The organism is Finegoldia magna, from assembly GCF_003182075.1.
Classification (GTDB): domain Bacteria; phylum Bacillota; class Clostridia; order Tissierellales; family Peptoniphilaceae; genus Finegoldia; species Finegoldia magna.
The window spans coordinates 57,672-110,574 of the sequence record NZ_QGTH01000003.1; the positions used below are offsets into that span (position 1 = coordinate 57,672).

The window sequence follows — 52,903 nt, forward strand, 5'->3', positions numbered from 1 at the left end:
ACCACATGGTTCAGGTTTGTTTAAAAGGGGTCAAACTCAAGTTTTATCTGTTACAACATTAGGAACTCCATCTGATGCTCAAGTATTAGATGGATTAATTGAACAAGAAGATAAAAGATATATGCATCAATACAACTTCCCACCTTATTCTGTAGGGGACGCAAGACCTTTAAGAAGTCCAGGTAGACGTGAAATTGGTCACGGCGCTTTAGCTGAAAGAGCTCTATTACCTGTAATTCCATCAGAAGAAGAATTCCCATACACAATAAGAGTAGTATCTGAAGTATTAAGTTCTAACGGTTCTAGTTCTCAAGCATCTGTCTGTGGTTCAACACTTAGTTTATTAAATGCAGGTGTTCCAATAAAAGAACCTGTTGCAGGTATTGCCATGGGATTGATTAAGGAAGATGATAATGTTGTAATTCTCTCTGATATTCAAGGTTTAGAAGATCACTTAGGAGATATGGATTTTAAAGTTGCAGGTACAAAAGATGGTATAACTGCATTGCAAATGGATATTAAAATTACTGGAATTTCTGAAGAAATATTAACTGAAGCTTTAGAAAGAGCTAGAGTTGGTAGACTTCATATATTATCATTAATGAACGAATGTATAAGTGAACCAAATAAAGAAATTTCAAAGTATGCTCCTAGAATTATGGTAATTAATATTGCACCTGAAAAAGTAAGAGAAGTTATTGGACCAGGTGGAAAAGTAATAAACAAAATAATTGATGAGACTGGCGTGAAAATTGATACCGAAGATGATGGTAAAATTACAGTAGCTGGTGAAAACACTGAAAGTGCTCAAAGAGCCATAGATATGATTAAAGAAATAGTTAGAGAACCTGAAGTCGGTGAAAAATATTTAGGAAGAGTTACTAAGATTATGAATTTTGGTGCTTTTGTTGAAATATTACCTGGAAAAGAAGGTCTTCTTCACATATCTAATATAGCACATGAAAGAACTAATAAAGTTGAAGATGTTTTAAAAGAAAACGATGAAATAATGGTAAAACTTATGGATATTGATGAACAAGGTAAGATGACACTGTCCAGAAAAGCTCTTTTACCAAAACCCGAAAGAAAAGAAAAGAAGAATTTTGATAAAAAATCTGAAGATAAAAATATAGAAGATAAATAATTAATAGTTGAGTAATTTTATTACTCAACTATATTTTTGAAAGGGGACATTATGAAAGTTAAAATAATTAATAAATCTAATAACCCTCTACCAAAATATTCAACAATTGGGTCTAGTGGTATGGATTTGAGAGCTTATACTGAAAATGATATAACTTTAAAACCACTTGAAAGAACTCTTGTACCTACTGGAATATATATTGCAATTCCAGAAGGTTATGAGGTTCAAATCAGACCAAGAAGTGGTTTGAGTATTAAACATGGAATAACTCTGATAAATTGTGTTGGTACTATAGACAGTGATTACAGAGGAGAATTAAAAATTCCTGTAGTCAATTTATCGAATGAGGAATATACAATTTCATCTGGGGATAGAATTTGTCAAATGATACTTCAAAAATACGAAAATATTCAATTTGAGGAAGTTGAAGTACTAGATGAAACAGATAGAAATGATGGCGGATTTGGCCATACAGGCTACTAATTATGGCTAGAAATACTAAATCACGAAACAAAACTCAATCAAAATCTAATAGCAAAAAAAATGCTAAATCTTCGACAAAATTAATAATTATATTAGTGTTAATTATTTCACTTATTTTTATGGCTAGTAGTAGAGTTGGTGTTTTGGGAATTATTGTAAAAAATATATACTTTAATACTTTTGGCATCTTTTCATACGTTTTTATATCATTAGGTATACTGTATACAATATCGACGATATCTGATATAAACCATGGAAATAAACTAAGAAAAATTACTTATATATTGGCTGTTTCTTCAATATTCGTAATGAGTTTAATTAATATATCAAACTATCCAAATCTTAATATTAATCAAAGGATTGATTTGAATTTAAATTTAGCAAATGACTACAGTGGTATTGGAGTAATTGGAGCTATTATAGCATCAATATTAAACATTGCTATAGGCTACATAGGTTTATATGTTGCACTCGTTTTTTGTTCTTTGTTTTTTATATCTGCAATAATGAATTTAACTTTAAAAGAGTTATTTCAAGAAATTTTTACTTTTGTTAAAAAGACATTAATAGATATAAAAACAAAAAATAAAAAGAACAAAAAAAATAAAAGTATCGAAAAATCACACGAGATTAAGCAAAATAAACCTATAAAAGAAAGAATTTCTAAAAATCCTATTAAAGAAAAGTCTGATTTAAATAAATCTACAGAATATGAACCTCCAAAACCAAAACTCAACGATTATAAATCGAATGAAAAAGAATCCGGAGAACAACTATCTGTTATAGACTTTGGTGAATTCTCTGGACAAAGTAATTATACTTTTCCACCATTAGAACTTTTGAAAAATGCTGAATATGCGGAAGATAATGATGATTCTGTTTTACAGAAAGCAAAAATGATTGAAGAAACTTTAAAAAACTTTTCAATAGATGCGACTGTTGTTCAAATCGATAGAGGTCCTACGGTTACTTGCTATGAATTAGAGCCTAAGGCAGGGGTGAAAGTCTCAAGAATAGTCAATCTAGCAGATGACCTATCACTTTCTTTAGCTACAAGTGGAATTAGAATACAAGCTCCTATTCCCGGTAAATCAGTAGTTGGAATTGAAGTAGAAAATGATGTTAAAAATTCTGTAATGTTAAAAGAGATTTTAATGTCTGATAATTTTGTTAAAGAAAAATCGTTGATGCCAATAGCTTTAGGAAAAGATATTTCTGGGAAATGTATTGTAACTTCCGTTGATAAGATGCCACATCTACTTATAGCAGGAGCTACTGGTAGTGGTAAATCTGTTTGCATAAATACAATAATAATGAGTATTTTGTATAAGTCAAATCCAAATGATGTAAAACTTATATTGATTGATCCAAAAGTTGTCGAATTGAGTATATACAATAATATTCCACATCTTGCTATACCGGTTGTTACAGATCCAAAAAAGGCAAGTGCTGCTTTGAACTGGGCTGTAAGGGAAATGGAAAGAAGATACCAAATATTTTCAGAGAATCACGTTCGAGATATCAAAGCTTACAATAAGAAAAATAAAAATGATGAACTTGAAAAACTACCATATATTGTTATTATTATAGATGAGTTAAGTGATTTGATGATGGTCTCAGCAAATGATGTTGAAGACGCTATTTGCAGACTAGCTCAAATGGCAAGAGCGTGTGGTATCCATCTAATTATTGCAACTCAAAGACCAACAGTGGATGTAATTACTGGTACAATAAAAGCAAATGTACCGTCTAGAATTTCTTTTGCTGTTAGTAGCCAAATAGATTCAAGGACTATTTTAGATCAATCCGGTGCAGAAAAGCTTATAGGAAGAGGGGATATGTTATTTTTCCCATCATCAATGGCAAAACCTAGTAGGGTTCAAGGAGCTTTTATTTCTGATGAAGAAGTCGATAATGTAGTTAAATTCTTAATAAATAAAAATGAAACCAATTATAAAGAAGAAATCATAGAAGACATAGATAAATCAGACAGTATTGATCTTGAAGATGATGATACAGATATTTTATTTACAGATGCTGTTGAAATTATTTTGAATGAAGATTCTGCATCTATTTCGCTATTACAAAGAAAATTAAAAATAGGATATGCTAGGGCTGGAAGAATTATAGATCAAATGGAAGAAAAAGGTATTGTTGGTCCTAGTGAGGGAAGCAAGCCTAGAAAAATTTTAATACCTAAAGATTATTTAGAAAGACGTGATTGATATGAATATTGCAAATAAGTTCACAACATTAAGAGTAATTTTAATACCATTTTTTGTAGCATCATTACTGATATTCAAAACAGACAATTATATACCTGCGTTAATATTTATAATCTCTGCAATAACAGATTTTATTGATGGTCAACTCGCTAGAAGGAAAAATTTAGTTACTACATTTGGAAAGTTTATGGATCCATTAGCAGACAAAATGTTGAGTTGCAGTGCATTAATTGTCCTAGTACAACTAGGAAAAGTTCCTGCATGGAGCGTGGTTATAGTTGTATTAAGAGAACTTACTATTAGCGGTTTCAGAATATTAGCTGCATCTAATGGAGTTACATTAGCAGCAAGTTATTGGGGAAAATCAAAAACTATGACACAATTTATCGCTATTGTTTTAATTTTGATTAATACTGGGGATAAATTAGGGTTTGCTTTAGATATGTACCTATATTATATATCGATTGTATTAACTGTAATCAGTTTATGTGATTATATTTTTAAGAATGTTAATGTATTAGATTTAAAAAATATATAATTATTTTTTGGTTTGTGGTATAATAAACATAAGAACTTATGTTCTGTTTAATTTTTAGGAGGTAGTCATGGATTTTGCTAATGGATCTGAAAAAGATCAAGCTTTAAGAGAAGCTTTTGCAAGCATTGAAAAACAATTTGGAAAAGGCTCTATAATGAAACTCGGAGATCATGTTCAAAAAGATATCGAAGCTATTCCTACTGGAGCTATAAATTTGGATGTTGCTTTAGGAATAGGTGGCTTACCAAGAGGTAGAGTTATTGAGATTTATGGACCTGAATCTTCTGGTAAAACAACTTTGGCACTCCATGTAGTTGCTGAAGCACAAAAGATGGGTGGTACTGCAGCTTTTATCGATGCTGAACACGCATTAGACGCAATTTATGCTAAAAACTTGGGTGTAGATACAGACAATCTTATCATTTCACAACCAGATACAGGTGAACAAGCTTTAGGAATATGTGATTCTCTTGTAAGAAGTTCTGCTGTAGATATTATTATCATTGACTCTGTTGCAGCACTAGTTCCAAGAGCTGAAATAGAAGGAAATATGGGAGACAGCCATGTTGGTCTACAAGCAAGACTAATGTCTCAAGCTTTACGTAAATTAACAGGTGTTATTTCCAAGAGCAATTGTACAGTTATTTTCATTAACCAACTTAGAGAAAAAGTTGGAATAATGTTTGGTAATCCAGAAGTTACAACGGGTGGTAGAGCTTTAAAATTCTATTCTTCAGTTAGAATTGAAATTAGAAGAGGAGAAGCTATTAGAAAAGGTGACGATATTGTTGGAAATCGTACTAAAGTTAAAATCGTCAAAAACAAAGTAGCACCTCCATTTAAACAAGTAGAATTCGACATTATGTACGGAGAAGGTATTTCTAAAATAGGTACAATATTAGACTTAGCCACTGACTGCAAAGTTGTAAAAAAAGCAGGTGCTTGGTACAGTTATGAAGATGAAAAATTAGGACAAGGTCGAGAAAACTCTAAAGTATTTTTAGAAGAAAATCCAAAAATACTAGAAGAAATTATCGATAAAACTTATGAATTTTATGGATTAAGATCAAAAGAGGATTCAGAGGCTATCAAAACAGAAAATAACGATGATATAAAAGACGAATCGAATAACAAAATAAGTGAGGATGAATTAGACTAGGGCAAGTATTACTTGCCCACTATTTCTATTATGAAGATATTATTTTTTACAGATACACATATAAAATCTAGAAATCCTAGATCTAGAATTGACGATTACGAAGATTCTATTTATAAAAAAATTGAAGAAATAAGAGAAATATCAATAAATGAAAATGTTGACATGATACTTCACGGTGGAGATTTATTTGATAAAGCAGATGTTGGAATAAAAACAGCATCAAAATTTGGTAAATTATTTCAAACTTTTCCGAAGAAAATTCACATAATAAGTGGGAATCATGATATATATGGTTATAATCCAAACTCTATAGATAGAGCTATGATGGGACTATACAATTCATTAGATGTATTAGAACTAGTTGAAGAAGATAAGCCTATTATCATGGAAAGGGATGGTTTGAGGGTTCAAATATCTGGCCAACCATATACTCATGATATTGATTCATCTGATAAATCCTATTATTATCCTAAAAGATTAGATAATGTAGACTATCATATACTAATGATACACAGCTTTTTATTGTATAAGAAATTTATTGAACAAATTGAGTATACTTTAATCGATCAAATTATGGATACTGATTGTGATATTGTTTTAAGTGGTCACTATCATACTGGATTTAAAACTGTAAAAGTCAATGAAAAGTTTTTTGCAAATCCAGGAAGTATTGCTAGAATGACTAATACTGAATCAGAAAGAAAAAGAATACCTAAGGTCTTGATAATCGAACTTACAAAAGATGATATCAAAATTGAAGAAATTTTTCTAAAAAGTGCTAAAAATAGTAGTGAAATTTTTTCTAATGATAAATTAAACCCGTATTCTATTAAAAACAAAAGCCTCTTGGATATAAAAGAAAGACTTTCAAAGTTATCAAGCAATCCGATTATAGACATCAATAACAACTTAAAATCCATAGGAAGAGAAATGAAAATAGATGAAGAAATTATTGATGAAGCCATAAGGAGAATAGAATAATGTATATTACCGATATATATTTAACTAATTTTCAGTCATACGAACGAGGTCATTTTGAGCTTTCAGAAAAAGTGAACTTAATTACAGGTGCTTCTGATAGTGGGAAAACCGCCTTAATTAGAGCTCTATCATGGGTTTTATTCAATGATTACACAACTGATTTATTAATAAGAAATGGATACAATAATGTTGAAGTCAAAATTGTATTTAACAACGGTAATTTTATTTTAAGAGGTAGAAAAGGTAATACTAATTATTACTACATTAAAAATAATCCTGATAATGAAGAGATAAAGAAATATGAAAATTTTGGTAGAGAAATACCATCAGAAATTCAAGATGATTTTCTTTTTAAAAAAGTTAATCTTCTGAACGAAAAATACAATATTTTAATTGCTTCTCAATTAGAAAATTCATTTTTGCTGTCAGAAACAGATTCTACAAAGGCAAATGCAATTGGCAAATTAGTAAATATTGACATACTGGACAATGCATCCAGAAATGTCTCAAAAGAAATAAAAAGCACAAAAGGAGAATTAAATTTTAAAAAAAGTTTTATCAACGAAAAAGAAGAATCTCTAAATAAATATGATTATTTAAATGAAGAAAAAATAAAAATTGACAACCTAAAAGTTTTATACAATAATTTAGCCAAAAATTTTGAAAAATTAAATATATTGAAAACATTATCCATTAAACTTTCTGAATTAAATGTCAGGATTAAAAATGGTTATAAATACTTAGATAAATACAAGGGACTAGATATTTGTTCAGAAACTTTGCAGAATACAGAAGATAATATTTCTTCCTTCTCAAAACTTAATCAATTATATGAGTATTATCAGCAAATAATAAAAGGTATCAAATCTAGTAATGTAAAATTTAATAATTTAAGATATACGGATTTGATATCAGAAATTATTGATAACATCGATAAAGATCTTACTTTATTGAAGTTTTTGAAACCACTATACGATAGATTAACTTACGTAAAAAGTAGTTATAATAACTATGAAACTATATTAGAGAAATTTAAACAAGTGCCTAAATCTTATAATATCTTATTAAATACTCAAAATGATATCCAAATTTTAAATCAGTTATCTAATTTAAATGAAAATTACTATAGAATTAACCAAGCAATAAGGAATAATAGTCGGGTATTAACAAGTATTAATACATCTAAAGTATCAGAATTAATAAATAGAATTGATAAAAACAAAGAAAAATATATACAACTATATAAACTTAACATTTCTTATCTAAAAATTAATAAAATCATTTTAGACCAAAATGATAAATTAGATAAATTGAAATCTATTAATAATTTACAAATTATATTATTAAATATTAACAATGCTTTCGAATTGTTAAACAAACTAAAAATAATAAAAAACACCTTAGGTGAAAAACAAGAGAATTATCAACAGAATACTAAAGAATTAGCTGAATGTAATTTTTTAATAGATGACTTGATAAATAAATACAAAGAAAATCTTTACAAAGAAAAAATATGTCCATTTTGTCTAAGTGAAATAGATGAAGATCATGTTACTCAAATAGTAAAGGAGTTAAGAAAATAATGAATACTAATGAACGTTTTAACAACATAAAAGAAAGACTTGATAAAGCTAAAGAAGAAAAAAATAGAGCCGAAATTGCATTAGAGAATTTAGAGAAGCAAAAAGAAGATATACTTAATCAGTTGAAAGAATTAAATATAGATCCTGAAAATTTGGAATCAGAAATTACTAAACTTCAAAATCAAATCGAACAAGATTTACAAAAAGCTGAGGAGCTTCTTCCTGATGCAAAAAATTGATTTAACTCAAATTCAATCAAAAATCACTTCTATGGAAATTAAGTATCAAAGTGAATTGGCTGTAAAAAAATCAATAGAAGAAGAAATATTAGCTACAAAAAAAAGTATTGATACTCTTGAAAAGCAAATAGAAAAACTTGAAATCATAAAAATGCTTTATGATAAGACTTCAGAATATTCAAGAGAACAAGCCAAAATTCAAATAGAAAACCTTGTAAGTAGATGTTTAAGTTATATCTTTGAAAAAGAAATGAATTTTAAAATCGAAATAAAAATTAAAAATAACAATCCTTCTGCCAAGTTTTTTATAGAAGAAAGCTTAGATATTGATGGTGAGATTAAAACTTTTACCTACGATATTGTCGATGCTAGAGGTGGTGGAGTAGTAGATATAGTTTCTTTGGCACTAAGAATTTCTTTTATCATGCTATATGAAAATAATCTTGCCAATATTATTGTACTTGATGAACCTTGTAAGCATGTTAGTGAAGACTATATACACAATGTAGCAAATTTTATCAATGAGATCAGTGAGGAATACAATAAACAAATTATAATGATTTCCCATAACGCTCACTTATCAGCTATTGGAGATATTAACTATAGAATTACAAATAGAAATAATACATCTGAAATAGATGTTATATAATTTTCTATTATATATCTAAATATTGACAATCAACGGTATTTGTACTACACTAAAAGAGTAAATTTATCCAAAAGATTTATTTAATGAATATTGAAAATTGAATAAAGGGGGTGTATTTATGAGCACCGCGACATCTTTAATAATTGCTATAATTGCTGCAATTTTAGGTATTGTAATAGGTTTCTTTTTGAGAAAAAGTATGGCCGAGAAAAAAATCAGAAGTGCTGAAGATTATGCTGTTAAAATAATTGAAGATGCAAACAAAGATGCTGAAACTAAGAAGAAAGAACTATTAGTAGAAGCAAAAGATGAAATTTTTAAGATGAAAAGTGATTTGGATCGAGAAAACAAATCTCGATTGAAAGAAATCAGTCGTCAAGAAGATAGACTTAATTCTAAAGAAGAAAATTTAGAACGAAAAAATGCATCATTAGAAAAGAAGCACAAAAAGCTAGATTCAGAATTAAAGAAAGCTGACGATATGCAACAAAAAATTCAATCCATAATAGATGAAAAGGAATTAGAATTGGAAAAAGTTGCAGGATTAACAAGCGATGAAGCCAAGGACATTGTTCTTGATAGAGTTAAATCTGAAACAATACGTGAGCAAGCTGCTATTATTAAAGAAATCGAATCCAAAACTAAGGAAGAATCTGAAAAATTTGCAAGAGAAATCATTAGTACATCAATTCAAAGATATGCCGCAGATCAAGTAGCGGAATCTACTGTGTCTGTTGTTAATTTACCAAATGACGATATGAAAGGTAGAATCATTGGTCGTGAAGGTAGAAACATAAGAGCATTTGAAACTTTAACAGGTGTAGATTTAATAATTGATGATACTCCAGAAGCTGTTGTATTATCAGCTTTTGATCCTGTAAGACGTGAAATTGCAAGAATCGCTTTGGAAAAACTTATAGTTGATGGAAGAATTCATCCTACTAGAATTGAAGAAATGGTTGAAAAAGCCAAGAAAGAAGTAGATAATACTATAAGAGAAAAAGGCGAAGAAGCTTGTGATGAAACTAATGTACATGGTTTACATCCAGAATTGATTAAAATTCTAGGTAAACTACATTACAGAACAAGTTATGGACAAAATGTTCTTAAACATTCTATTGAGGTATCTAATATCGCTGGAATGCTTGCAAGTGAACTAGGAGTAAACGTGAAATTAGCTAAAAGAGGTGGATTACTTCACGATTTAGGAAAAGCAATTGACCACGAAATCGAAGGACCACACGTTGAACTAGGCGTTAACGCTGCCAAAAGATTCAAAGAACCAAAAGATGTTATCAATTGTATTGAGGCTCATCATGGCGATGTTGAACCAACATGTATTGAATCTATATTAGTTCAATCTGCTGATGCAATATCAGCAGCAAGACCTGGAGCTAGACGTGAATCTATGGAAAACTATATCCAAAGATTAGAAAATCTAGAACAAATAGCTAATTCATTTGATGGTATTGAAAGTTCTTATGCTATACAAGCCGGTAGAGAAATCAGAATTATGGTTAAACCAGAAGTTATTGATGAAAGCGCTATGGTTATATTAGCAAAAGATGTAGCTCATAAAATTGAAAGTGAATTAGAATATCCTGGACAAATTAAAGTAAATGTCATAAGAGAAAATAGGGTATCTGATTACGCAAAATAAGAATTAACTTAGAAGGTCAACATTTGTTGACCTTCTTCTAATATGAAAAACTTTAAAAGGATTTAAAAATGATTGATATGCACGTACATTCTACAGAAAGTGATGGAAGATTAAGTATTGAAGAAATTCAAAAAACTGCAAATAAAAATCATATAGATGAAATTGCAATTACTGATCATGATATTTTAATGTCTGCTGATCCAGAACTTTGTAATACTAACATCATTAAAGCTGTAGAATTTGGTATAACTTACAAAAACAAAGAAGTACATATTCTTGGGTACTATGTAGATAGTTCCAATGAAAACTTACGAAAAATTTCTGAATTAGCTATAAATGATAGAGCAAATAGAATTGATATTTTTGAGAAAAATTTTGCTAAATTTGGAATCAAAATTGACAAAGAAAAAGTCCTAAATTATAGTAAGGATAAAGTTTTTTCTAGAAGTAATTTAGCTCAATATTTAGTAGATATTAATATATGCAAAAATAAAAACGAAGCTTTTAACGAATATTTATCTCCAAAAGGTAAATGTTATGTCGCAAAAAACTTCACATCACTAAAAAACATTATTGATTCTATAAAATCAGCTAATGGAGTATGTGTTTTAGCACATCCTATAACATTGAATGATGATAATATTGTAAATGAAATAATAGAAATGGGTATTGATGGAATTGAAGTAATTAATTCAAAGCATTCATTTACTGATATCAAAAAATATTTAAATATAGCGATAAAAAACAAACTAATTTATACAGCAGGAAGCGACTGTCATGGAAAGCAGTTTGATGGTAACTATTTAATGGGAAATTTTGCATTAAATTATACAACACTTAAATCTATAAAAAAACTACACGAATTAAGGAGCAATTATGTTATCAAATAAAATTAACAGTATAAATCCATCTTTAACACTTGAGTTGAGTGCTAAAATTAATAAATTAAAAAAAGAAGGAATAAAAGTCTATAACTTTACAGTTGGAGAACCAGACTTCAAGACTCCAAGATATATAATTGATAAAACTTTAGAGTACTTGGATAACGGAATTGTTAGATATACTGATACTAGCGGAATACCTGATTTACGAGAAGAAATAAGTTTAAAACTTAACAAATGTAATCATATAAAATGCGATAAAGATTCTATAGTTGTATCCACTGGTGCTAAACAAGCAATAGTTAATAGCTTATTTGCATTAACAAATCCTAATGATGAAGTTCTTATACCATCTCCATATTGGTTAAGTTATCCTGAAATGTGTAAATTAACAGATTGTAAGCCTGTCATTTTACCATATAACAAAAACTTCAAAGTCGATGTCGATATATTAAACCAATATAAAAACTCAAACACTAAATGTCTTATATTAAATAATCCTTCTAATCCTACAGGAGTTATCTATTCAGAAGAAGAATTACTTAGTATTGGTAATTGGGCAGTCGAAAATAATGTATATATTATATCTGATGAAATTTACGAAAGATTATCATATGATAAAGAATTTATAAGTATAGGCTCATTATCTGATGAAATTAATGAGATAACAATAACAATTAATGGTTTTTCAAAGGCTTATGCAATGACTGGATTCAGGTTGGGATATTCTTGTAGCACTAAGGAAGTCTCTAAGCTCATAAAAAGACTTCAAGGACATATTACATCCAATGCTAATACATTGAGCCAAATAGCCGGTTTAACAGCTTTAAAAGACGAATCTGATGAAGTAGAGAAAATGATTTGTGAATTTAAGTCCAGAAGAGACTATATAGTATCCAAACTAGATGAATTTGACATAGAATATATTTATCCAGCAGGAGCCTTCTATATATTCATTAAAATAGATCAATTTTATAATAGTACAATTAATAATTCTTTAGAATTATGTAATGAATTGCTTTCCAAATATAACGTTGCATTCGTACCAGGTATTGTTTTTGGAAACGACAAATATATTAGAATGAGCTATGCAACAAGTATTGAAGACATTAAACAAGGATTAGAAAACTTAAAAAATTTTATAGTAGATCAAAAAATATAGCAATTAAAATTTGCTATATTTTTTTGACAAAAGAGGAGGTTTTTGATAAAATTACAATGTCACAAAATAATAATTTTGTGACATTGAGGTTATTGATTTTGGAGGTACTATGAATAGCTATCCTATGATACTTATGGACTTTTTAGACTACTTAGAAACTATTAAAGGACGTTCGTCAAATACAGTTAAAGAATATGCTTACGATATCAATTTAATGATTAAATACATTATAGCGCGTAAGCAAAATATAAAATTAAAATCATTTGATGATATTGTTCAGATTGATTCTTCTGATGTAGATTTGAATTTTTTCAAAAATATTGATGTTATTGATCTGCATTCTTTTATGGGATTTTTAGATCATAATAGATCTAATAGTTCGTCTACACGCAGCCGTAAAACTTCTAGTATCAGAACATTTTATAAGTATCTTATCAATATTAGAAAACTTGATATAATAAACCCTGCAGAACTCTTAGATTCACCAAAAAAAAATATTAGACAACCAGTATATCTTACTCTAGATGAATCACTAGATTTACTTAAAGTTATACTACGTGAAAAAGATGAAGAAATAAAAGCTCGTGATTACTGTATTACAGTATTATTTTTAAACTGTGGCATGAGACTATCAGAGCTTAGTAGCATAAACATCGATCATATAAAAACAAATACATTGAGAGTTATCGGTAAAGGAAACAAAGAAAGAACTGTTTATCTAAATGATATGTGTTTAGATGCTTTAGATAATTATCTTAAACTAAGACCAGAAATCGATAATGACGCACTATTTATCAGCAAAAAAAGAAATCGAATGAGCAATCGTGCAATACAGTACCGAATAGAACATTATTTAAAAGTTGGTGGATTTGACACTAGTATATACAGTGTTCATAAATTACGCCACACAGCAGCTACTTTAATGTATCAATATGGTGATGTCGATATAAAAGTATTACAAGAGATTTTAGGACATGAATCAGTGTCCACCACACAAATATACACACATGTAGATAATAATAGTTTAAGAAATGCAGTAAATAAGAACCCACTTAATAGCTTGAACAACGATTTAAAAAAAAATAAGTAAGAAAGACAAAAAGATCAAGACATGCGCTTGATCTTCATTACTGTTATTAGATAGTATTAGGAGTATAACAGTATCTTATTTATTTATTAAAGGTATGTTCAAATGTTCGCCTACTTTAATTGAGCTACCTTCTATAAATCTATTGTATTGTTTTATTATAGATATAAATTGTCTTGTACTCATATTATCAGGTTTGAATTTTATAGAAATTTTCCATAATGAATCTGATGGTTCTACAATATAATACTCAGTGTTATATTCTTGATTTTCATAATTACCATAACTAAGATTAGAAGTTAGGATTAAAATCATCAAAGACAATGCTACAAAACAAATCGATATAAATCTAAAAAATTTGAACTTATTTGTAATTTTATATTTTTTCATATTTCCTCCCGTTCAGAAACTATTTTCTGCACATATGTTCTACGCTTTTATTCTACAACATATGTTCTTATATGTCAACAAAAGTTTTTATGTTCTATTAAAAAAGGAAACAAATGTTTCATTTCTTGAAGAAATATGATATAATCAAGAAAAGAATAGAAAAGGAGTATATTAATGTACGATGATTTAACCTCTAAGCAAATAGAAATATTAAAATTTATAAAAAGATATATAGATTACAAAGGATATCCCCCTGCTATTCGCGAAATTGGTGATAGTTTGAATATCAATTCTACATCAACTGTTCATAATAATATTTTGAAATTAGAAATGAAGGGTTATTTAAGAAGAGATCCTTTAAAAAATAGAGCTTTAGAAATTATAGATAGTGTTTATGAAGAACAAGAAAACGAAATAAAAAAAGAGACTATAGATGTTCCTATTGTTGGAAAAGTTCAAGCTGGAATGCCAATTTTGGCCATAGAAAATGTCGAAGATACATTTCCTCTTCCTATTGAATATACATCACAAGGTGTAGTATTTATTTTGAAAGTCCAAGGAGAATCTATGATTGAAGATGGAATATTAAACGGTGATAAGATAATTGTACGAAAACAAAATACTGCAAATAATGGTGATATTGTCGTTGCATTAATGGATGAATCAGCAACTGTTAAAAGGTTTTACAGACATTCGGATCATATTGAACTAAGACCTTCTAATTCAACTATGTATCCTATTATTGTAAAAGATGTAGAAATTTTAGGAAAAGTTATTGGCCTATACAGAACTATTTATTAAATAATACCAAGAAAGCCTTCTTATTTTGCAATAGGAAGGCTTTATTAATTTAGATTAGATTTTTATTTTTTAAATTCTTAACAACTTTCATACAAGCAAGTAATGCTTGATTATAACTTAGTGATCCTTGAAAATAAGCTACATATGGCTCTCTTAATGGACCGTCAGCTGAAATCTCTATACTAGAACCATCAATAAAGCTTCCAGATGCCATTATAACTTTATCATCATATCCTGGCATATCCCAAGGATAAGGAACTACGTGTGAATCTACAACAGATGATTCTTGAATAGATCTACAAAATTCAACAACTCTTTCTTCATTTTTTAAAATAATCGCACAAATTATATCACTTCTTTTATCTTCCACATCAGGTATTGTTTTAAATCCCAATTTTTTAAATACATGAGAAAATAATAATGCTGATTTCATAGCTTCTATTGTAATCTTTGGAGCCATAAATAACCCTTGCAGTGTGTTTCTAGTAGTGCCAAAAGTTATTCCTACTTCCTTCCCTATTCCTGGTGCTGTTAATGTATTCGCTACCCTATCTATGATGGACTTTTTACCAGCAATATATCCACCAGAAAGCGCTATTCCACCACCTGGATTTTTTATCAAAGATCCAGCAATAACATCACATCCAACCTCAATAGGTTCTTTGTATTCAGTGAACTCTCCGTAACAGTTGTCAACCATGATGATAATTTCAGGAAACTTATCTTTGATAAATTTAGCTGCTTTTTCAATTTGTTCAATATTTATAGCATTTCTCAAGCTATATCCTGTTGACCTTTGAATAGCAATCATTTTTACTGAAGAGTCTATTTTAGATTCTACAGATTCTAAATCTATATTATTATCGACCAAATCAACATAGTCAAAGTCAATACCATACTCTTTTAAATTACATGGTGAATTACCTTCAATACCTATCACTTCTTGTAATGTATCGTAAGGCAAACCCGTAATATATAATAACTTATCTCCAGGTAATAATACGCCCTTCATTAATAAGCTCAATGCGTGAGTTCCAGAAGCAATTGAAGGTCTAACAAGACAGTCTTCTGCCTTAAAAATATCCCTAAAAATCGCTTCACATTTATCTCTTCCAACATCTCCATATCCATATCCAGTTGTTGATGCAAAATCTGTAGCTTGTAACTTATTATCTTGGAAAGCTTTCAAAACCTTAAGTTGATTAACAAACTCCAAATTCTCCAATTCTTTAAATTTATCTGATAGTTGATTATTACTTTTTATTACTGTATCGTAGCTATAATCATCTACATCATACCATTCTTTTATTTTATCTTTTATCATATAACCATTCTTTCACATTTTCCGAACAAATTTTTTCAATATCTTCAAATTTTTTAAAATCTTTAAAATTCATCCAATGAATTCTTTCATCTTGTCTGAACCAAGTTAATTGTCTCTTGGCATATTTTCTGCTATTTTTTTTCATTAAACTAACCATATCTTTAAAAGAGATCTCATTATTCAAATACATGAAAGCTTCTCTGTAACCTATAGCTTGTATTGATTGGGAATTTTCATCTGTCATTTCATAAATGTACTTACATTCGGCCATAAATCCTTCATCAATCATATCATCTACTCTTTGATTTATCCTTTCATAAAGACTCTCTCTATCATCATTTAGTCCAATTATATAAAAATCATAATCATCATTATAGTGATCAAATTTATCGTTTATTTCACTAAACTTATGTCCAGTAAGCTTATACACTTCAATTGCTCTAATAACACGTCTCACATTGTTCATATGAATTTTACTTGCCGACTCAGGGTCTATATTCTCCAGCATTTCATGAAGTTTTTGATTACCTTGTGATTCTGCAATATTTTCCAATTCATATCTTAATTTTTCATCAGACTTAACAGTGTTAAACTCTAATTTATGTGTTATAGAATTGATATATAATCCTGTTCCTCCAACAATAATTGGAATTTTGTTTTTAGATGAAATTTCTTCAATTTTTTCTATGCAAAGGCTTTGAAATTGCTCTACATTAAAATTTTCATCTGGTTCAACTATATCTATCAAATGATGTTTTATTTTTTTCTGATATTTTAGTTCGACTTTTGCAGTACCAATATCCATATACTTATAGATTTGCATAGAATCTGCAGAAATAATCTGACTGTTTAATCTTTTTGCTAAAAAAATACTCAACCTGGTCTTCCCTACTCCAGTAGGTCCGACGATTACAATACATTTTTTTTTCATTTTATCCTCATAAACATTTTTTCTAAATCTTTTTCATTCATTTCAATAAAAGTTGGCCTTCCATGAGGACAAGTTAATGGATATTCACATTTAAATAAATCTTCTAAAAGTTTAATTATTTCAAAGTTACTTAATGTATCGCCTGATTTTACGCTCATTTTACAAGATCTCTTTATTACTTTAGACTCTATTACGTCAAAAGGATCATTTGAATTCTTAGCAATAGTATCCAAAATATCAGTAAATAAAAACTCAGCATTTGAATTCCCAAATAAATAAGGAACAGCACGAATAACAACGGAATCATCTGAAAAAACATCACTTTCATATCCCAATTCTTCAAATATACTCTTGTTATTTGCATATATTTTCATTAATTCATCAGTTAAAGATATATTAATTGGAAAAACCAAATTTTGAGATACTACTTCTTTATCCTTCATTTGTTTTGTTAATTTTTCATAATTAATTCTCTCATGACATGCGTGTTGGTCAAATAAATAAACTTTACAATCATATTCATCCTTAGCCAAAATATAAGTTTTGAATAAAACTGTTAAGATATCGAATTTTTCATATTTTTTTAAAGAAGATTCAACTTTAATTTGTTCGTTAAAGTTAGTAATTAAAGTATTTTGAGTTTCTATTTTATTGTCTACAACAAAATCTTCGTTAGTTTCTGACTTTCTGATAATATCCTCTGACTCATCTTTGTATCTTATATTTCTCAAATTACTTAATTTTGAATTATCATTGAAAAGATTATAAGAATAAGTAGGTTCTGACACCTTATCGTACTTATAGTTTGTTGTGCTAAAATCAGATTCAAAATAATTTTTTCTTAAATCTTTGTACTTGTCATCATCAGGAATTGACTGGCTAATATTTGCAATTCGTGAATTATTTTCTAATAAAAATCTAACTTTTTTATTAAGTTCTTCCAATATTTCATCTAAAATAGAAATTTTAACTTTTTGTTTATTTGGATGAACATTAACATCTACAAGCTTTGGATTTATTTCAAAAAACAACCAAAATAATGGAAATCTCCCATTAGGTATTACAGATTTATAATTAGATTCTACGGTATTTCTTATGTCTTCAGATTTAACAAATCTTCCATTTAGAAATATATATTGCATTTGTCGATTAGCTCTATACAAATTATTATTTGAAATATAGCCATGGATTTTGTAATCTCGTGAATTTATATCTATATCAATTAAATTATTTGACATCGAAGTACCAAATAAGTTAATAATATTCTCCCTAATTGAAGAATTCTTTTTAGTCTCAAACAGAGTTTTATTATCTTTAATGTATTTAATAGACACATCTGTGTTGCAAATAGCAAATTTGTACATTGTAGTTGTTATTAGATTTGCTTCTGTCTGGTCTGACTTCATAAATTTTTTTCTTACAGGCACATTGTAAAATAAATCCTTGATTACTATTTTAGTGCCGACATTCGTAGCAACATCAGATCCACTAATAACCTTTGAATTTCTAAACTCAACTTTTTTCCCTACTTTTTCTGATTTTGTTCTCGTACTAACAGAAAGTTTACTCACAGCAAGAATACTAGCTAGCGCTTCTCCTCTAAAACCTAATGTCCTTATGTCATACAAATCATCAAATTTTTCAAGCTTACTAGTTGAATGTCTTTTAAACGCTAGTTCTATTTCATCTTTTTCAATTCCAGAACCATTATCGCTAACAGATATAAAATCTTTTCCACCATTTTTAATTTCTACAACAATGGTATCACTTCCAGCATCTATAGAGTTTTCTACCAATTCTTTTATAACTGAAACTGGTCTTTCAATAACTTCACCTGCTGCGATTTTTTGAATTGTATCTTCTGACAATAACTTAATCATCTTTATCACCTAATTTCGAAGCCCTAATAACAAGCTCATTCAACAGTTGTAGGGACTGAAGAGGAGTAATCTCATTTATATTAATATTTTTAATTTCATCCTTGAAATTTTCCAATTCATTAATATTTTTTTCATCGTCATCATCGTTATTAACTGTAAAATCTGCAATTGGTAAATCAATTTTAGTATCTTCCTTGTCAATTTCTTTTAAAATTGATTTTGCACGTTTTATAAGAGTCTTTGGCATTCCAGCTAACTCAGCTACTTCAATACCATAGCTTTTATCAGTCGAACCTCTAGTAATTTTTCTTAAAAATATAATAGAGTCATTAGTTTCTTTTATATCGACTTTCATATTGATGAGATTATCCAACTTTTTTTCTAATTCTGTAAGTTCATGATAATGAGTTGCAAACAAAGTTTTTGCTTTTATATTCTTTGAAATATATTCAACGATAGACCAAGCAAGACTTAGCCCATCAAATGTTGATGTACCTCGACCTATTTCATCTAGAACTAACAAACTATTTGAAGTAGCATACTTGATAATATTGCTCATTTCTTTCATTTCTACCATGAAAGTAGATTCACCTTTAAATAAGTTATCACTTGATCCAATTCTGGTGAAAATCTTATCCACAATCGAAATATTTGCCTTGGTAGCGGGTACGAATGAACCAATTTGGTTCAATATGCAAATTAGGGCTACTTGTCTAAGATACGTAGATTTACCACTCATATTAGGTCCAGTAATTAACTGTATATCATTTTTCCCTGATCCTATTAAAATATCATTAGTTATAAATTCAGATTGACCCACACTTAACTCCACTATAGGATGCCTGGATTCTAGTACATCAATTAATCCATAAGTGTTGATATCAGGCTTAATATAATTATTCAAATAAGCACATTTAGCAAGTGAATTTGACACATCAATGATTGCAATCAGATCAGCTGATTTTTTTATTCTAGACAAATTCTCTAGAATCATTTTTCTAATATCCTCAAATATCTTATATTCAAGTTCAAAGATCTCATCCTCAGAATCTAATATTTTTGATTCTATAGCTTCTAATTGTTTAGTCTTAAATCTTGATGAATTAGTTAATGTTTGTCTTTTTTCATAATCATCTCCAACTTTATTTAAGTTAGATTTGGTTACATCTATGAAGTAACCAAGTTTTTTATTAAATACAATTTTTAAGTTTTTAATTCCTAATCTATCTTTTTCAGACATTTCGTATTCTACTAATTCATTTTTTCCATTCACCCTGTTATATCTCAACTGATCCAATTCAGTAGAAAAATTAGATTTTATTAAGTTTCCTTCTGTCAAAGTTATTGGAGGATCATCAACTATTGATTTATCAATTAAATCGTATATATCTCGTAAATCATCTAATTTTTCTCCTAATAATTGCATGTTTTTCTTATTGCAATTTAAAAGATTTTTTAAATAAGGAATCTTTTCAATAGAAACCTTTAGAGCAATTAAATCCTTGGCATTGGCACTTTTATATGATAATTTCGCTATCAGCCTATCCAAATCGTATATACCATCAAGACAATCTTCTAAATTAACTAATAACTCGTAATCTTTAAAAATTTCTTCAACTCTATTCTGTCTAGTTAGAATTTCTTCTTTATCCATCAATGGTCTTTCTAGATAACTATGCAATAGTCTAGATCCCATAGAAGTTTTTGTATGATTCAATACTCCGAACAAACTACCATTTTTAGAATTTGTGTATAAGTTTTTTTGAATTTCTAGATTAATAACGCTATTAGAATCAATCTGCATAAATTCATTGATAAAATATTTACTAGAGCTATTGATATGAACTAAATCCTCTTGATATCTGAACACATATTTTAATAAATTCGCAACACAAATATTAGTTGTTTCACTGTTGCTATTATCGTATTTTATCTTGCTATTAATAAAATCTAAAGCATTAGTGCTATTATTAACAGTTGTTAATACAATAGAAAACTTAGTTGCTATCGTTTCTAATGATTTAGCTGAAAACTCATGATCATTAAATATTATTTCTTTTGGAGTAATTTTTGAAATCTCGTTTTCAATTATTTTATAAATATCATCAGATGTAGTATTAGTATACGAAATGTTACCTGTTGAAATATCTATATATGAAATAGCAACTTCATTTGATTTTTTTGAAATACTCATCAAGTAATTAAAATTTCCAGTGTCAGAATTCTCATTTTCAATTACTGTAGCAGGAGTATAGATTTTAATGATTCCTCTTTTAACTAAACCTTTTACCAATTTGGGATCTTCAAGTTGTTCACATATAGCAACCTTATATCCTTTTGATACCAATTTATTAATATAAACATCACTCACATGGTAAGGAATACCACACATTGGACATTTTTGGTTTTCTCCACAGTCTCTTTGTGTCAAAACAATTTCAAGTTCTTTGGAAGCTAGTAATGCATCTTCAAAGAACATTTCGTAGAAATCTCCTAATCTAAAAAATAATATACAATCTTTGTTCTGTTCTTTTATTTCTTTGTATTGTTTAATCATAGGAGTATAACCCATATTAATCCACCATTTCCCCTGTTAATGCAAAAGAATTAAAATCTACAATTTTTGTATTTATTAATTTCCCTATATAAGATTTATCACATTTAACATTTACTAACTTAAATGTTCTAGTTCTTCCTGTCATTACTTCTGGATTATTCTTACTTTCTCCTTCAATTAATACTTCTTGTATAGTACCAAGGTATGATTTGTTCTTCTCGTAAAAAATCGGATAAGCAACATCCAAAAGTCTTTCTAATCTATCTTGTTTTACATCTTCATCAACTTGATCTTCAAACAAGTCAGCTTTTGTTCCTGGTCTTCTGTTATATTTAAATGTAAAAGCTTGTTCGTATCCAACCTTTCTAACCACATCTAAAGTGTCTTGAAAATCTTCTTCTGTTTCTCCAGGAAATCCTACTATAATGTCTGTTGAAAAAGTAATTCCTTGTACGCTTTTCTTTAATTTTTCTATCTTCTCTAAGTAAGATTCCTTAGTATATCTTCTGTGCATTCTTTCTAAAACTGAATTTGACCCAGCTTGAAAAGGTAGATGAATGTTTTCACAAACTTTATCTAATTTACCCATAGCGTCAATTAATTCATCCGAGATATCTTTAGGATGACTTGTTAAAAATCTTAATCTTTCAAGTCCTTCAACATCATTAACCTTTGTTAATAACTCGGTAAAAGTAACAGGATTTTCAAGTGTTTTTCCGTAAGAATTTACATTTTGTCCAAGTAAAGTTATATCTTTATATCCTTGATCTACCATTCTTTTTACTTCTGATAAAATACTTTCAACAGAGCGACTCTGTTCTCTGCCTCTCGCATAAGGAACTATACAATAAGTACAAAAGTTATTGCATCCTGTCATTATATTCACATAACCAACATATTCATTTTCCCTTTTAATAGCAATATCTTCATCAATATCATCTTTTCTTTCGATATCTACAACTAATTTTCCGCTGCTTAGGTGTCTATCTATAAGATATGGTAATGAATTTATGTTATTTACTCCAAAGACTATATCTACCTGTGGATATTTTTCTCTAATTATATCTCTTGCTGGACCAGTCTGCATCATACATCCACAGACAGCGATTAGCATATCGGGATTCTCTCTTTTTAAGTTTTTTAATGCTCCCAATTGTCCATAGACTTTCATTTCTGCATTTTCTCTTACCAAACAAGTATTAAAAATTATAAAATCTGCATCTAATTTTTCATCAGATTGTTCAAACCCCATATTTTCTAGTAATGTTTTGATTTTTTCGGAATCATGTTCGTTCATTTGACAACCATGAGTAATTATCGAATAAGTTGGGGCATGTTGGTGTCTATTTATAAATAAATTAACATAAGAATTTGAAGGCAATTTATTATTGTTTTCTTCCATTTAAATCTCCTTTATAAAATATAAGCCATCGATATTCGACAGCTTATAAATAATTTCTATATTTTAATTAATGTAATTGTTATATTATCATCAGATTTATTAATTACATTTTTTAATAATGTATTGCATTTTTCTTTTACGTTTAAGTTTGATTTCAAAATATATTCAATACTACTATTATCAATGAATTTGTAAAAACCATCTGTCGCCATTAATATTTGGTCATCATCGCTTAATTCTTTAATAATATAATCAGGTTTATCCATACTCAAAAAACCAAGTCCTCTTGTTATAGCATTTTTAAGATTTTCATTGTTTTTTACAACATGGTCTTTTGATATTTGATAAAACCCATATTCATTTTGTAAATAAGCTCTGCTATCTCCAACATTAAATAAATACATCGTATTTTCTTTAATAATAGAGGCTAAGAATGTTGTTCCTATATTATTTAGACAATTATTTGAATTTGAGAAATCCAAAATTTTATAACCTGCATGATGAATTGAGCCATAAATCAAATCTTTCATGCTAAGTTTTTCCTCATAATGATTTTTAAAACAAATCAAAAACTCTTCAACAGCAATTTCTGATGCTTTTTCACCATATTTGCATCCTCCCATTCCATCCGCTATTAAAAATATTTTAGAATCTTTGAAAGTTTCATTTTTAAAGTAGTCTTCATTTTTTTCTCTAAAATCACCCTTATATGAAATAGAAAAATACTCCATTTTATTCCCCACTGTTATTTTCGTTTTTTCTAGTCTTTTCATTATCAAATTCTTGATTATTATTTGAATTAGAATCATTATTATTTATACTAGAGTTATCAGTTTCATCTTCATTAGGTCTTTCATTTTCTTCAGGTGGAGTGTATTCATCTTCAATCGTTTCTGTTTTTCTTATTTTACCAGAACTTACAGTTATAGTTATGAAATCTCCATTTTGAATTTTTCTTCCAGCATCAATACTTTGGGCAATTACTACACCTTCATCATATACTGAGCTTTTTTTGTATCTAACTTTCTTAACATTTACACCTAGATTAGATAGCTCTTTTTTAGCTTTTTTCAAATTTAAACCAATTAAGTTAATCATTGTGTCTTCTTTTTCTAATCCAAGTTCTACCTTAATTTTTTTCTTAAATAAAAGCTTATCGCCAACTTTTGGGCTCTGACCAATAACCACATATTTATTAAAATCTGACTTGTCCACGCTTACTGATTTGTCCACAACTAATTCAATGTCATTTGCTGTAGCCTGGTCAACAGCAAGCCTTAAGTTTTTCCCAACATAATCAGGTGCTTTTGGCCTCAAATTATAATAAAAAATAATTACTGCAGCAGCAAAAAAAGCTAATAATACAGATGTAAAATACACTAAAAAAGACTTAAGATAATTATGTGATTTCTTTTTATTTTTTATCTCTTCTTCCTCAAATAAATTTTCATCTATTTTATAGGACATATTTTTCTCATGCTCATTTTTTAAATCTAATTTAATTGTATTATCTATAGAATCATTATTTGAACCTGTCATTTTATAATTATTAATTTCATTTAAATCTTTCATAATACCTTGTGTATCATCATAAGAATTATTTTTTAGCTTTTGATAAAAGCTATTCAAATTACTATTTTCAATATCTATATTAGAATTTTCTAGAATTTCTAATAATACGCTTATATTATGATTTAACTGAGATGTACTATCTCCAAAATTTTCACCATCAAAGTTTTTAAAAATATCAATCTTAAGATTATTATTTTCATCTACTAACATATTATAAATTCGTAAATTCCCAAAAAATATTCCATTATTTTCAGAATAAATTAAAGATAATAAAATCTTTTTTAAAATATCTAATATAAATGACTCTGAAACATTCTTTCTTTTGAACAAATTATCCAATGATATTCCATCAAAAAACTCATAAGTTAAAAAACACTTATTATTAGAACTAATCATTAGGTCATACATTTCAAGAATATTAGGATGATGTAAGTTTGATAAAGATTTTAAATTATTTGATAATGAATCAAAATATTTTTTGTCGTTATACTCCTTGAAACTAAGGTATCTATTTAATTTTTTATCATAAGCTTTAAATGTCGTAGAAAATTTGTCTTCATTTATTTTTCTTTGAATTTCGTATCTACTATTTTCCACATTTACCTCCAGTATTCTCTTAATATTTTATCATAATTCAATAGCTAAAACAAAAAAAGCTCTCAAAAAATGAGAACTTAAATTTTACTTTTATTTATCAATATATGAAATTATTTCATTAGAGGTTTCGTCAATTGTTTTATCCGTAACATTAATTATTTTACAGCCTATCTTGTTCATAATTTCTTTTGCATAATCAAGCTCTTTTTCTATCCTTGAATCATCTGAGTAGCCTAATTGCAAACCAATTTTAGCCATTCGATTTTCTCTGATATTATTAAGTTTATCAGAGTCAATAATCAAACCAATAATTTTTTTCTTATCAACTTTGAATAATTCAGATGGGACTTCTACTTCTGGTAAAATTGGAATATTACATACTTTATAATTTTTGAATGCTAAATTTAAACTCAATGGCGTTTTTGAAGTTCTTGAAACTCCTATTAATATAATATCAGCTTTTAAAATACCAAACTTATCCTTACAATCATCATATTTTACTGCAAATTCTAAAGCTTCCATCTTTTCAATATATTCTTGGTCAACTTTTCTATTTAATCCAATATCGAATTTAGGTTGTTGCTTAAAAAACTTACTTGAAACTAAGATAGGATATGATAGAACATCTACTAAATAAATCGATTCATTCATTTCTGTTTTCTCAATCAAATAATTCAGCAAATCACGATCTACGATTGTTGAAAATATTAGGATTTCTCCATTAATTTTGTTTAATATTTCATCAATCTGTTCTCTTCTAATAATTTTTGAGAATTTTTTTATTCTAACATTTTTAATATCAAAATGAACTTTAACAGCATCCAAAACTTGATTCGCTGTTTCACCCGTGGAATCAGAAATAACTACCATGGTTTTATTCATAACATTCTCCTTAATTTATTTTCTTAAATACACCTTTGAAAATTAATTTATAGTAAGATAAGTCTTCATCAGAACAGTTTGCTAATTTTTCTAATAAATTGCACAAATTATTGTTATCTAATTCCATCGGAGTATACTTGCACTCACTAGAGTTTACCTCCAACATCTTTAGAATTTGAATCATTAACTTGCCATTGTTTTTTGTGTTTATGTCATGAAGATTAGTCAATAAACGATTTAACTTAAAAATATTTAAATTGTTATAATTTATCACATCAACTTCATCAAAATCATACCCTAATTTTACACACTCATCTCTGTAAACATCAAGAATAATTTCTTTTATACTTTTTTCAAAATACTCATAATCTACTATTCCCTTGTCTTGGAGAAATACATATAAAATTTTAGTAATAAAATCACTTAAATTAAAATCTAATTCTGATCTAAGTATTATATAAATCACAGATGTTATAGTTTTTCTTAACTTATAATTATATTTAAAATTATCATCACTACTAGATATTATGTAGGACATAACATATTCCATTTTATCAGAAATTGCAACAATTCTAGCAGCAGTTGAATTTGGAATGTTTTCAGATATAAATCTCGGTTTAATGTGTTCATATACTCCGTCATAAACAATTTTATCTTCGCCATCAGACTTAGCATATAGTTTTCCAATTAAGCCGTGTAAATAAGAACATTTTTGTACAATTTCAGTTGCTTTATCCGCTTTACATAGAAATGCTATTCTTTTGACAGAATCAACAGTTTCGTTACTAACTGATAACATTTTACATAATTCAATTGATATCTTTATTAGTCTTTGAGTTTTGTCATAAAAGTTACCATAATTATTGATATAATTGACTGTTTTCAAATCCTCAACAAAGTCTTCAAGTTTTTTATCTGATTTTTGGTTTATCAAATTATTTATTTCTTCTAATTTGTCATTAATTTCTTTAATCAAAACACGGGAATCTTCAGAATTCTTGTTTTTAGCGTAAATAAAGAAGTTTGAACTATTACCGTTATCGAATTCCATTGGTAATACCGTAAAATTCTCCATCAAAACTGTATAAAGTATTGATTTATCGATACACAAATATTTTTCGTCAAATGATCCTTCAACGCTTACAGGATAATCAAATTTATTTGCGTATTCGTTGAGTATGCTTTTGTTATTAATAATTGAACAACCATTTGCTCTAGCAAGTTTATTAGCGCTTTTTTCAAATGATTGTAATCTTTCTTCTTTTTTTAATATTATTTGATTTTTTCGTAACTCTGAAGAAAAATTGTTAAAAGTAGAAGAATTAACTAAGCTGTCATCTTTATCTTCTTTTAAGCCTTTGAATTCTATTGTTTTATTTTCTTTTTCATTAAAAATTTTAATGTACAAGATAGACTCTCTAAATGATAAACTTTCAGAATCATATTTGTATTTGAAATTTATCGAATCAATAGCTTTATTTATTACATTTTCGTAATTTTCTAGTGTATATCCTGGATTTTCTATATTAGTAATGTAAATAAAAAAATGATCTTTTATTGTATCCAAATCTATATTTGAATATACTAATTGCAGTTTTTTTAATTCTTTTCTTATTTTTTCGTCAAGTGATCTATTTATAAATCCTATAAAATTCTCGGGAATATTATTAGTCACTATATCTATTAATAAGTTATACATTATTTCTCCTTATAAATATTCGAGGTAGCCTAATGACCCCAAATATTCAATTCCAAAATTGTTCATCGTGTATTTTAACAAAATTTTTAAAATTTCGTTTTCATTTATAGATTCATACTTTTTATTAACTATGTCATCATACCTATTTTTCATTAAGTATATCATATATTTTGCGTGTAAATTATCTATTTGGTAGCAATCTCCGTCAGAATCTACAAATCCACCATCTAAATAAAACCTGTTGTGACTATTTTGATAAAACATACTAGGTTGATATCCAAGATATGATACAAGTTTCAAAATAAACGCATTTATTAAAGCGTATTGATCTTCAGAATATTTGGATAAGAATATTACTGTTTTCAATATCAAAGCGTATACTTTTTCATTGCAAACTTCATTGTAAAAAATTGACTTTATTAAATCAACTATAACCAAACTAAATAATTCTGATTTATAGTTTGTTCTTATATTAAAATTAGAGTTAATTAAATCATAATCCACTAAATAATAGAATTGATTTCCTTTTTTTAAGGTAAAATCATTCACTGACAGAACATTAAATTCTATAATTGATTTCATGGAATTAATATTATTGATGAAAATTCCAATAATACCTTCTTCTTTACTGAAAACATTCAAAATTATAGAATTTTCTCCATAAATTATATGCTCCAACACAATAGCTTGTGTCTTGATGTAATCTTGTTGCATTAGTTATAACCCAAATACCTTAATCTAGAATCTTTATTTCTCCATTCTTCATCTATTTTAACCCATAGTTTTAGATTTACTTTTGCGTCTAATAATTGTTCAATATCAATTCTGGCATCAGTTCCAATTTTTTTAATCATTGATCCTTTTTTACCAATTACCATGCCCTTATGACTTTTTTTCTCAACAATAATAGTAGCATCTATATCAATTAGATTCTTATCTTGTCTTTCTTTGAATTTTTCGATAGTTATAGCTATTCCATGTGGTAATTCATCAGATAAATTTATTAGTGCTTTTTCCCTAATTAGTTCTTGTACAATTTGTCTAATAGGTTGATCTGTTACGCTATCTTTATCATAATACATTGGCCCTTCAGGCAAATTATTTTTTAAAGAAGTTAAATATCCTTCTAAATTATCTCCTGTCAATGCACTTATTGGAATTATTTCTTCAAATATTCCTACTTTACTGTACATTTCTACTAATTCATTGACTTTATCACTTGATATTTTATCTATTTTATTGATTAATAAAATTATTTTTGTATTAACTAATTTTAATTTTTCAATAATTTCAGAGTCTAGTTTTCCTATTTCTTCAGTAGTATCTACTATATATGTTATAACATCAACTTCGTTCAAAGTTGACATTGATACTTTAAGCATATAATCTCCAAGTTTATTTTTTGGTGTTTGTATTCCTGGAGTATCTAAAAATATTGCTTGCATATTTTCGTCAGTATATATCAATTGTATTTTATTTCTAGTAGTTTGAGGTTTGTCAGAAATAATTGTTAGTTTTTCTCCTAAAATTCTATTTAAAAGAGTTGATTTCCCTACATTACTTCTCCCTATAACTGAAACAAATCCAGATTTAAACATTTACATCATCTCCACTAAAACCATGAGGTAACAAATCTTTAATATTATAAATTTTATACTCTTTTTCATTTTTAGCTATTATTATTTTCGTATCTTCGTTAGAAAATTCTTTAATTACTTGTCTACAAACACCACAAGGATACGTAAAATCAGAATCTCCAATTATTAAAATAGTATCTATTAATTTAAATCCTTCAGAAACCATCTTCGAAATTGCTGTTCTTTCAGCACAAATAGTAGGACTGAATGAAGCATTTTCAATATTACAACCTCCATAATAGTTTCCTTCTATATCTTTGACACAACATCCCACTTTATAATGAGAATATGGCGTGTATGCGTTTTGTTTATATTGCAATGCAATTTTATACATTTTATTAATTTCCATAATACTCCTAAATAATTACTTTAAATAATAATATTGCCACTAATGTCCCAATTATGCCACCAACTATAACTTGACTTAGTGTATGGATTTTTCCTTCTACTCTACTTTCTGCAACCAGAAAAGCAATAAAATATGATAGTATTGTCACTAATGTATTATTAGCAAGAAGAGCAATTATTGTAGCGCTGCAAAAAGAAACCGATGCGTGACCACTCACGCTTCCACCTTGCAAATAAGTCCATTTATTCTGATATATAAAACTTTTTAAAACTAAAGTTATAACAACTACCAAAATCAAAGCTATAAATGTCAAATGAGTTGGTGAGTTCTGTAATTTTATAACTGCTGTATGACTAAGTGGTACAATCCTATCATAAAACATAAAATAACCTACAAAAATAGAATTAAAAGCAGCTAGTAGTACAGCCCCTGCACCTACATCTTTTGCTATTTTTGCTTTATCATCATATTTGTCATAAATCAAATCAACAATCGTTTCAATGGCGGTGTTAATCATTTCTGCCATTAATATAAATGTTATAGTTATGCACAAACAAGCCATTTCTACCCTTGATAAGTCAAACATTAATGACGCAATCATAACCAGAACTGTCATCAAAATGTCAGTTCTAAAATTTCTTTCATTTTTCAAACAATGAATAATTCCATCCATTGCATATTGAAAACTAGTAATAAAAGAAGTATTTTTAGAAATATTTTTATCCTTTGACTTCCTAATTAAATTCTTCATCTTTATAGATACCTATTTCTTTCAAGGCTGATTTTTCTTTATTTCTCATAATAATTTTATCACTTTCATCAATATGATCATAACCCAACAAATGAAACATAGAATGAACAACCAAGTACACAATTTCTCTTTTAATAGAATGATTGTATTCTTTAGCTTGCTCTAAAGCTCTTTTGCAGCATATAATAATATCACCCAAAAGATTTGTTTGAACTTGAAAATCATCTTCTAAAGGAAAGCTCAACACATCTGTTACACTATCTTTATTTCGATAATCTCTATTAAGTTCTTTAATTTCTTCTTCACTAACAAATGACAAAGATATCTCATAATTATCATCATTTAATTCTTGAAGCAAACATATTTTTATTGAATTTTCAATATTCGATCTTAATTCATCATCAATTTGAAAATCATCTTGTCTATTACTTATCTGTATTATCATAATTTGACCTATTGTTATCTAATTTTTCATAAGCTCCAATAATTTTTTGTACTAGTGGATGTCTTACAACATCTGTTTTTTCAAATTCTAAAAAGCTTATTCCTTTTATGTCCCTAAGAATATTAGTCGCAACTAGTAATCCTGATTTTTTACCTCTTGGTAAATCTACTTGTGTAATGTCTCCCGTTACTATAGCTTTTGAACCATATCCTATTCTAGTTAAAAACATCTTCATTTGTTCATTGGTAGTGTTTTGCGCTTCATCTAATATAATATATGCATTATCTAAAGTTCTACCTCTCATATATGCCAATGGTGCTACTTCAATCAATCCTCTTTCTTTAAATTTTTCAAAATTTTCATAACCTAGTATATCAAACATAGCATCGTATATTGGTCTTAGATAAGGATCAATTTTTTCTTGAAGATCTCCCGGCAAAAATCCTAAACTTTCTCCAGCTTCTACAGCAGGCCTAGTTAAAATTATCCTATCCACTTCATTATTTCTAAATGCATTTATTGCCATCGCCATTGCCAAATAAGTTTTTCCTGTACCGGCAGGACCTATTCCAAAAACAATATCATTTTTTTTAATCATTTCAACATAATTTCTTTGATTTACTGTTTTAGGCTTTAAAGGTTTACCTTTTGAATTGTAACAAATTACATAGTCCTTAATTTTTGAAATATTTTCTTGTTTTATTTTTTCTAAGTTAGAAAGCAAATAATCCAAATCTTGATCTGTTATTTCATTTCCAGATAAAGTATGTGTATTTAATGATTCTAAAAGATTACTTGCACTTTCAATATTAAAATCAGAACCACTAATTAGAATACCTTCTTCAGAAATCTTTAATATAACATCACAAGCTTCTTCAATTTTTTTTGCATTTTTTTCTAATTGACCAAAAATAAATGTTATTAATTTTTCATTATTAGTTTTGTAAATTAAATGTTTATCCATAATCACTCCATTTATCTAATTATAACATATCACTAAAAATCAAATAAACTTATTTGGTTTTCGTTTTGTAAACCATCTAAAACACCGTGGTTTTCTAGTATTTCTAAAGCTGTTTTATTAACTTTCGTTCTCATAGTAAAATCTTGTTTTGAAATAAAATCACCCTTTTGTATTTCTTCAAAAATAGCAATAGAGTTTGCATCGCTAACCCCTTCTAGTGCATTAAATGGAGGTTGAATGAATCCTTTTTCTAATACTTTGAACCTAGCCTTGTCAGATTTATGCAAGTCAACTCTTGATTGTTTTATTCCTCTGCAATACATTTCTTCTGCTACTTCTAATACAGAGTATTTGTTACTATCCTTTGCTGTCATCTTAGAATTTGATTCTTTGTATTTATCCTTCAAAGATTGCATTTCTTCTCTAATTGCACTTAATCCTCTCACAATAACATCACCTGGATAATCTTGTAATTTTATTGTAAAAAATGTTGAATAAAAAGCTTCCGGATAGTGTACTTTAAAATAAGCTATTCTATAACTCATCATTACATACGCTACCGCGTGGGCCTTAGGGAAAAGATACTCAATAGTTTTACAAGATTCAATATACCAATCTGGAACACCATTTTCTGTCATATAATTTAGTGTATCCTCATCAAGAAGTCTATTTTTTCTTACTGTTTCCATTATTTTAAATGATCTTTTCTTTTCAAGACCTTTATTTATTAGATAAATCATAATATCATCTCTTGTACAAATAGTATCTTTTAGTTCAACAACACCATCTCTTATTAGATCTTGTGCATTATTTAACCATACATTTGTACCATGTGATAATCCAGAAATTCTGACTAACTCAGAAAAAGTTTTTGGAGTTGTATCTCTTAACATTCCTCTTACAAAATTTGTACCAAATTCAGGTATTCCTAACGTTCCTATATCTAAACCATCGATTAATTCTTCAAAGTGTAAAGCATCTATCGATGAAAAAATACTCATAGTCTCTTTATCATCCATAGGGATAGTTAATGGATCCACTCCTGTCATATCCGACAACATTTTTATAATTGTTGGAACATCGTGTCCTAGCAAATCAAGCTTCAAAATCCTACCACTTATAGACTTATAATTGAAATGAGTAGTAATAATGTCACTATTAACATCATCAGCGGGATGTTGAACTGGACAAAAATCTTCGATATCCTTATCTCTTGGAACTATCATTACTCCACCCGGATGTTGACCCGATGTTCTTTTAACTCCCAAGATTCCTCTTTGTAAATATTTTATCTCTGAATTATTAACATATACGTTTTTATCTTCAAAATATTTTTTTATATACCCATAAGCTGTTTTGTCGGAAATAGTACCAATAGTTCCAGCTCTGAACACCTTTCCTTCTCCAAACAATTCTTCAGTATATTTGTGAACAGTAGGTTGATATTCTCCAGCAAAGTTCAAGTCAATATCTGGCTCTTTATCACCATCAAATCCTAAGAAAACTTCAAATGGTATATTATGACCTTCTTTTTTTAATGGTTGTCCACATACAGGACAAGTTTTATCTTCAAGGTCCACTCCCGAGCCAATATTTTCATCATGTATAAACTCAGAATGTTTGCAGTTTTCACAAATATAATGCGGAATTAAAGGATTAACTTCGGTTATATCAGCCATTGTCGCAACAAAGCTTGAGCCTACAGATCCTCTTGATCCAACTAGATATCCATCTTCGTTGCTTTTCTTTACTAATTTTTGGGCGATAATATATAATACGGCATATCCATTTGAAATTATAGATGACAATTCACGTTCTAACCTACTTTCAACAATTTCTGGTAAATCATCTCCATATATACTTCTAGCTTTTTTATAAGTCATTTCTCTTAATTCTGTATCAGAGCCTTCAATAACCGGTGGAAAAGTTCCATCTGGTATTGGCTTTATATCATCTAGCATTTCTGAAATTTTTATGGTATTATCTATTACAATTTCCTCAGCCACATCTTTTTCTAAAAAACTAAATTCATTCATCATTTCATCAGTTGTTCTGAAAAACAACGTAGGGAATTTTTCTCCATAAATTTTTCTAGGTTGACCTTCTAATATTATATTTCTAAAAATATAGTCCGTTTTTTCAAAGTATTTTGCATAAGAATCAGCCACAAGAGGTTTATTGTGTTTTTTTGATAAATCATATAGTTTTCTAGTTAATTCTTCACAACTCTTTAAGTTAAAGCTCATTCTTTTTGACTTTACTCCATCATAATAAAGTGGTGGTTGAACCTCCAAAAAATCATACCTTGAAATAATCTCATCTAATTTTTCATCTGATTCGAATCCAAGTATTGCTTTTATTAATTCTCCATCTTCGTTTCCAGATCCAATTACAAGACCTTCTCTTCTTTTATTCAATTCAGATTTTGGTATTCCACCTTCTCTGTAAAAATATTTTAAATTAGAAGCAGTCACAAGTTTATACAAGTTTTTCAAACCTACTAAGTTTTTAGCGTATATTGTTGCAGTATGAGATTCTCTTTTAGATATGCTCCAATCAGAATCCATTTTATTTATATTGATATCAAATTTAACTCCTCTTTTTTCAAGATCTTTGACCATACAAATGAATACTTCTCCTGTTGCTCTTGCATCATCACAAGCTCTGTGATGGTTAAATAAATTAACGTTGTATTTTTTTGTCAAAGTATCAAGTTTATGATTTTTGAGATGAGGTTCCAATGCCCTCGCAAAAGCTAATGTGTCTACATATGTTCTTACGGGATTAATTCTCAAATCAAGACAATTTTTCTTGATAAATCCCATATCGAAATCTGCATTATGTGCTATTAAAGTACAGTCACCAACAAATTTTAAAAAATCAGGTAATACTTCGTCTATTTTAGGCATATCTTTTACCATTTCATTTGTTATAGACGTTAATTCTGTTATTTTTTCTGGTATTGGTATTTCAGGATTTATTAATTGATTAAATTCATCTACAATTTGATTATCTACTATCTTTACAGCACCAATTTCAGTAATTTTTTCTGTCGCATTTGATAATCCTGTAGTTTCTATATCAAAAACTACAAATTCTTGCAAATTCATAGAATCATAAGGATTTGTTATTATCCTAAAATCATCTTCTATTATTTTAGCTTCCATTCCAAAAAGTGGTTTTATTCCATTTTTGCTACAAGCATCATACAATTGTGGATAACCTTGTACTACGGATTTATCCGTTAAACCCAGCGCTGGATGTCCCCATTTTTTTAGAGTTTTACAGCATTCATCCAAGTCAATAAATCCATCTAGTTGGCTCATTTGAGAATACATGTGTAGTTCTACACGTTTTTTCTCATATTCATCTTTTCTAGATTCCGGCTTTTCAACTTCTTGCATTTGTCTTATTGAAAAGGTCTTTCCAGAAGTAAATCTATCAAATTCTAACCTTCCTGTTAATAAAAGATAAACTCCAGATTTCAATTTATCACCAAATGCATCAAATTCTTTTTTCTTCAAAAATTTCTTTGCAAAAACAGCTCCACTTTCATCCCTAAGATCCAAAGAGATAATAAAACTTTCTCCATCTTTTATGCTTCTTATATCTACATCAATAATCTCGGCTCTGATACAAGTATCATCTTCATTTTCTATAATTTCTTTAATTTTAATTGGAGACTTGGTTATGTCTTTACCACATTTTATTCCCGTTTTTTTAACTTCTTCTTTTTCTTGCTTTGGAGTATCTTTTATGGATTCAGCTATTTTTTTTCGAATTGAATTATCGTACTCGATTAAATTTTGTCTATAATCATCGTTATCCTTTAACTCAACAATTTCAGATTTGACAGAACAACTTAAATTATATGATTTATTTATTAATTTTGTTAATTCATTATCCTTTTGATTTGATATAAACTTATCCCTTATTTGCTCAAAATTAAAAATAAGTGAAATTTCAGAATCGTTTATTTTTGAACTTTCAAAATCAATACAATTAGAATATTCACAAAAATCATTTGATTTTAAAATTTTAATCAAAGCATCTTTTGAGAAATTGATTTTTGAATCTTCATATTCTGTAAAATTAATATTAATTTTTGCTATAAAGTTTAATAAGTCTTTTTGTATAAATTCTGCTAAGTTGTCTTTATTCTCATCTTTTTGAACATTTATCAAACAATCTAACTCATCATTATCTTTATTGTAAGTTAATTTATCAATGTAAATTGGATATTTTGAATCATATTTTAGGCCAATTTTTTTTAATACATCGTTGAGTAATAAATGCATTTATAACCTCTCTATCTCTTCAATTAATACATCTAATAATTCTTCTTCCTTAACTTTTCGTACAATTTCTCCTTTTTTAAATATTAAGCCTACTCCATTTCCACCTGCTATACCAATATCAGCTTCTTTTGCTTCTCCTGGTCCATTTACAACGCAACCCATAATAGCAACTTTAATGTGTTTATCGATTTTATCCAATTTCTTTTCAGCTTCATTCACTATACTTATCAAATCAATCTTGGTTCTAGCACATGTTGGACATGAAATTATTTCAATTCCTTCATTTAATAAACCTAAACTCATTAAAATTTGTCTTCCTACAATGATCTCTTCTTTAGGATCACCAGTTAAAGAAACTCTGATAGTATCTCCAATTCCTTTTGACAAAATACTTCCTATTCCTACACTGGATTTGATAATTCCTTTAGTAGAAGGACCTGCTTCTGTTATACCGACATGTATAGGATAATTACATAGCTCTGACATTTTTTCATAAGCTTTTATTGACATATTAACATTAGACGATTTTAACGATAATTTGATATCATCGAATCCCATATCTTCAATCATTCTTATTTGATCAAGGCAACTATAACATATTGAATCCACATTTACTCCATGATATTTGTCAATGAATTTTTGATTAATAGATCCACTGTTTACACCAATTCTCATGGAAATTTTATGATGTTTGCAACAATCTACAATATCTTTGACTCTATCTATTCCACCAATATTGCCAGGATTAATTCTAATACAATCACACCCGTTTTCAATTGCAGCTATTGCTAATTTGTGATGAAATTGAATGTCAGCAATAAATGGTATATTCGTCATACTTTTTATAATTGGTATCGCCTTAGCATCTTCCAAATCATTAATTGCACTTCTAGAAATATCACATCCTACAGATTCAAATTCTTTAATTTGTTTAACAGTGCTTTCAACATCTTTTGTATCGGTGTTAGTCATAGATTGAACTGTAACTCTTGCTCCATTTCCCACAGCAACATTTCCTACGTAAATTCTTTTTGTATCTTCTCTTTTCATTACTTCACCTTTCAAATTTAAAAAGGCCCATAAAGGCCTAATCAAAACATTTAAAATAATTTAATAACATCTTTAATTGTAACTATGGCGATTAATGCTAAAAGCAAAATTAATCCTACCATGTGTATATAGCCCTCTTTTTCTTGAGATATTTTTTTACCAAATATCATCTCAATTAGTATGAATATCGCTCTTCCTCCATCTAAAGCTGGAATAGGCAATAAATTAAAGACACCTAAATTAATGTTAATATACGCTAATAAAAAAATTAAATTAGCAACACCTGTTTTTGCAGCATTGCCAATCTCTTTGACCACGCCAACAGGTCCACTAACTCCCCCTAAACCTAATTGACCAGTTATAAGCATCCCTAGGAATTTATATAACATCCCTGTCAAATTAAGAAAAGTTATCAAGCCTTTTTTAAAGCCTTTTACTATACTAAAATTTTTAATATTATATTCTTCCTGAAAGTTTACTCCAATTTTTCTAATATTATTTTCTAATCTTGGAGTGACTTTTATATTCTTTGATTGAGAATCTCTTATTACTCCAATATTTAAATCACCTTGGGATTCTTTGATACTTTTTAATAATTCTTCTCCATCACTTACATTCTCCCCATTTATAGATACAATTTGATCTCCTGTTTGTATTCCCGAAGAGTATGCTGGTGAATCTTTTATCACACCGGATACTTCTGTACTAACTCTACTTACAGACATTAATAAAATTAACAAAATAAAAGCTAATATAAAATTCATAATAGCACCAGCTAAAATTACTTTAAGTCTTACAAGTGGAGATTGATTATTCAAAGAATTCGGGCTGTCGTTTTCTTCGTCTTCCCCTTCTAGCTGACAATAACCTCCCACAGGTAACACTCTCAAAGAATAAAGAGTTCCATTTGATTCTCTTTGGAAAAGTTTTGGTCCCATACCTATTGAAAATTCTAAAACAGATACTCCATTCATTTTCGCTACGATAAAATGTCCAAATTCATGTATTAAAATTACTAGTAAAAATATTATAATTGATGAAATTATTGTAATCACATTTCCTCCTAATTAAAACCCTAAACAATATAATATTGAAAGATAAGGCAAAACAAAAATAAAACTATCAAATCGATCCATTACTCCACCATGTCCAATAAAAATATTACCAAAATCTTTCACATTGGCTTTTCTTTTAATTTTAGAAGCGCTTATATCCCCAATTTGAGATATAATCGAACCGAAGAAAGCTATGATAACTATCTTAACAACATTTAAATTACCGTAAAATATAGAAAAAATAGCTCCAATTATCATGCTTCCTATAATTCCACCAATAGCTCCTTCAATAGTTTTTTTAGGACTAATCTTTGTCAATTTGTGTTTTCCGAATAACATTCCTGTACAATATGCTGCTGTGTCTGTCCCCCATGAACATATATAGATAAGCCAAATAAATTCAGTTTCAGAAATAAAATACATTAACGAAAAAGTAATCGTAATATATATGTGTAAGAAATAGTTATTTAGTACTTCTTTCATAGGTTTGTCAAAAATGGTATACAAAGTCAATTCTATCAAGCTAAAACTGCATAATAAAGCAATTGCAAATAATTCTCTTTTAAAATAAACACTTAAATTGAAACTAACATTGAACAATATATTAATAATCAAATTATTAATGTTAATGCTATTGGAATACTCCTTGTTAATTACATTTTCTAGTTCGTAAATTGCAACAGTGCTTAGGAATAAATTCATTATTAAAAGATAAATTCCACCTTTAGAAACGCAAAAAATAGATAACAATAAAATTATTATTCCTGTTAATGTCCTTTTTAAAAATTTCATTTCAATCCACCAAATCTTCTATTTCTATTTTGATACCAATAAATTGCATCTATAAGTGATTCTAATTTGAAATCAGGCCAATATATATCCGAAAAATAAAGTTCTGCATAAGACATTTGATAAAGCAAGAAATTGCTTAGCCTTTTTTCTCCGCCTGGTCTTATTAGCAAATCAACGTCTGGTTGATTTCTCGTGTATAAAAGATTTGAGAACTCATCATCAGTCAGGATTTCTCCATCTTCTATCGCAGTATTCACAGCTCTTAATATCTCTTGCCTTGAACCATAATTAATAGCTATATTTAGAATAAGTTTATCATTATCTTTTGTTGAATCCAATGCATATTCAATCTTTTGAATTACTTTTTCAGGCAATACACTAATGTCTCCCAATATATTAATCTTGACTCCTTGAGTTACTAGTTTATTTAATTGGTCATCTATATATTTTATGAGTATTTGCATCAAAAAATCTATTTCTTTTTGTGGTCTTTTCCAATTTTCTGTCGAAAAAGCATACAGGGATAAATATTTTATTCCAATATTTAATGAGTTTTCGACAACATCCACAACTCTTTTCATCCCTTCATTATGTCCAAATACTCTTGGTTTATTTCTTTTTGTAGCCCATCTTCCATTTCCATCCATTATTATGGCAATATGTTTAGGCAGTCTATCTTGATCTAAATTTGATAAATCCATTTTCAATTCCTTTTAGTTTATTCTTAATTATTGTATCATATTTTGATTTTTTCTTACACAAAAAATAAGCCTTAATATTTGAAGATCTCATTAGGAAATCTTCAAATTAGGCTTATTTTATAATATATTATTTGCCTTTAATTTCTCTTGAACCAGGTTTTACCACTTCTATACCTTTTTTACATAAAGGACATTCTTCCGGTTTAAAAATTTCAATATCAATTTTTGTTGCACTGTACAAAGGCAAATCAATATCCAGATTTACACTTCTATCTACTAAGCAACAAATTCCTACTACTTCAGCTCCCAAATCTTCCAAAACTTTTTTAGTCTCATATGAAGATTTAGCAGTGGTTACAACATCTTCTGAAATAATAACTTTCTCGCCTTTTTTTACTTCAAAACCTCTTCTAAGACACATTTCGCCATCTTTTCTTTCAGTAAATATAGCTGGTTTATGTAGTTGTCTTCCTAGTTCATAAGCTACTATTATTCCTCCCATTGCAGGTCCAACAACAGTATCAAATTCAACATCTTTAAGCTTTTCAGCAATAACTTTTATTACTTCTTCAGCTTTGTCTGGATATTGTAATAATTTTGCACATTGACAATACTTATCACTGTGATTTCCAGATGACAATAAGAAATGACCTTCTAACAATGCATTACTTTCTTTTAATAATTCAACAACTCTATCCATCATTTTCCTCCTAAATAATATTCCTGATATCTTCTATTGATTTAAAATTATTTTCTTTTAGGTAGTTTTCCATACCATTTGCTATTTCAACCATAACATTTGGATTAACAAAATTTGCTGTACCAACTTGAACTAAGTGACAACCTACCATAATAAATTCTAGTGCATCCTTGTAATTTTGAATTCCACCCATACCACAAACAGGAATTTTAACATTTTTGCACACATCTCTACACATTCTTAAAGCTATCGGTTTTATACAAGGCCCTGAAAGACCAGCAGTTATATTGTCAAATACTGGTTTTCTTTTATTAATATCTATCGCTAACGCATTAAAAGTATTAACAAGACTAATCGCATCCGCTCCCGAATCCTCACACGTTTTAGCCATTTCAACTATATCATTAGCGTTTGGAGATAATTTTACCATTAAAATTTTATCGGTATGCTTTCTTACTTCTGATACAACTTTTTCTGCTATATCGCATTTTATTCCAAAAGCCATTCCTCCCTCTTTAACGTTGGGACATGAAATATTTAACTCAATTATTTTTATGTCAGTGCTTGATATAAGTTCAACCGCTTCAATATAACTTTTTATATCAGAACCACCAATATTTGCAATAGTAACAGTATCCAAAGATAACATATAGTCCAGATCCCTATTAATGAACTCTTGAACAGATGGATTTTGTAATCCTATACTATTCATAATTCCAGAAGATGTTTCATAGATTCTCAAACCAGTATTTCCATTTTTAGGTTGAATAGTTAATCCTTTTGTAGAAATACCTCCTAACTTATTTAGATCTGTAAAATTTTCATATTCTCTTCCAAATCCAAAGGTGCCTGAAGCTCCGATAACAGGATTTTTGAATTCTACGCCGCAAAAATTTGTTTTAAGCATCAAATATCACCTCATTTTTTTCAAAAATAGGACCATCTTTGCAAACTCTTTTAAGTCCATTAGTTGTATGAACAGTACATCCTAAACACGCCCCTATTCCACAAGCCATGTGGGCTTCTAATGAATAAAATTCTGTCGCATCCAGGTTTCTTTTCTTTAAGGAATTCATCATTGGATTTGGACCGCAAGCATAAATATAGTCATAATCGTTTTTTACGTATTCCGTTATATATCCTTTAAATCCAATTGATCCATCTTCGGTAGAAATGATTGTTTTGTTTTTATTTAAAATCTCATTTTCCATATATGTTGTGTTTCTATATCCAACATACAAATCCACGTTTTTTAATTTTCTGGACAAATATTTCATTGGAGCAATCCCAATACCACCAGCAACTATAGCACATTTAGCTTCTGGATGTAATTCGAATCCGTTTCCTAAAGGCCCAAGAATTTTTATACTTTCTCCCACTCTCATCGACGAGATTATAGATGTTCCTTTGCCTACGACAGCATATAAAAATGTTATACTTTCTTCATCCAAATCACAAATACTTAGAGGTCTAGGAAGAAGTGGTGATTCATCCCATGCTCTCAACATATAAAATTGACCAGGATCACCTTGGAATTTTCCTTTCAAAACCAATTTAAAAATTCCATCACTAATTTCTTCATTAAGTATTATTTCAGAATCGATATATTTATTCACCGTAAATATCCTTTCTCATATCTTCTACAGCTTTTCTAGCATATTTACCGATATTTTCTTCTCCATCATCAAAATTTCTATAATTTAATATTATGCCTCTTGATGAATTCACAATTCCTTTTTTAAAATTGTCAAGGTAAACTCTGATATCTTCGGGTTTAGCTCCTTGTGCACCGTATCCTGGAATTAAAAACATTATATTTGGATATCTCTCTCTGATCTTGTTTGCATTTTCACTTTGAGTTCCCCCTACTACAAATCCTAAAGAACTTAAAGTGCATTCTCCTAGATAATCCTTTGCGATGTTATTCAAATTATCACCTATTTCATAATACAGTGGTAGACCTTTATAATCCTTATATTGGATATCTTTCGAACCTGGATTTGATGTTCTCATTAATACGAATATTCCTTTTTCTTCGGATTCAAGGTAAGGTAAGTAATGTTCTAAAGTATCATATCCCATAAATGGATTTACGGTTATAAAGTCAGCTTCAAAATCACCTTCAAAATGTGCTTTTGCATATTCTTTTGCTGTATTTGCGATGTCTCCTCTTTTTACATCGGCAATTGATATTAAATTATTATCTTTAAGATATTTGAGAGTGTTTTTGTAAGCTATTAATCCTTCTATACCATGTGCTTCGTAGTAAGCAATTTGGACCTTAAAACATGCTACTAAATCTTTTGTATTATCTATGATTTCCTTATTAAAATCAAATAAATATTCGCTAATTTTCTTTCCTTTTTTCATATTTTCTGGTACATAATTTGTACTAGTATCTAGTCCTACACATACTATAGATCTTTCGTTTAATCTTTCAGAAAGCTTATCTATTATCATTTTTAGCCCCTTTCTCAAATTTAACTTTTCCATTTACGATTGTCATCTCAATACTACCCCTAAATTTTTCGCCAATAAATGGAGAATTGTTTGATTTTGAATTAAATTTTCCTACTTTGATTTCTTTATCAATATCAATTATAACTAAATCAGCATCGTATGTTGGATTTATAACACCTTTGTTTTCCCCTAATATCTTAGCTGGATTGTAACTCATTAATTCAGATATTTTGTTTAATGATATATCATTTTCTTCATGCAACACTTTATATGCAATATTAAAGGCTGTCTCTAATCCAATCATTCCACATGCACCTTTATCTTTATCATCTTTAGTATGAGGTGCATGATCCGTTGCAATAGCATCTACTGTATTGTTTTTTATCATTTTTATTATGCAATCTATATCTTCTTGAGTTCTTATTGAAGGATTTACTCTAAAATCACTATCTTTCATATATATGTGATGAGGAGTAACTTCGCAAGTAATTGGTGCGTTTTTTTCTTTGTAGAATTTTATCGCTTCCAATGAGTCGATAGTGCTAACGTGACAAAAATGAACTCTACATCCTGTTTTTAAGCTTAAGTAGCAATCTCTAATTGTTTCTAAATCCTCTGCATACCTTGTAGAAATCTTTGTTAGATTATGGTCTTCTGCATGTACCATTATACCCTTGTTTATTTTTTCTATTTCTGTAAAGATATTAAAAGCTAGTAAAGAGTCTGTTATGCCTTTCCCGTCTTCACTAAAAAATTTGATATTATTATCTGCTTTTTCAAAATTAATCATTTCTATAGATTTTAAATCTTTTGTTGTGGCCATGCATTGATATATATTTATTAGATCAATTTCTTTTGATTTATCTATAATTTGATTGTAGATTTCATTATTATCCACAACCGGTTTAGTGTTACCCATCAAATTACAACTTGTGTAGCCTCCAGCAAGGGCTGACAGGCTACCAGTGTATAAATCCTCTTTGTTTTCTTGACCTGGATATCTGAAATGAGTGTGCAAATCTATGAATCCTGGCATTATAATTTTATTGTTTATATCAATGATTTCATCACATTCTTCAAATATTTCTCCTATTGCTTTTATTTTACCATTTTTTATTAAAATATCAGCAAATATATCTTTATCTCTATCTATGATATGACAATTTTTAAGCAGCAGTTTCATTATTCCTCCACGTTATATAGATGATCACAATAATCACATTTATAAGTTCTAGTATCCTTATCAACCAAACTAAATTTTTGTACAATACTTCGTTCAGACTGAGTTATACATCTAGGATTTTTGCATTTAATAAAACCTTCGAAATGTTCTGGCAAATTCAAGCTAATTTTTTCTTTTATTTTTTCATTTTCAATTATATTAACAGTCATATTATCATCGAATACTCCAAGTATATCAAAATCTATATCAATAACATTTTCGATTTTAATCATATCTTTTCTTCCCAATTTACCTGATTGTGCATTCATAATCAATGCAACTGTATAGTCAGCCTTGTCTAACTTTAAAAGTTGGAATATTTTATAACCCATTCCACATTTAATATGATCGATTACAATACCTTTTTCAATACTATTAATGTTTAACATTATCTCACCCCTAATAATTTCAATATTAACGCCATTCTAACAATTACACCGTATCTAACTTGCTTAAAATAAACTGCTCTTGGATCGCTATCAACTTCTGTAGCTATTTCATTTACTCTTGGCAATGGATGAAGTACAGCTAAATCATCTGAAGCTAATTTCATCTTATCATTATCTAATATATACGAATCTTTCAATCTAACATAATCTGCTTCATTGAAGAATCTTTCACGTTGGACTCTAGTCATGTATAAAATATCAAGTTCACCAATTACATCTTCCATTTTTTCAACTTCTTTAAATTCTATATTTTTTGATTTTAAAAATATCTTAATATAATCAGGTACTTGAAGTTCTTCTGGAGATATTAAGACGAATTTATTGTTTTCATATCTTGACATTGCTTTGATCAAAGAATGTACTGTTCTACCAAATTTTAAATCCCCACACAATCCTATTGTCATGTTGTTTAATCTTTTTTTAGTCATCCAAATTGTCAACAAGTCTGTCAAGGTTTGAGTTGGGTGTTGATGACCCCCATCACCTGCATTTATCAATGGAACTTCTGCATAAGAACTAGCTAAAACTGCTGAACCTTCTTTAGGGTTTCTCATCGCAATTATATCTGTATAATTCGATACTGTTCTTATTGTATCAGCTAAAGATTCACCTTTTGATGTTGATGAGCTTGCACTTTCTGAAAAACCGATGCAATCTCCACCTAATCTATGTATCGCTGATTCAAAACTTAATCTTGTTCTTGTTGAAGGCTCAAAAAAAAGAGTCCCTAAGATTTTTCCATTACACAAATTAGAAAAATCAGAAGGACTCTTTATAATTTCTTCTGCTAAATTTAATATTTCGTTTATCTCTTCTACATTAAAATCATCTGCATTAATTAAATTTCTATTTTTTAACATAACTATCTCCTTTGATTTATTTTCATTATAATAACATCAAAAAAGATATCTGTCAATAGTTTTTTTAATTAAGAATTGTAAAATTTACACCTGTCGTTCAATATACATTCTTCACATTTTGGATTTCTAGCCTTACATAAATTTCTTCCATGCCAAATAAATAAGTGATGACTTTTTGACCATCTATCTTTTGGTATTACTTTCATCAAAGCTATCTCAGTACTTAATACGTCTTTTTCATTTACAATTCCAATTCTGTTAGTTACTCTAAAAACATGAGTATCCACAGCTATAGCTGGTGTACCAAATGCATTGCTCACAACTACATTTGCAGTTTTTCTTCCAACTCCTGGTAATTTCATTAATTCCTCTATAGTATCAGGAACTTTTGAATCATAATCATGATATAAAACATTACATGTATTAATAATATTTTTTGATTTTGTTTTGTACAATCCACAACTTTTGATGTATTTTGTTAATCCATCTACACCTAAGCCTAATATAGCTTTAGGGGTATTATGTTCTTTAAATAAAACAGCTGTAACTTTATTAACTCTAACATCTGTACATTGTGCTGATAAGATAGTGGCAATTAATAATTCAAATGGAGTAGTAAAATCCAAACCTGCTTTTGCATTAGGATATAAGCTATCTAAATCATCCAAAATTTTATTAATTTTCTCGTAACTCATGAAACTTTCTCCTTATTTTTTCAATTTCAATTTTATATCCATCTAAGTTGTTAGGCGTTTCCAGTATTATTGGTCTGCCTTCTAACCTTTCATTAAAGATTACATTAAAAAGGTCTGATTTTCCAATCAATCCTTTACCAAACTTTTCATGTCTATCCTTATTTGCTCCAAATGGCATCATAGAATCATTGCAATGAATCACTTTAATTTTTTCAATACCAATTAACTTGTCAAATTCATCAAGATAATCATCAAAATTAACCAGTTTAATTCCTGAGCTAAACAAATGACAAGTATCGATACAAACATACAATGGAATACTAGCATTACTAATAATATAAGCAATTTGATTTAAATCAAATCCAACTTCACTACCTTTTCCACTCATAGTTTCAATACATATCTTCTGACCATTTGAAACATCTATTTGATTCAAGCCTTCTACAATTAAATTAAGTCCTTTCTCAATTCCTTGATTTTTATGACTTCCTGGATGAAGAACATAATTATCAATTTCCAAATCTCGAATTTTTTTCATATCCTCATTTATAAGCTTGATTGCCAGTTCTCTTAGGTCTTCTCTATCACTACATAAATTCATGGTATATGCTCCATGACATACTATTTCGTTTATATCATGAGTATCTCTAAGCTTCAAAAATTTTTCTATTTCTCTATCAGGAATTAATCTAGACTTAGATCCTCTTGGATTTCGTGGAAAGAATTGAAAAGTGTCAGCATTTATTTCTAAGCATTGTTCTATAGTTTTGTGAAGTCCTTTTGATGTAGATAAATGACATCCTATTCTGTTCATAAAACCTCCTAATCACCTCTAAATCATTATTATATCACACCTTAATATTTTAATATGTTATAATACTAGTTGAGGAAGTGAGACATGTTTAATATTAGCAAAAAAAATATATCAAAAATAGATAAAACTCTAATTATAAGCGTTTTAATACTTGTTATTTACGGTCTTGTAGTATTATATAGTGCTGGATCAAGTCTTTCAAACCATTATTTCAGAAAACAATTAATAGCTACAATTATAGGAATAATTGTTGTTTTTTTTATAATTTCACTAGACAACCACATAATAAAAAAACTTAACATTCCAATGTACATAATTTGCAATGTTTTACTGGTTCTAGTTTTATTTTTTGGTGTTGGTGATGAATGGGGTGCAAGAAGTTGGTTTAAGTTTGGACCAATTAATTTTCAACCTTCTGAAATAATGAAGATAGTTCTTATTATTTCGCTAGCAAATATTATAGAATCTAACAAGAACAGCCTTAATAATCCTAAAATTTTATTAAAAATACTAATTTTTGCTTTCATTCCTGTCGCCCTAATTTTAAAACAACCAGACGCAGGAACAGCTATGGTGTATACATTCATAATAATAGTAATGTTGTTTACAGCTGGAATTGATTGGAAATATTTAATAGGAGCAATTATCTTAGGTATAGTCAGTTTACCTTTTCTATACTTGAGGCTTGATCAATTTCAAAGAGATAGAATATTAAATTTTGTTCATCCTGAAAGAGATTTATCCAATACTGGATGGCAAGCTCTCCAAGGTAAAATAGCAATAGGATCAGGAAAATTAACTGGTGAAGGTTTCTTAAACGGAGTTCAAAGTCAATATAATTTTATTCCTGAAAAACAAACAGATTTTATTTTTGCAGTATTAGTTGAAGAATTTGGATTTATAGGTGGATTTATATTGATTTTATTATATGCCCTTATGCTTTATAGATGTGTGGTTATTGCTCAAAACTCAGATAATTTATACTCAAAATTATTGACAATTGGATTTGCAGCAATGTTTTTATTCCACATATTTGAAAATATTGGAATGACTATTGGAGTAATGCCAATAACTGGTATCCCTTTACCATTTTTTAGTTATGGTGGAACATTTCAAATTATCAACTTAATATCAATTGGATTGATTATATCTTCATCAATTCAAAAAGATCCATTGAATTTCATTTAGGAGGAAATATGAATAAAATAGAAAGTTTTAAAATTAATCACTTAAAATTATTACCAGGAATTTATGTATCAAGAAAAGATTACTTAAATAATGAAGTATTAACTACTTTTGATTTAAGAATAACTGCACCTAACAGAGAACCCGTTATGAACACAGCAGAAGTTCACGCAATAGAACATTTAGCAGCTACATTTTTAAGAAATAAACTTGAAAATGATGTTATTTATTTTGGTCCTATGGGTTGTAGAACAGGATTTTATCTAATCTTGGTCGGAGATAAAAAATCTGAAGATATCGTAGATTTAGTTAAAGAACTCTTTGAATTCATATCTAATTACGAAGGCGATATACCTGGTCAATCAGCAAAGGACTGTGGCAACTATTCAGATATGAATTTAAATATGGCAAAATTCTATTCTGATAAGTACTTGAAGGTTTTAAATTCTATTAAAACAGAAAATTTAATCTACCCAGAATAGAAAAAACACAATTTAGTTATACTAAATTGTGTTTTTATTGTTTTGATCTTTATCTAAATATGTTGTTTGTAGTTCTGTTAGCTTCTTTTCATTCATTTTTTCAATATAGTGTTTTCTACATAATGGCATATATGCTTCACTAGCACCCAACTGTATTCTGTTTTTATCGTCTGATATACGATAACTTACCCATGCATCATTTCCACACACAGCACACACAGCGTGGTGTTTTTCGACGTAATCACATATAGGCAATAATTCCTTAACAAGTTGAAATGGCTTGGCTTTATAGTCCATGTCAAGTCCAGCAGCAATAATAGTGAATCCTTTCTCCAAAAGATAATTAATTTGTTTCACAAAATGATCTGCTTTTGAATTAATAAATTGCACTTCATCTATAGCGATGACATTTACATCATGAGTTTTTGTATATTCAACTATATCGTCAATATTATCGACATTTATTGCTTCAATTTCGTTTTTATCATGTGTTACTACTTTTTCCTTAGAATATCTAGAATCCATCTTCGGCTTAAACACAACTACATTATATTTAGCTATTTTAAACCTATTCACTTCTTTCCATAAACTAGATGTTTTTCCAGAAAACATAGATCCAGTATGCACTATTAATTTGCCTCTATATTGATGCATACTAATTCCTTGAAATCTCTATTGATTGAATAATAATATCATCCAGCGGTTTATCTGAAAAGTCAGTATCTACGTTAGCAATTTTGTCTACAATATCCATTCCACTATAAACTTGACCGAATACAGAATGTTTTTCATCTAACCAAAAACAACCACCATTACTTTTATAGTATTCTTTTTGTTTTTCATCCAAATCACATTCGTCAAGATATTTAATGTAATCTTTTCTAATTGAAGTATTTTGAACTATAAAAAATTGAGATCCATTAGTGTTTGGTCCAGAATTAGCCATAGATAATGCTCCTCTTATATTTTTCAAATTATCCGAAAATTCATCTTCAAAAGGCTTTTCCCAAATACTTTTGCCACCATAGCCTGTGCCTTGTGGATCTCCTCCTTGGATCATAAAATCTTTGATGACTCTATGAAAAATAGTTCCATCATAATATCCTTCTTGTGCATGAGTTACAAAATTTTCCACACAATTTGGAGCATCATTTTCAAACAAACAAATTTTTATTTCTCCCATGTTTGTAATTATATTTGCAATTAATTGATTTTTTTTAGGTATATCAGTTTGATACATATTCCCTCCATAAATAATTAAACTGCTTTTTAAAAAGCAGTTTAAACTTTTGTATTTGATGAGAAGTAATATCCTTCTCCCCATTTTGTTCTAATTATTAATGATTCGTTATCTTTGATTTTTTCTCTCAATCTTTTAATGTGAACATCAACAGTCCTGATATGAGACTGTGCATCTTCCCATAATTTCGCAGCCAATTCCTTTCTTGAAAGAACCTTATCTTTATTAGAAACAAGTGCATATAGCAATTCAAATTCTCTTCCTGTTAATTCTATATATTGACCATATCTTTTTACAGTTCTTGATATTAAATTAAATTCAAATTCACCAATTTGTATTATGCTTGTTTTATTATGGTCATTTACTAAATCTGATTTCGTTCTTCTGAGAACTGCTCTAATTCTTGCTTTTAACTCAAGCATATTAAATGGATAAACTACATAATCATCTGCGCCATATTCCAACGCTAAGATTTTTTTCATATCATCTGATTCGTCACTAACAAAAATTGTAGGAATGGAATATAATTTGCTAATTTCTTTTTTGAAATCTAAGCCTGTACCATCCGCAAAATTCATATCACTAAGCAAAAAATCATAGTAACCTTTTTTTAGTTTTTCAAGTGCATCTTCAATTGTAGAACATTCTGAAACTTCATAATTTTCATCATTAGAGAAATTCAAAATGATCTCATCTTTATACACATTAGATGGAAAAACTAATAGAATTCTAAGTTTCATAAGTTTAATTAGATTACTTCAATAAAGTGATCTGTTTTTTCCTTTACTCTTCCTATTATACTTCCAACTTGGCCTGATTCATGTAATTTTTCTACAAGTTTATCAGCATCTTCCTTAGATAATGCAATTAATAATCCGCCTGATGTTTGGGGATCAAAGACCAAATCATCTACAAAGCTACTAACATTTTTGCTGATTTTTACATCATTTCTGATAAAGTTTCTGTTGTCATAAGCTCCTTTTGGAACTAATCCTAAGTTAACAAACTCTTCTACTCCTTCAAAAATAGGTAAGTTTTGTGAGTCGATTTCTATTGTTAAATCAGATCCCTTAGCCATTTCAAGTGCATGGCCGCACAAACCAAATCCTGTTACATCAGTAGCAGCATGAACTTCTAGTCCATCGCAGGCTTCCTTAGCGTATTTATTCAAAGTAGACATAGATTTGATAACTTCATCAAATAATTTTTGATTATCCATTCCACCTTTTATAGCAGTATTTACAATTCCTACACCTAATTTTTTAGTTAATACAACCACGTCTCCAACTTTAGCTGTAGAGTTGGCCCAAACTTTATCAGGATGGTTTATTCCTGTCACAGACAATCCATATTTAGGTTCATCATCTTGAATTGTGTGACCACCAACTAACAGACATCCCGCTTCTTTAGCCTTATCAGCACCGCCCTTTAAGATTTCAACCAAAATATCTTGATTCATGCAATCTGAAAAACAAACAATATTTAAAGCTAACAATGGATCTGAACCCATAGCATATAAATCACTTAAAGAGTTTGCCGCAGCTACTTGACCAAATGTATATGGGTCATTAACAACCGGCGTAAAGAAGTCTAGAGATTGAATTAAACATAAATCATCTCTTACTTTGTATACAGCACAATCATCGCTTGTATCTAATCCTACTACTAAATTATCGTCATTTACTTTTTCAAGATGACTTAATACTTCAGCTAATTTACCAGGTCCAATCTTTGCTGCACATCCAGCTGTTTGAGTAAACTCAGTTAATTTAACATCTTCTGGTTTAATTGTTTTGTACTTTTTGTCTAACATTTTTATCTCCTTTAATCTATAGTTATTAAACTTTTTAATGATTCAAAAGTTTTATCGCCTATTCCATCTACATTTTTTATTTCTTCAATTTTTTTAAATTGATTTTTCTCTCTAAATTCTATTATTTTTTTAGCTTTAGAAGGTCCAATACCTGGTAATGTTTGCAATTTATTGCTATCAGCAGTGTTAATATTTACAAGACTACTTGAGTTATTATCTTTTATTGTAACTATATCTGAGCTATGTCTATCATTGTTTTGTGCTTTTGAAGTTTCTGTTTTTGATGGGATATAAATTTTCATCTCATCTTTTAGCTTCATTGCCAAATTTACACTCTTAGTATCAGCATCTTGTGTAAATCCGCCTGCTAATTCCACAATATCTTTAATTCTATCATCTTTTTTAAACGAATAGACACCAGGCTTGTTTACACAACCATCTATTTGACACATAGTCATGGAATTATCTTCTCTTTTTTGTGTATTATTTTCAGATTTCTCATTTATGCTCTCTGTTGATTTTGTATCAACTAGAGTTTGAATTTGATTGTTATTCAAATTATCTGAATTAGATTTATAATAACCAAAACCAACTAAAACAATTATTGCTATACCAATTAAAATTTTATCTTTAGAAAAATTAAAATTCATAATGCGCCTCTTATATCTATATACACTATAATATCATATGCACAAGCAATCCGTCCAATAAAACTTGCTAACAAAAGTCAAGCACAACCTAAAATTAATTTCAGGTTATTTGATTATTTGAGTAATTAAATTAGTGCATGGAAAACAAACCGAGTGTAATCAATCGGTTTTTTTAGTGTAATTTGGGTATATGAAAAGTTTTGTGTATCAGCTCCTCCTGATAGGTTGTGAGCTGATATTTTTTTGATTTTTAAAAAAATATACTTTTATTACTGAAATCTGAAAGTTCAGATATTTGTAACCTAATTTTGGCACAATTAAACTAAAAGGTCAAGATTTTTCTAAAAATCCCCCTTTTTGCCTAATTGATTTTCTTAAAAATTTGAAGATTTCTGTCAAGAGCTGGTCGTCAGACCAGGGCTATGCCTTTACTCTTGATTTAAAGATTCAAATTTTTTATTATTT

51 protein-coding genes (1 of these 51 running past the window's edge) are annotated in these 52,903 nt (G+C 28.5%); 16 read left to right on the forward strand and 35 right to left on the reverse strand.

Annotated elements, in window-relative coordinates; genetic code table 11:
• From DES33_RS01985 to DES33_RS02045, 13 genes are all read left to right on the forward strand, one after another.
• On the forward strand, positions 1-1,144 hold the 3' portion of the coding sequence (locus tag DES33_RS01985) for a polyribonucleotide nucleotidyltransferase (RefSeq protein WP_094224695.1). The gene continues 1,001 nt to the left of window position 1, outside the view; 1,144 of the gene's 2,145 nt are visible here — the last part of the coding sequence; its start codon lies off the left edge, out of view; the stop codon is at positions 1,142-1,144.
• Between the two features lie 51 nt (positions 1,145-1,195).
• Entirely contained in the window at positions 1,196-1,627 is a 432-nt protein-coding gene (gene dut, locus DES33_RS01990) for a dUTP diphosphatase (protein WP_094223464.1), read from the forward strand.
• A gap of 2 nt (positions 1,628-1,629) precedes the next feature.
• Positions 1,630-3,852, forward strand: coding sequence for a DNA translocase FtsK (locus DES33_RS01995; RefSeq protein WP_094224694.1), 2,223 nt, complete (start codon positions 1,630-1,632; stop codon positions 3,850-3,852).
• A 1-nt stretch (position 3,853) separates the two neighbouring features.
• Positions 3,854-4,390 carry a CDP-diacylglycerol--glycerol-3-phosphate 3-phosphatidyltransferase gene (pgsA, locus tag DES33_RS02000; protein ID WP_102163427.1) on the forward strand — a complete coding sequence of 179 codons (537 nt, stop codon included), beginning with the start codon at positions 3,854-3,856 and terminating at the stop codon, positions 4,388-4,390.
• A 67-nt stretch (positions 4,391-4,457) separates the two neighbouring features.
• Complete coding sequence (gene recA / locus DES33_RS02005; RefSeq protein ID WP_094224692.1) at positions 4,458-5,549, forward strand: recombinase RecA; 1,092 nt, start codon at positions 4,458-4,460, stop codon at positions 5,547-5,549.
• Positions 5,550-5,579: 30 nt separating this feature from the next.
• The gene (locus tag DES33_RS02010; protein WP_110057957.1) at positions 5,580-6,530 is read left to right on the forward strand and encodes a metallophosphoesterase family protein; all 951 of its coding nucleotides are present in this window, start codon (positions 5,580-5,582) and stop codon (positions 6,528-6,530) included.
• Complete coding sequence (locus DES33_RS02015) at positions 6,530-8,113, forward strand: AAA family ATPase (protein WP_110057940.1); 1,584 nt, start codon at positions 6,530-6,532, stop codon at positions 8,111-8,113. The genes DES33_RS02010 and DES33_RS02015 overlap by 1 nt, the downstream gene beginning before the upstream one ends.
• Positions 8,113-8,352 (forward strand): hypothetical protein, encoded by a 240-nt coding sequence (locus DES33_RS02020; protein WP_110057941.1) that lies wholly within the window; start codon positions 8,113-8,115, stop codon positions 8,350-8,352. Before DES33_RS02015 ends, DES33_RS02020 begins: the two co-directional genes overlap by 1 nt.
• On the forward strand, positions 8,339-9,001 hold the full coding sequence (locus tag DES33_RS02025; RefSeq protein WP_110057942.1) for a chromosome partitioning protein ParA: 663 nt from the start codon (positions 8,339-8,341) through the stop codon (positions 8,999-9,001). Before DES33_RS02020 ends, DES33_RS02025 begins: the two co-directional genes overlap by 14 nt.
• A 118-nt stretch (positions 9,002-9,119) precedes the next feature.
• Positions 9,120-10,661, forward strand: coding sequence for a ribonuclease Y (gene rny, locus DES33_RS02030; protein ID WP_110057943.1), 1,542 nt, complete (start codon positions 9,120-9,122; stop codon positions 10,659-10,661).
• A 68-nt stretch (positions 10,662-10,729) separates the two neighbouring features.
• Positions 10,730-11,551, forward strand: coding sequence for a PHP domain-containing protein (locus DES33_RS02035; protein WP_110057944.1), 822 nt, complete (start codon positions 10,730-10,732; stop codon positions 11,549-11,551).
• Positions 11,538-12,704 carry a pyridoxal phosphate-dependent aminotransferase gene (locus tag DES33_RS02040; protein ID WP_110057945.1) on the forward strand — a complete coding sequence of 389 codons (1,167 nt, stop codon included), beginning with the start codon at positions 11,538-11,540 and terminating at the stop codon, positions 12,702-12,704. Before DES33_RS02035 ends, DES33_RS02040 begins: the two co-directional genes overlap by 14 nt.
• A gap of 109 nt (positions 12,705-12,813) precedes the next feature.
• Positions 12,814-13,794 carry a tyrosine recombinase XerC gene (locus DES33_RS02045; protein ID WP_094224685.1) on the forward strand — a complete coding sequence of 327 codons (981 nt, stop codon included), beginning with the start codon at positions 12,814-12,816 and terminating at the stop codon, positions 13,792-13,794.
• A 75-nt stretch (positions 13,795-13,869) separates the two neighbouring features.
• Here DES33_RS02045 and DES33_RS02050 read toward each other — a convergent pair whose 3' ends face one another.
• Complete coding sequence (locus tag DES33_RS02050) at positions 13,870-14,181, reverse strand: LysM peptidoglycan-binding domain-containing protein (protein WP_110057946.1); 312 nt, start codon at positions 14,179-14,181, stop codon at positions 13,870-13,872.
• A gap of 174 nt (positions 14,182-14,355) precedes the next feature.
• Here DES33_RS02050 and lexA point away from each other — a divergent pair, with 174 nt between their 5' ends.
• Positions 14,356-14,982: a transcriptional repressor LexA gene (gene lexA, locus DES33_RS02055; protein WP_002836400.1), complete on the forward strand. Its 627-nt coding sequence runs from the start codon at positions 14,356-14,358 to the stop codon at positions 14,980-14,982.
• 49 nt (positions 14,983-15,031) lie between these two features.
• On the opposite strand, the gene DES33_RS02060 is transcribed toward lexA, so the two are convergent.
• From DES33_RS02060 to DES33_RS02200, 29 genes are all read right to left on the reverse strand, one after another.
• On the reverse strand, positions 15,032-16,306 hold the full coding sequence (locus DES33_RS02060) for a methionine gamma-lyase family protein (RefSeq protein WP_110057947.1): 1,275 nt from the start codon (positions 16,304-16,306) through the stop codon (positions 15,032-15,034).
• Positions 16,293-17,237, reverse strand: a complete 945-nt coding sequence (gene miaA, locus DES33_RS02065; protein WP_110057948.1) for a tRNA (adenosine(37)-N6)-dimethylallyltransferase MiaA — start codon at positions 17,235-17,237, stop codon at positions 16,293-16,295. Before miaA ends, DES33_RS02060 begins: the two co-directional genes overlap by 14 nt.
• Positions 17,234-19,117 (reverse strand): DNA mismatch repair endonuclease MutL, encoded by a 1,884-nt coding sequence (gene mutL / locus DES33_RS02070; protein ID WP_110057949.1) that lies wholly within the window; start codon positions 19,115-19,117, stop codon positions 17,234-17,236. The genes miaA and mutL overlap by 4 nt, the downstream gene beginning before the upstream one ends.
• Complete coding sequence (mutS, locus tag DES33_RS02075; RefSeq protein WP_110057950.1) at positions 19,110-21,689, reverse strand: DNA mismatch repair protein MutS; 2,580 nt, start codon at positions 21,687-21,689, stop codon at positions 19,110-19,112. Before mutS ends, mutL begins: the two co-directional genes overlap by 8 nt.
• Position 21,690: 1 nt before the next feature.
• The gene (gene miaB, locus DES33_RS02080) at positions 21,691-23,076 is read right to left on the reverse strand and encodes a tRNA (N6-isopentenyl adenosine(37)-C2)-methylthiotransferase MiaB (RefSeq protein WP_110057951.1); all 1,386 of its coding nucleotides are present in this window, start codon (positions 23,074-23,076) and stop codon (positions 21,691-21,693) included.
• A gap of 56 nt (positions 23,077-23,132) precedes the next feature.
• The gene (locus DES33_RS02085; protein WP_110057952.1) at positions 23,133-23,807 is read right to left on the reverse strand and encodes a protein phosphatase 2C domain-containing protein; all 675 of its coding nucleotides are present in this window, start codon (positions 23,805-23,807) and stop codon (positions 23,133-23,135) included.
• A gap of 1 nt (position 23,808) precedes the next feature.
• Complete coding sequence (locus tag DES33_RS02090) at positions 23,809-25,245, reverse strand: PASTA domain-containing protein (protein WP_110057953.1); 1,437 nt, start codon at positions 25,243-25,245, stop codon at positions 23,809-23,811.
• A 90-nt stretch (positions 25,246-25,335) separates the two neighbouring features.
• A complete protein-coding gene (locus tag DES33_RS02095) occupies positions 25,336-26,127 on the reverse strand; it encodes a pyruvate, water dikinase regulatory protein (protein WP_094224677.1) in 792 nt (263 codons plus the stop codon).
• A 10-nt stretch (positions 26,128-26,137) separates the two neighbouring features.
• Positions 26,138-27,826 (reverse strand): glycine--tRNA ligase subunit beta, encoded by a 1,689-nt coding sequence (locus DES33_RS02100; protein ID WP_110057954.1) that lies wholly within the window; start codon positions 27,824-27,826, stop codon positions 26,138-26,140.
• Between the two features lie 9 nt (positions 27,827-27,835).
• Entirely contained in the window at positions 27,836-28,540 is a 705-nt protein-coding gene (gene recO, locus DES33_RS02105; protein ID WP_094224675.1) for a DNA repair protein RecO, read from the reverse strand.
• Positions 28,540-29,424, reverse strand: a complete 885-nt coding sequence (era, locus tag DES33_RS02110) for a GTPase Era (protein ID WP_094208579.1) — start codon at positions 29,422-29,424, stop codon at positions 28,540-28,542. The genes recO and era overlap by 1 nt, the downstream gene beginning before the upstream one ends.
• Positions 29,417-29,812 carry a cytidine deaminase gene (cdd, locus tag DES33_RS02115; RefSeq protein WP_094208578.1) on the reverse strand — a complete coding sequence of 132 codons (396 nt, stop codon included), beginning with the start codon at positions 29,810-29,812 and terminating at the stop codon, positions 29,417-29,419. Before cdd ends, era begins: the two co-directional genes overlap by 8 nt.
• Before the next feature lie 7 nt (positions 29,813-29,819).
• Entirely contained in the window at positions 29,820-30,563 is a 744-nt protein-coding gene (locus tag DES33_RS02120; protein ID WP_094205653.1) for a diacylglycerol kinase, read from the reverse strand.
• On the reverse strand, positions 30,547-31,008 hold the full coding sequence (ybeY, locus tag DES33_RS02125; RefSeq protein ID WP_094224673.1) for an rRNA maturation RNase YbeY: 462 nt from the start codon (positions 31,006-31,008) through the stop codon (positions 30,547-30,549). Before ybeY ends, DES33_RS02120 begins: the two co-directional genes overlap by 17 nt.
• Positions 30,989-31,972, reverse strand: a complete 984-nt coding sequence (locus DES33_RS02130) for a PhoH family protein (RefSeq protein ID WP_094224672.1) — start codon at positions 31,970-31,972, stop codon at positions 30,989-30,991. Before DES33_RS02130 ends, ybeY begins: the two co-directional genes overlap by 20 nt.
• Positions 31,973-32,004: 32 nt before the next feature.
• Positions 32,005-36,270 carry a PolC-type DNA polymerase III gene (locus DES33_RS02135; protein ID WP_110057955.1) on the reverse strand — a complete coding sequence of 1,422 codons (4,266 nt, stop codon included), beginning with the start codon at positions 36,268-36,270 and terminating at the stop codon, positions 32,005-32,007.
• On the reverse strand, positions 36,271-37,320 hold the full coding sequence (gene ispG, locus DES33_RS02140) for a flavodoxin-dependent (E)-4-hydroxy-3-methylbut-2-enyl-diphosphate synthase (protein ID WP_110057956.1): 1,050 nt from the start codon (positions 37,318-37,320) through the stop codon (positions 36,271-36,273).
• 50 nt (positions 37,321-37,370) lie between these two features.
• The gene (gene rseP, locus DES33_RS02145) at positions 37,371-38,375 is read right to left on the reverse strand and encodes an RIP metalloprotease RseP (RefSeq protein ID WP_094208573.1); all 1,005 of its coding nucleotides are present in this window, start codon (positions 38,373-38,375) and stop codon (positions 37,371-37,373) included.
• Positions 38,376-38,387: 12 nt separating this feature from the next.
• Complete coding sequence (locus DES33_RS02150; RefSeq protein WP_094224669.1) at positions 38,388-39,167, reverse strand: phosphatidate cytidylyltransferase; 780 nt, start codon at positions 39,165-39,167, stop codon at positions 38,388-38,390.
• Positions 39,164-39,868, reverse strand: coding sequence for an undecaprenyl pyrophosphate synthase (gene uppS, locus DES33_RS02155; RefSeq protein ID WP_094224668.1), 705 nt, complete (start codon positions 39,866-39,868; stop codon positions 39,164-39,166). Before uppS ends, DES33_RS02150 begins: the two co-directional genes overlap by 4 nt.
• Before the next feature lie 127 nt (positions 39,869-39,995).
• Positions 39,996-40,568 (reverse strand): orotate phosphoribosyltransferase, encoded by a 573-nt coding sequence (pyrE, locus tag DES33_RS02160; protein ID WP_094205645.1) that lies wholly within the window; start codon positions 40,566-40,568, stop codon positions 39,996-39,998.
• 10 nt (positions 40,569-40,578) lie between these two features.
• Complete coding sequence (locus DES33_RS02165; protein ID WP_094208570.1) at positions 40,579-41,475, reverse strand: dihydroorotate dehydrogenase; 897 nt, start codon at positions 41,473-41,475, stop codon at positions 40,579-40,581.
• Positions 41,468-42,184 (reverse strand): dihydroorotate dehydrogenase electron transfer subunit, encoded by a 717-nt coding sequence (locus DES33_RS02170; protein WP_094224667.1) that lies wholly within the window; start codon positions 42,182-42,184, stop codon positions 41,468-41,470. Before DES33_RS02170 ends, DES33_RS02165 begins: the two co-directional genes overlap by 8 nt.
• A complete protein-coding gene (gene pyrF, locus DES33_RS02175; RefSeq protein WP_094224666.1) occupies positions 42,177-43,028 on the reverse strand; it encodes an orotidine-5'-phosphate decarboxylase in 852 nt (283 codons plus the stop codon). The genes DES33_RS02170 and pyrF overlap by 8 nt, the downstream gene beginning before the upstream one ends.
• Positions 43,015-44,211: a dihydroorotase gene (locus tag DES33_RS02180; RefSeq protein WP_094224665.1), complete on the reverse strand. Its 1,197-nt coding sequence runs from the start codon at positions 44,209-44,211 to the stop codon at positions 43,015-43,017. The genes pyrF and DES33_RS02180 overlap by 14 nt, the downstream gene beginning before the upstream one ends.
• The gene (locus DES33_RS02185) at positions 44,211-44,639 is read right to left on the reverse strand and encodes an aspartate carbamoyltransferase regulatory subunit (protein WP_002836363.1); all 429 of its coding nucleotides are present in this window, start codon (positions 44,637-44,639) and stop codon (positions 44,211-44,213) included. Before DES33_RS02185 ends, DES33_RS02180 begins: the two co-directional genes overlap by 1 nt.
• Positions 44,639-45,559: an aspartate carbamoyltransferase gene (gene pyrB / locus DES33_RS02190; protein WP_094205640.1), complete on the reverse strand. Its 921-nt coding sequence runs from the start codon at positions 45,557-45,559 to the stop codon at positions 44,639-44,641. The genes DES33_RS02185 and pyrB overlap by 1 nt, the downstream gene beginning before the upstream one ends.
• Before the next feature lie 68 nt (positions 45,560-45,627).
• Positions 45,628-46,254, reverse strand: coding sequence for an endonuclease III (gene nth / locus DES33_RS02195; protein ID WP_094205639.1), 627 nt, complete (start codon positions 46,252-46,254; stop codon positions 45,628-45,630).
• Positions 46,235-47,068, reverse strand: coding sequence for a deoxyribonuclease IV (locus DES33_RS02200; RefSeq protein WP_094224664.1), 834 nt, complete (start codon positions 47,066-47,068; stop codon positions 46,235-46,237). The genes nth and DES33_RS02200 overlap by 20 nt, the downstream gene beginning before the upstream one ends.
• An 84-nt stretch (positions 47,069-47,152) precedes the next feature.
• On the opposite strand from DES33_RS02200, the gene rodA reads away from it, so the two are divergent.
• A complete protein-coding gene (rodA, locus tag DES33_RS02205) occupies positions 47,153-48,256 on the forward strand; it encodes a rod shape-determining protein RodA (protein ID WP_094224663.1) in 1,104 nt (367 codons plus the stop codon).
• Between the two features lie 8 nt (positions 48,257-48,264).
• Positions 48,265-48,735 carry an S-ribosylhomocysteine lyase gene (locus DES33_RS02210; RefSeq protein WP_094224662.1) on the forward strand — a complete coding sequence of 157 codons (471 nt, stop codon included), beginning with the start codon at positions 48,265-48,267 and terminating at the stop codon, positions 48,733-48,735.
• A gap of 21 nt (positions 48,736-48,756) precedes the next feature.
• Here DES33_RS02210 and DES33_RS02215 read toward each other — a convergent pair whose 3' ends face one another.
• From DES33_RS02215 to DES33_RS02235, 5 genes are read right to left on the reverse strand one after another with little or no spacing between them, the layout of a single operon-like run.
• Positions 48,757-49,389, reverse strand: a complete 633-nt coding sequence (locus tag DES33_RS02215; protein WP_094224661.1) for a thymidine kinase — start codon at positions 49,387-49,389, stop codon at positions 48,757-48,759.
• Between the two features lies 1 nt (position 49,390).
• Positions 49,391-49,975 (reverse strand): peptidylprolyl isomerase, encoded by a 585-nt coding sequence (locus DES33_RS02220; RefSeq protein WP_094224660.1) that lies wholly within the window; start codon positions 49,973-49,975, stop codon positions 49,391-49,393.
• Between the two features lie 41 nt (positions 49,976-50,016).
• Positions 50,017-50,715, reverse strand: a complete 699-nt coding sequence (locus tag DES33_RS02225; protein WP_094224659.1) for a response regulator transcription factor — start codon at positions 50,713-50,715, stop codon at positions 50,017-50,019.
• Positions 50,716-50,723: 8 nt separating this feature from the next.
• Positions 50,724-51,788: a selenide, water dikinase SelD gene (gene selD / locus DES33_RS02230; protein ID WP_094207097.1), complete on the reverse strand. Its 1,065-nt coding sequence runs from the start codon at positions 51,786-51,788 to the stop codon at positions 50,724-50,726.
• Positions 51,789-51,799: 11 nt separating this feature from the next.
• Entirely contained in the window at positions 51,800-52,438 is a 639-nt protein-coding gene (locus tag DES33_RS02235) for a helix-hairpin-helix domain-containing protein (protein ID WP_094224658.1), read from the reverse strand.
• Positions 52,439-52,903: the final 465 nt, after the last annotated feature.

What these genes read in the sequence shown, in the direction of transcription:
- dut (WP_094223464.1), top strand. Translation starts at nt 1,196, where the DNA reads ATGAAAGTTAAAATAATTAATAAATCTAATAACCCTCTACCAAAATAT.
- DES33_RS01995 (WP_094224694.1), top strand. Translation starts at nt 1,630, where the DNA reads ATGGCTAGAAATACTAAATCACGAAACAAAACTCAATCAAAATCTAAT.
- pgsA (WP_102163427.1), top strand. Translation starts at nt 3,854, where the DNA reads ATGAATATTGCAAATAAGTTCACAACATTAAGAGTAATTTTAATACCA.
- recA (WP_094224692.1), top strand. Translation starts at nt 4,458, where the DNA reads ATGGATTTTGCTAATGGATCTGAAAAAGATCAAGCTTTAAGAGAAGCT.
- DES33_RS02010 (WP_110057957.1), top strand. Translation starts at nt 5,580, where the DNA reads ATGAAGATATTATTTTTTACAGATACACATATAAAATCTAGAAATCCT.
- DES33_RS02015 (WP_110057940.1), top strand. Translation starts at nt 6,530, where the DNA reads ATGTATATTACCGATATATATTTAACTAATTTTCAGTCATACGAACGA.
- DES33_RS02020 (WP_110057941.1), top strand. Translation starts at nt 8,113, where the DNA reads ATGAATACTAATGAACGTTTTAACAACATAAAAGAAAGACTTGATAAA.
- DES33_RS02025 (WP_110057942.1), top strand. Translation starts at nt 8,339, where the DNA reads ATGCAAAAAATTGATTTAACTCAAATTCAATCAAAAATCACTTCTATG.
- rny (WP_110057943.1), top strand. Translation starts at nt 9,120, where the DNA reads ATGAGCACCGCGACATCTTTAATAATTGCTATAATTGCTGCAATTTTA.
- DES33_RS02035 (WP_110057944.1), top strand. Translation starts at nt 10,730, where the DNA reads ATGATTGATATGCACGTACATTCTACAGAAAGTGATGGAAGATTAAGT.
- DES33_RS02040 (WP_110057945.1), top strand. Translation starts at nt 11,538, where the DNA reads ATGTTATCAAATAAAATTAACAGTATAAATCCATCTTTAACACTTGAG.
- DES33_RS02045 (WP_094224685.1), top strand. Translation starts at nt 12,814, where the DNA reads ATGAATAGCTATCCTATGATACTTATGGACTTTTTAGACTACTTAGAA.
- DES33_RS02050 (WP_110057946.1), bottom strand. Translation starts at nt 14,181, where the DNA reads ATGAAAAAATATAAAATTACAAATAAGTTCAAATTTTTTAGATTTATA.
- lexA (WP_002836400.1), top strand. Translation starts at nt 14,356, where the DNA reads ATGTACGATGATTTAACCTCTAAGCAAATAGAAATATTAAAATTTATA.
- DES33_RS02060 (WP_110057947.1), bottom strand. Translation starts at nt 16,306, where the DNA reads ATGATAAAAGATAAAATAAAAGAATGGTATGATGTAGATGATTATAGC.
- miaA (WP_110057948.1), bottom strand. Translation starts at nt 17,237, where the DNA reads ATGAAAAAAAAATGTATTGTAATCGTCGGACCTACTGGAGTAGGGAAG.
- mutL (WP_110057949.1), bottom strand. Translation starts at nt 19,117, where the DNA reads ATGATTAAGTTATTGTCAGAAGATACAATTCAAAAAATCGCAGCAGGT.
- mutS (WP_110057950.1), bottom strand. Translation starts at nt 21,689, where the DNA reads ATGGGTTATACTCCTATGATTAAACAATACAAAGAAATAAAAGAACAG.
- miaB (WP_110057951.1), bottom strand. Translation starts at nt 23,076, where the DNA reads ATGGAAGAAAACAATAATAAATTGCCTTCAAATTCTTATGTTAATTTA.
- DES33_RS02085 (WP_110057952.1), bottom strand. Translation starts at nt 23,807, where the DNA reads ATGGAGTATTTTTCTATTTCATATAAGGGTGATTTTAGAGAAAAAAAT.
- DES33_RS02095 (WP_094224677.1), bottom strand. Translation starts at nt 26,127, where the DNA reads ATGAATAAAACCATGGTAGTTATTTCTGATTCCACGGGTGAAACAGCG.
- DES33_RS02100 (WP_110057954.1), bottom strand. Translation starts at nt 27,826, where the DNA reads ATGTATAACTTATTAATAGATATAGTGACTAATAATATTCCCGAGAAT.
- recO (WP_094224675.1), bottom strand. Translation starts at nt 28,540, where the DNA reads ATGCAACAAGATTACATCAAGACACAAGCTATTGTGTTGGAGCATATA.
- era (WP_094208579.1), bottom strand. Translation starts at nt 29,424, where the DNA reads ATGTTTAAATCTGGATTTGTTTCAGTTATAGGGAGAAGTAATGTAGGG.
- cdd (WP_094208578.1), bottom strand. Translation starts at nt 29,812, where the DNA reads ATGGAAATTAATAAAATGTATAAAATTGCATTGCAATATAAACAAAAC.
- DES33_RS02120 (WP_094205653.1), bottom strand. Translation starts at nt 30,563, where the DNA reads ATGAAGAATTTAATTAGGAAGTCAAAGGATAAAAATATTTCTAAAAAT.
- ybeY (WP_094224673.1), bottom strand. Translation starts at nt 31,008, where the DNA reads ATGATAATACAGATAAGTAATAGACAAGATGATTTTCAAATTGATGAT.
- DES33_RS02130 (WP_094224672.1), bottom strand. Translation starts at nt 31,972, where the DNA reads ATGGATAAACATTTAATTTACAAAACTAATAATGAAAAATTAATAACA.
- DES33_RS02135 (WP_110057955.1), bottom strand. Translation starts at nt 36,270, where the DNA reads ATGCATTTATTACTCAACGATGTATTAAAAAAAATTGGCCTAAAATAT.
- ispG (WP_110057956.1), bottom strand. Translation starts at nt 37,320, where the DNA reads ATGAAAAGAGAAGATACAAAAAGAATTTACGTAGGAAATGTTGCTGTG.
- DES33_RS02150 (WP_094224669.1), bottom strand. Translation starts at nt 39,167, where the DNA reads ATGAAATTTTTAAAAAGGACATTAACAGGAATAATAATTTTATTGTTA.
- uppS (WP_094224668.1), bottom strand. Translation starts at nt 39,868, where the DNA reads ATGGATTTATCAAATTTAGATCAAGATAGACTGCCTAAACATATTGCC.
- pyrE (WP_094205645.1), bottom strand. Translation starts at nt 40,568, where the DNA reads ATGGATAGAGTTGTTGAATTATTAAAAGAAAGTAATGCATTGTTAGAA.
- DES33_RS02165 (WP_094208570.1), bottom strand. Translation starts at nt 41,475, where the DNA reads ATGCTTAAAACAAATTTTTGCGGCGTAGAATTCAAAAATCCTGTTATC.
- pyrF (WP_094224666.1), bottom strand. Translation starts at nt 43,028, where the DNA reads ATGATAATAGATAAGCTTTCTGAAAGATTAAACGAAAGATCTATAGTA.
- DES33_RS02180 (WP_094224665.1), bottom strand. Translation starts at nt 44,211, where the DNA reads ATGAAACTGCTGCTTAAAAATTGTCATATCATAGATAGAGATAAAGAT.
- DES33_RS02185 (WP_002836363.1), bottom strand. Translation starts at nt 44,639, where the DNA reads ATGTTAAACATTAATAGTATTGAAAAAGGTATTGTAATCGATCATATT.
- pyrB (WP_094205640.1), bottom strand. Translation starts at nt 45,559, where the DNA reads ATGTTAAAAAATAGAAATTTAATTAATGCAGATGATTTTAATGTAGAA.
- nth (WP_094205639.1), bottom strand. Translation starts at nt 46,254, where the DNA reads ATGAGTTACGAGAAAATTAATAAAATTTTGGATGATTTAGATAGCTTA.
- DES33_RS02200 (WP_094224664.1), bottom strand. Translation starts at nt 47,068, where the DNA reads ATGAACAGAATAGGATGTCATTTATCTACATCAAAAGGACTTCACAAA.
- rodA (WP_094224663.1), top strand. Translation starts at nt 47,153, where the DNA reads ATGTTTAATATTAGCAAAAAAAATATATCAAAAATAGATAAAACTCTA.
- DES33_RS02210 (WP_094224662.1), top strand. Translation starts at nt 48,265, where the DNA reads ATGAATAAAATAGAAAGTTTTAAAATTAATCACTTAAAATTATTACCA.
- DES33_RS02215 (WP_094224661.1), bottom strand. Translation starts at nt 49,389, where the DNA reads ATGCATCAATATAGAGGCAAATTAATAGTGCATACTGGATCTATGTTT.
- DES33_RS02220 (WP_094224660.1), bottom strand. Translation starts at nt 49,975, where the DNA reads ATGTATCAAACTGATATACCTAAAAAAAATCAATTAATTGCAAATATA.
- DES33_RS02225 (WP_094224659.1), bottom strand. Translation starts at nt 50,715, where the DNA reads ATGAAACTTAGAATTCTATTAGTTTTTCCATCTAATGTGTATAAAGAT.
- selD (WP_094207097.1), bottom strand. Translation starts at nt 51,788, where the DNA reads ATGTTAGACAAAAAGTACAAAACAATTAAACCAGAAGATGTTAAATTA.
- DES33_RS02235 (WP_094224658.1), bottom strand. Translation starts at nt 52,438, where the DNA reads ATGAATTTTAATTTTTCTAAAGATAAAATTTTAATTGGTATAGCAATA.